Raw genomic sequence first — 57172 nt, 5'->3', positions numbered from 1 at the left:
ACCCGGCCCGCGTGCCGCTCCACCATCGACTCGAACGTCTGCCGCGCGGTACGGCCGTTGCCGAAGGCGGGGCCCTTGGGCAGCGCCGTGAAGTACTTGAGCAGCGCCTCGGGCGTACCGCCGCCGAGCGTGTACTCGTGCTCCTCCGCCTGCTGCTCCACGATCCGCAGCAGCTCGTCGGGCTCGTAGTCGCTGAAGGTGATGGTCCGTGAGAAACGCGAGGCGACACCGGGGTTGATGGCCAGGAACCGCTCCATCTCGGCGGTGTACCCGGCGACGATCACCACCACCGCCTCCCGGTGGTCCTCCATCAGCTTCACCAGCGTGTCGATGGCCTCCTTGCCGAAGTCCCTGCCGGAGTCCTCGGGGGAGAGCGCGTACGCCTCGTCGATGAACAGCACCCCGCCGCGCGCCCGGTCGAACGCCTCCTGGGTGCGGATCGCCGTCGAGCCGATGTGCTCGCCGACGAGGTCGACCCGGGAGACCTCCACGAGATGGCCGCGCTCCAGCACCCCGAGGGAGGCCAGGATCTCGCCGTACAGCCGGGCCACCGTCGTCTTGCCGGTGCCGGGGGAGCCGGTGAAGACCAGGTGGCGGCGGACGGAAGCGGCCTTGAGGCCCGCCTCCTTGCGCCGTCTGCCCACCTCGATCATGTCGGTGAGCGCCCTGACCTCGCGCTTGACGCTCTCCAGGCCCACCAGCGCGTCGAGTTCACCGAGGACGTCCTGCGAGTCCCGCGCGGGTTCGGCGGGCGGCGCGACGTCGGCGGGGGCGTTCGCGGCGCTCTGCGCCGGGACTTTCCCGAGCAGCCCGGGGGTCTGGGTCGCGGTCAGCACCGCAGGCGCCGGCTCGGACGGTGTGCGTACGCCGCTCTCGTCGCTGCTGCAGTCCTCGGCCATCGGGCCGTCCTCCCCGAACTCGTACCCGCCGCGCGCGCACCGCTCCGTACGGCACCGCGTCAGTGTCGTGCGGCAGCCGTCCATCACATGGAAGCCGTAGCCGCCGCTGCCGGTCACCCGGCAGTTGTGGAAGGTGCCGCGGCCCTCGGCCGACACATAGAAACCGGCCTCGGCCGGCGAGGTGATCGTGCAGCGCTCGATGGTCGGATCGGCGCCCTTGGTCACGATGACCCCGGTCTGCACGGCGTCCACCGTGCAGGAGTTGAGCGTGCCGCCGCTGCCGTGGTCCCGGAACCAGGCGCCGGTCGACGCCTCCCTGATCCGGCAGTCGTCGAGCTGCGCCGTCGCCCCGTCGCTCACCGACACCGCCGTGTTGCGGATCTGCGAGAGATCGCTGTCCACGACGTCCACGCGCGAGCCGCGGTCCAGCACGAACAGCGCGTCGGGCACGTCGTGCACCCGGCAGGAGTCGAGGACGGCGGTCGCGCCGTCGCTGACCCATACGGCCGGGTAGTCGCCCGTACTGTCATGGATCTCGCACTGGTTGGCGTCGACCCTGGTCCCCGGGTCCCACACGGAAAGGCCGTTGCGCCCGAAGCGGCGCACCGTGGAGCGGGTCAGCGTCAGCACCGAACGGGACCGCAGGTCGACGGCGTTCTCGGGGATGTCGTGGATGTCGCAGTCGGAGAGCGTGAGGACGGCGTCGGTGTCCAGGGTGACACCGTCGGCCGTCGTGCGGTGCACGGACGAGTCGGTGAGATGGGCCGCGCCGCGCTCGGTGATCTGCACGCCGGTGCCCTTGATCTCGTACACCTCGCAGCCGATCGCCTCAAGGCCGCTGCCCTCACCGGTGACGCTCAGACCCGCGCCCGAGGTGTGGTGGACCCGGCAGCGTTCGAGCCGGGGGTGGCCGCCGCCGCGTACCGCCACGCCGGACTGCCCGGCGGCGACGATCTCGCACTCCTCGAACACCCCGCCCGCGCCTTCCAGTACGCCGATGCCGACCCCCGCCGGATTGTCGACGGTGCAGCGGCGCACGGTGGGCCGTGCGGCGCCGCGCACCTCTATGCCGGCCGCCGAGCGGGTCACGATCCGCAGATCGAGCAGTTCGGGGGTGCCGTCCTCGACGAGCAGCGCGGGAGCCGCGGAGTCCTGGCCCTCGATGTGCAGGTCCTGGACGGTGGCGGAGGCCCGGACGGTCAGCGGGACGCCGTCGGCGGGGGCGATCCGTACGGAGCCGAGCGAGCCTTCGGGGCCGCGCAGCGTGACGGCGCGGGAGATGACGAGGTTCTCCCGGTAGGTGCCGGGGGCGACGGTGAGGACGTCGCCGTCGGCCGCCGCCTCCAGGGCCGCCGCGAGGGAGGCGTATTCACCCGTGCGGCGCCGCCAACGCGATGTTCCGGTGTGCGTCACCTGGACCGTGCCCTGTGCCATGGCGCTGTTGTGCCCCCACCTCGTGCGACTGCACGTGTCGTGCCGTGCCGGCCCGTGCCGGTACGCGCTCGCACCCGGACCCCCACGGCCGCAACGACGGACCGTGGCCGGACCACCGTAGCGCGCGCGGAACCGGGTAGTTGACGAAGACGACCTGCCGGACGGTCCCTCGACCGGCCCGCGGCCGGTAACTCAGCTCCCTGCGCCGGTACGGCCCCAGTCAGGACCTGCCTCGGCCCAGGCGCGGTCGAGCCGCCGGTACCTGATCAGGACGAGCCGCCCCACGAACAGCCGCCTGCCTCCGGCGATCAGCAGCGCCGCGGCCAGTGCGGCGCCCACTCCGACCAGGACGGCGTGCAGCCGGGCCGTCTCGGCGTCCAGGGGCGGCTTCACCTGCGTGCCGTGCGCGTCGGTCCAGATGCGGAAGCTGTCGCCGGTGTGCCAGCCGCGCAGCGGCGCCGAGACGGCGCTCCTGTGCTTGCTGCCGTCCACGGCACGCCATGTCGCGATCACCCGGGTGTCGGCACTGCGCTCCTTGGGCGAATCGCCGTCGAACCCGGGCGGCCGCCGGTCCTTGGGCAGCGCGGTGATCACGGCGGTGACCGGGTACCGCTCCTCGTGCTGCACCCGTACGGTCTGCTGGAGCGACGAGTCGAGCAGCGCCCCGCAGAGCCAGCCGGCGGCGGGGGCCACCAGCAGGATCAGCAGCGCGGCGACGAGCGTCGCCCATCCCTCGGCCAGGTCGGTGGTCCGGCGCAGGGGGTTGCGCCGCCAGCGCCAGAGGCCGGCGATCACCTTCACGGTCCCGCACCCCCTTTCCGTCTCCGCGTCCGTCTTGGCCCGGGACGGCATGCCGCAGACGCGTCAGGGGCGAAGAGCGACCGAACTCACTTGACCGCGCGAGCGCGCGCAAGGTGTCTGTCGCATCCTCGTGTTCCCGCGCGGGCGGGGTTCACACGGGGGACGGCGGGGAGAACGGACAGGGCCGCGAAAGGCGTGCGGACAGCGGTTCTTGACCTCCCGTCGGTCAGCCGTTCTGTCCACGCGCGGGTCGCGGCCCTGGTGGTGTGCGCTCAGTACCCCCGGCTCTGGTAGGGGCGGTTGTACGGGTCGTCGTACTGGTTGGGCTGGGCCTGCTGCGGCGGCGCGGGACGCGGGGCCGCGGCAGGGCGCATCGCCTCGTAGCCCGTGCCCGGCATCGGGCGCTGGGGCATGGGGCGCTGCGGCTGCTGCTGGTAGGGCTGCTGCTGCTGCGGACCCGGGTAGCCGCCCCGGGGCGCCGCCTGCTGCTGCGGGATGTAGGGCGCGGGGGCGTGCTGCAGCGGCATGGGCTGCTGCATCGGCTGCTGCTGGTAGCCGCCGTACGCCGGGGCCGGCTGCGACGGGGCCGCCGGCAGGGCCGGAAGCGCCGACGGCAGGGCCGGCAGATAGCTGTTGCCGGTGTCGTAGGCGGAGGGCACTCGGATCGGGGCGATCTGAGGCGTGCCCCGCTCCGCGACCAAGGAGTCGTAGATCGGGGTGTCCGGGAACGACGGCGCGGTGTAGTAACCGCCGCCGTAGGTGGCGCGGGGGGAGGTCATGGAACATAAGTTAAGCCCACGATGTGCCGGTTGGGGAGCCCGCTTTGAGGGTTCTTTCCGTCCCTGTGTGCCAATTCTGATCCCCAATGCGAGCGAACTTGGGAAAAACGGTCGTCACGCGGTGTTCGGATCCTGTAAAGGGCAAGCTGAAACGGGGTTACCGGCGGGTCCTGTGGAGCCCGCGCCGCCTTGCTGCCATTAGGTTGGGAACACGGAAACTTCGGGCACCCGACTCTCGATGGGGGCGAGCATGTCCATGCTTAAAGGCGCCAATGTTCCAGTGCCGGCGCAGAGCGTCCGCGTCGAATTGGGCTGGAACTCAGGACCGGGGGTGCCGGACGTCGACGCGTCCGCCCTGCTGCTGGTGGCCGGAAAAGTGCGCTCCGACGCGGACTTCGTCTTCTACAACCAGCCGCGTCATTCCTCGGGAGCCGTCCGGCACGAAGGCAAGCAGACCGGCGGCCCCACCATCACCGATACGCTCTCCGTCGATCTGTCGCGGGTCGAGCCCGCCGTCGAGCGGGTCGTTCTCGCCGCCTCCGCCGAAGCGGGCACTTTCGGCCAGGTGCCCGGACTGTACGTACGGGTGCTGGACGCGGCCACCGGCGCCGAGGTGGCCCGGTACGACAGCCAGGACGCGAGCGTCGAGACGGCGTTCCTGATCGGTGAGCTGTACCGGCGCCAGGGCGCCTGGAAGTTCCGGTCGGTCGGCCAGGGCTACAGCAGCGGACTCGCGGGCCTGGCAACGGACTTCGGCATCTCGGTCGACGAGCCGGCCGCATCCGCACCACCCGCCCCGGCGGCCCCGCCCGCGGCTCCGGCCCCTTCCGTGACGAAAGCCACTCCCGTACCGCCGGTCCCCTCCGCACCGCCGGCGCCGCCCGCGCCTCCCTCGGCGCCCGCACCGATCCCCGTACGGCTCTCCAAGGTCACCCTGACGAAGGAGGCCCCCTCGGTCTCGCTGGCCAAGCAGGGCGGCAGCTCCGGCGCCATGCGGGTCAACCTCAACTGGCAGGTGCGCAAGCAGTTCAAGGGCTGGGGAGCCAAACTCGGCAGGGCCGTCGCCATGCACGGCGATCTCGACCTCGACCTGTGCGCGCTGTACGAACTCAGCGACGGCCGCAAAGGCGTCGTCCAGGCACTCGGCAACGCCTTCGGCTCGGTCAGCAGGCCGCCGTACATCCAACTCGACGGCGACGACCGCACCGGCGGCAGCAACACCGGCGAGAACCTCACCATCAACCTCGACCACAAGAACGAACTGCGCCGCGTGGTCATCTTCGTGACGATCTACGAAGGCGCCCGCAGTTTCGCCGATCTGGACGCGACGGTCACCCTCCAGCCGCTGAACGGGGCGCCGATCGACTTCTCGCTCGGCGAATGCACGGTGCCCTCGACGGTCTGCGCGCTCGCGCTGATCACCAACACCGGATCCGACCTCGTCGTCCAGCGCGAGGCCAACTTCCTCGTACCGGCGCGCGGGGTCAGCCCGCAGCGCACCATCGACCAGGCGTACGGGTGGGGCATGAACTGGACGCCCGGCCGGAAGTGACGCCCCGCCGGAAATCAAACCCGGCCGGAAGTGACGCCCCGGCCGCGCGTCACGGCCGTCAGCCGTCCTGGGCCGCGTCCCGCGCAGGGACGCCCTTGGGGCGCGCGTAGGTGCGGCCCTTCCAGGCCGCGCCGCGGCCCCGGTAGTGCTGCACGGCCGAGTCGACCGTCATCAGCAGGTACAGCAGCGCGGTGACCGGCAGCAGCGGAGCCGGCCACAGCGGCTGCCGGTAGTAGCGCAGCATCGGCAGATACGTCCCCGTCATCACCGCCCACGCGGCGAGGCCGAACCAGCCGGCGGGCGCGTCACCGCCGAACACCCCGAAGCCCGCGGCGACCGGCGGAGCCAGATAGATCAGGGCGAGACCGGCGACGGTTCCGACCAGCACCAGTGGGTTGTGCCGGAGCTGCGCGTAGGCGCTGCGCGAGACCATCCGCCACAGGTCGGACAGGTGCGGATACGGCCGTACGCTGTCGACGCGCTCGGCGAGCCCCAGCCAGATCTTGCCCCCGCTGTTCTGCACGGCGCGCGCCAGTGACACATCGTCGATGACCGCCTCGTGGATCGACTCGGGCACCCGCGCCCGCTCGGCCGCCGCCGTACGCAGCAGTACGCAGCCGCCGGCCGCGGCGGCCGTCCGCGCGCCGGGCGTGTTGACCCAGCGGAACGGATAGAGCTGCGAGAAGAAGTAGACGAACGCGGGCACCACGAGCCGCTCCCAGACGCTCGCCACCCGCAGCCGCGCCATCTGCGACACCATGTCGAGGTCCTGTGCGCGGGCCGCTTGCACCAGCTCCCGCAGACTGTCCGGCTCGTGCGCGATGTCGGCGTCCGTCAGCAGCAGGTACTCCGGTTCGCGGGCGCGGGCCAGCGCCATGCCGTGCCGTACCGCCCACAGCTTGCCTGTCCAGCCGGGCTCCGGCTCACCCGGCGAGGTCACCGTCAGCGGCAGACCGCCGTACCGGCCGGCCAGTTCGCGCGCGAGCGCGCCCGTGCCGTCCGTACTGCCGTCGTCGACGAGGAAGATCTCCGCCCGCCCCGGATAGACCTGCGCCAGCAGCGACGGCAGGCTCAGCGGCAGCACCTCGGCCTCGTCGCGCGCGGGCACCACCACGGCGACCGGCGGCCAGGACGACGGACCGTCAGCCGCCCCGCCGCCACCGCCGCTTGCGGGGCCGCGCGCGGGCAGCCGCTGATCGGTACGCCAGAAGAACCCCTGACCCAGCAGCAGCCAGCCCCACACGACCAGTGAACACACCGAGATCCAGCCAACGACGCTCATTCGCGGCAGTCTGCCGCACACCGCCAGGTTCGCAAGCACGGTCGACTATGGTGACCGGGTGAAGATCGCACTCATGGACTCCGGCATCGGTCTGCTCGCGGCGGCCGCCGCGGTACGCCGGCTGCGGCCCGACGCCGATCTGGTGCTGTCGTCCGACCCCGGCACGATGCCCTGGGGCCCGCGCACCCCCGAGGACGTCACCGCGTGCGCGCTCGCCGTGGCACGGGCCGCCGCCGCGCACGGCGCCGACGCGCTGATCGTCGCCTGCAACACCGCGTCCGTGCACGCGCTGCCCGCCCTGCGGGCGGAACTGGAACCCCGGCTGCCGGTCATCGGCACGGTCCCGGCGATCAAACCCGCCGCTGCCGGCGGCGGCCCCTTCGCGATCTGGGCCACCCCCGCCACCACGGGCAGCCCCTACCAGCGGGCGCTCATCCGTGACTTCGCCGCATCCGTGCCCGTCACCGAAGTGCCGTGCCCCGGTCTCGCCGACGCCGTGGAGCACGCCGACGCCGCCGCGATCGACGCGGCTGTGGCCGCCGCCGCCGAGCGCACCCCGGACGACGTGACCGCCGTCGTGCTCGGCTGCACCCACTACGAACTCCTCGCCGAACGGATCCGTACGGCGGTCACCGGCGCCCCTGGCCGGTCCCCTTCACCGGCGCCGGTCGCGCTGTACGGCTCGGCAGAGGCGGTCGCCGCACACGCCCTGCGGCGTATCGGCGAGCAGCCCGCTCCTGACGCCGAGCCGACCGGCCGGCTCACCGTGCTGCTCGGCGGCCAGGAGGCCGCCCTCCCCGACGAGGCGCTCGGCTATCCCGAGGGACAGCTCCTCGCCGCCGTCACCCAGGTGTACTGACCACACACACCGGTACATCTCCCGCCCGCGCCGAACGTGGGTACTCTGCTTGCCATGAGGGAGCATTCACGGCACGAGGGCCACGCCGCGCGGCCCCTGCCCGAGATCTGGTCCGGCCGAGCCACCAATCGCGCGCAGTGGGTGCTTGCCGCGGGCGGCGCCGGGTGCATCGCGCTCGGTGTCGAGCTGGCCGTGGTCTCCAACTGGACCTCCGGTTTCCTCGCCTTGCTGATGTCGGTGATCGGCTGTGTCGCCGCTGGACTGCTCATGCTCTTCGGGACGCTGGCCTTCGTGCACGTGGCCGTGAAGGTCGACGGCGACTGCCTGGAGGTGCGCTGCGGCCACATGGGCCTGCCGCGCCGCCGTATCCCGCTCGCCCAGGTCGTCGGCGCGGACTTCGACCCCCGCGTCAACCCCCGGGAGTGGGGCGGCTGGGGCTACCGCTGGCGGCCCGAGATGGGCACGGCCGTGGTGGTGCGCCGAGGCGAAGGGCTCGTCCTGAAGCTGGGCGACGGCAGAGTGTTCACCGTCACAGTCGACGACGCCGAGGCGGCGGTACGGATCATCCGCGACCGGCTGCGCCCGTCGGCACTGAGCAAGACGGCATAGCGGACATAGCGGTCAAACGCCTACGCGACGCGCTGACTCGTCCGGCGTAATCCCTCACCCGACCGGGGTACCGGGGCCTCTCCCCGCCGGCTCGGGACGGGACGCGACCGCGACCGGCACCGCCGTCGCGGGACGCGCCGTCGCCAGCCCGGCGAGCAGCCCGGCCGTCACCGTCACCGAGGTGAAGCTCAGCGCGTTCCCCACACTCGCCAGCGCGGCCAGCGCTGTCAGCGAGGCACCCGCCGTCAGTACGACCGGAGTGGCGCACGGCGAGCGGCCGAGGCCGTACAGCAGCCAGCCGTACGCGGCCCCCAGCAGCACCACCCCCACCACGCCCTCCTCCGCGGCCTGCTGAAGCGGCGCCGAGTGCGCCTTCCCGTCCGTGTCCAGCGACTGGGCGGCCGTCGGGCTGTGTTCACCGAACCGGTCGGGGCCCACCCCCAGCAGCGGACGGTCCCCGGCGATGTCGACGGCGTCCCGCCACAGCAGCACCCGGTTCTGGGTGAGCTGACCCTCCAGCGAGACCGAGAGACCTGCGGGCAGCACCTGCTCGGCCACCGCCCACGAGCCGCCCACCACCAGGCCGGTGGCCAACGCGAGCCCGGCGAACCCGACCAGCCGTCGGCGCATGTGCTCGGCGGCGAGCGAACACAGCACCACGGCCAGCGCGGTGAAGAACCCGGCGGCCGAGCCGAGCAGCACCCCGGTGACCGCGGCGAGCAGCGCGACCAGCCGCAGGGAGAGCCTGACCCGTACCGGCCGCACGGCGGAAGCGGCGCAACAGGCGGCGCCGGCCGACAGCGCGAGCAGCGCCGCCACCGCGCCGTCGTCGCCCTGCGGCGTCGCGACGGCGACCGTCGCGCTGGCCGCGTCATGACTCGACACGACCGCCGCACCGAGCGCGGCGAGCGACACCGTGGTCGCCGCCGCCACCGGCACCAGCGAGCCGCTGATCCGGCCGCACGCATAGCCGGCCGTGACGGCGAGCACAGCCAGCAGCACCCCCTCGGGTCTGCCTCCCGAGCCCGCGGCGCTGATCAGCGCCCACACGGCGCAGCAGCCGAGCACCACGGCCCCGACCACGTCGGGCGCACTGCGCCGCTCCCGCACCACCGGCCGCTCCACCGGTACAGCCATCCCCGTCGCCCCCCACCTCTGGCGGGTCCCGTCCCACGGCAGCCGGATCCGGCCAGGTGGCAGGGACTGGCGCACACGGTAACCGCAAGGACACGGATCTGTGCGCGACTTGCGGAGGAACGTTGTCTCTCACCTCACACGGCGGTGCCGGACACACAGCGGCTCACCGTAGACTCCGCCAGGTGAGCGCCACCATGACATCCGTCGACACCCCTGCGCGGGACCCCGCCCCCACCCGCGGGTCCAGGCTGGTCAGACCGGCCGCCGCCGTGGTCTCCGGTGTCCTGCTCTACCTCAGCTTCCCGCCGCGCACCCTGTGGTGGCTGGCGCTGCCCGCCTTCGCGCTGCTCGCCTGGACCCTGTACGGCCGCCGGCTGCGCGCCGGGTTCGGGCTCGGCTATCTCGCGGGGCTCGGCTTCATGCTGCCGCTGCTGATCTGGACGGGCGGCGAGGTCGGCTCGTTCCCCTGGCTGGCCCTCGCGGCGGCCGAGTCCGTCTTCATCGGCTTCGTCGGCATGGGCATGGCGGCGGTGTCCCGGCTGCCGGTGTGGCCGGTCTGGTCGGCGGCCGTATGGATCCTCGGCGAGGGCGCCAGGGCCCGGGTGCCGTTCGGCGGGTTCCCCTGGGGCAAGATCGCCTTCGGTCAGGCCGACAGCGTCTTCGTACCGCTCGCCGCCGTCGGCGGCACGCCGGTGCTCGGCTTCGCCGTCGCGCTGTGCGGCTTCGGCCTGTACGAGGCGGTGCGCCAGGTCCTCGCGTACCGCGCGACGCACCGGGTGTCCCGGTCGGCGGTGACGGCCGCCGCGCTCACCGTCCTCGTCCCGATCGCCGCCGCGCTCGCCGCGCTGCCGCTCGTGAGCGACTCCGCCGAGGACGGTACGAAGACCGTCGCGGCGATCCAGGGCAATGTGCCCCGCATGGGGCTCGACTTCAACTCCCAGCGCCGCGCCGTCCTCGACAACCACGTCAAGGAGACCCTCAAGGTCGCCGCTGACGTGAAGGCGGGCAAGGTCCCGCAGCCCGACTTCGTGCTGTGGCCGGAGAACTCCTCCGACGTCGACCCGTACCGCGACGGCGACGCGCGGATCGTCATCGACGAAGCGGTCAAGGCCATCGGCGTACCGACCGTGGTCGGGGCCGTCGTCAGCCCCGACACCGGGCCGCTGCGCAACCGGCTGATCCAGTGGGACCCGGTGAAGGGCCCGGGGGACACGTACGACAAGCGGCATGTGCAGCCGTTCGGCGAGTACATCCCGATGCGCTCGGTCGTACGGCTGTTCAACTCGCACGTCGACGAGGTCAGCCGGGACTTCGGCCCCGGGCACAAGGTGGGTCTCTTCGACCTGGCCGGTACGAAGGTGGGGCTCGCCACCTGCTTCGAGGCCGCGTTCGACGGGGCCGTACGCGACCCGGTCAAGGCCGGCGCCGAACTGATCGCCGTCCCCAGCAACAACGCCACCTTCGACCGCAGCGAGATGACGTACCAGCAGCTCGCCATGTCGCGGGTGCGCGCCGTCGAGCACAGCAGGACCGTCGTCGTGCCCGCCACCAGCGGGGTCAGCGCGATCATCCGGCCCGACGGCACGATCGTCTCGCAGACGAAGATGTTCACCCCCGACGCGCTCGTCGCCAAGGTGCCGCTGCGCACGTCACTGACCCCGGCCACCCGGCTCGGCGCCCTCCCCGAGGGGCTGCTGGCGCTCGTCGCCGTGGCCGGAATCGGCTGGGCCGTCGGCAGGTCCGTGTCCGCCCGGCGGCGCGTCACCTCATAGGGTCGGGCGCATGGGAACTCCAGACTTCATCCAGCGGATCAGGGCCACGGCGGGACACCAGCTCCTGCTGCTGCCGGGGGTCAGCGCGATCGTCTTCGACGACGAGGGACGCGTCCTGCTCGGACGGCGGGCCGACACCGGCGAGTGGTCCGTCATCGGCGGGATCCCGGAGCCGGGCGAGCAGCCGGCGACGACCGCCGTACGCGAAGTGCTCGAAGAGACCGGTGTGGAGTGCGTGGCCGAGCGCGTCGTACTCGTCCAGGCGGCGCACCGGCCCATCACCTACCCCAACGGCGACGTCTGCCAGTTCATGGACATCACCATCCGCTGCCGGGCGGTCGGCGGCGAGGCACGGGTCAACGACGAGGAATCGCTCGACGTGGGGTGGTTCTCCGTGGACGCGCTGCCCGCCCTGGACGAGTTCGGGCTCTTCCGGATCAAGCAGGCCCTCACAGACGCTCCCACCTGGTTCGACCCCGCCCCCTGAGCCCGAGGAGTTACGACGATGCCCCCTCCCACGGTCCCGGCCCCGCTCGACCTCACCGGCCGCACCGCGCTCGTCACCGGCGCTGCCAGCGGCATCGGCCGGGCCTGCGCGCTGCGGCTCGCCGCCGCCGGGGCGGCGGTGACCGCCCTGGACCGGGACGCCGAAGGGCTCGAAGCCCTGGCCCCCGACGCCGAGGGACTGCCGGGCGCGCTGCGGCCCGAGCTGCTCGACCTGACGGACCTCGACGCGGCCGAGCGCGCTGCGGCCGGCGCCGACATCCTCGTCAACAACGCCGGAATCCAACTGGTGCGGCCCATCGAGGAGTACCCGCCGGACGTCTTCCACACCGTGCTCACCGTGATGCTGGAGGCGCCGTTCCGGCTGATCCGGGGCGCGCTGCCGCACATGTACGGCAACGGGTGGGGCCGGATCGTCAACATCTCGTCGGTGCACGGACTGCGCGCTTCGCCCTACAAGTCGGCGTACGTGGCGGCCAAGCACGGCCTCGAAGGGCTCTCCAAGACCGCCGCCCTGGAAGGCGCGCCGCACGGCGTCACCTCCAACTGCGTCAACCCCGGCTATGTGCGCACCCCGCTGGTCGAGAAGCAGATCGCCGACCAGGCGGCGGCGCACGGCGTCCCCGAGGACCGGGTCGTCGCCGATGTGCTGCTCCAGGACAGCGCGGTCAAGCGGCTCGTCGAACCGGCCGAGGTGGCCGAGGCCGTCGCCTATCTCTGTTCCGACCACGCGTCGTTCATCACGGGCACCTCGCTCGCGCTGGACGGCGGCTGGACCGCGCACTGAGCCCTGCGGGCCCTTCTTCGTGTCCGCACCCCAAGGACCTGGTCATGCGTACGCTTCTCGTCGACAACTACGACTCGTTCACCTACAACCTGTTCCACCAGCTCGCCGAGGTCAACGGCGCTGCCCCCGAGGTGATCCGCAACGACGACCCCGGCTGGCGGCCCGGCATGCTCGACGCCTTCGACAACGTCGTCCTGTCGCCGGGACCCGGAACGCCGCACGCTCCCGCCGACACCGGCATCTGCGCCGCGATCGCCGAGGACGCCAGGATCCCGGTCCTCGGGGTCTGCCTCGGCCACCAGGCACTGGCGCTCGCCCACGGCGCGCGGGTCGTCCGCGCGCCCGAGCCGCGGCACGGCCGCGCGTCGGCGGTGCTGCACGACGGCACGGGGCTCTTCGCCGCACTGCCCTCGCCCCTGGAGGTGATCCGCTACCACTCGCTCGTGGTGGACACCCTGCCCCCCGGACTTGAGCCGCTGGCGCGGACCGCCGACGGGGTCCTGATGGCGCTGCGGCACCGGAGTCTGCCGCTGTGGGGCGTGCAGTTCCATCCCGAGTCGATCGGCACGCAGGGCGGCCGGCGCCTGATGGCGAACTTCCGCCGGCTCACCGAGCAGCACGGCAGGCGCCGGGCCGTACCCCTGGCCACGACCCCGACCGCGACTGCGGTCACCGCCGCCGTGGAGCAGACGGAGCCCCGTCGGCTGCGGGTCCTGGCCGAGCGGCTGACCACCCGCTGGGACGCCGAAGTCGTCTTCGACCGGCTCTTCCGGGCGGGCCGGCACCCGTTCTGGCTGGACAGCGGTACGTCAGGAGACCCGTCGCCGCAGGGCCGGCTGTCGATGATGGGCGACGCGGCGGGCCCGCTCGCCCGCGTCGCCACCGCCGACGTCCAGGCGGGCACGGTGACCGTCCAATCGGCGCACACCACCCGGACCGTGCCGGGCGGCTTCCTGGACTGGCTCGAACAGGACCTGCGGACGACCAGCGTGACGGCGCCCGAGCTGCCCTTCGACTTCGCACTCGGCTGGGTCGGCTATCTCGGCTACGAGCTGAAGGCCGACCACGACGGGGACCGCGCCCACCCGTCGGCGGAACCCGACGCGGTCATGGTCTTCGCCGACCGCGCCGTCGTCCTCGACCACGGCGACGGCGCGACGTATCTGCTGGCGCTCGCCGAGGACGGGGCCGAGGGCCCCGCGCTCGGCTGGCTGCGGGAGACCGCCCGGCAGCTCGCGGGCCTCGCCGGAGTGCGGCCGGGACCCGTCGCGCCGCCCGCGCCGCCGGGGGAGGTGGTGCTGCGGCCGCGCCACGAGCGGGACATGTACCTCAAGCTCATCGACGCCTGCCGGCAGGAGATCGGCGCGGGCGAGACCTACGAGGTCTGTCTGACCAACATGATCGAGACCGAGCTGCCCTGCGCCGACCCGTGGCAGCTCTACCGCTCGCTGCGGCGGATCAGCCCGGCGCCCTTCGGTGCCTTCCTGGGCTTCGGCGAGGTGTCCGTACTGAGCACATCGCCCGAGCGGTTCCTGCGGGTCGACCGGTACGGGACGGCCGAGTCGCGCCCGATCAAGGGGACCAGACCGCGCGGGGCCACCGAAGCGGCGGACGCCCTCGCCGTCGCGGATCTCGCGGCCAGCGAGAAGGACCGCGCGGAGAACCTGATGATCGTCGACCTGGTCCGCAACGACCTCGGCCGCAACGCGGTGGTCGGCTCCGTCACCGCGGACCCCGTTTTCCAGGTGGAGACGTACGCGTCGGCGCATCAGCTCGTCAGCACGGTACGGGCGCGGCTGCGCGCGGACAGCGGCGCGGTGGCGGCGGTACGGGACGCCTTCCCCGGCGGCTCGATGACCGGGGCGCCGAAGATCCGCACCATGCGGATCATCGACGGCCTCGAAGGCGGGCCGCGCGGTGTCTACTCCGGGGCGATCGGCTACTTCTCCCTCACCGGAGCCGCCGATCTGAGCATCGTCATACGCACGGCCGTGCTGCACGGGGACCGGCTGAGTTACGGCGTCGGCGGCGCGATCATCGATCTCTCCGACCCGGCGGCGGAGTTCGAGGAGACGGCGGTCAAGGCGGCCCCGCTGCTCACACTGCTCGGCGCGAGCTTCCCCGGCAGGGCGGACCCGGCCTAGGGAGTGTCCGGGAAGTATCGTCGTCCGCCCTTTGGCCAGACGAGACTTCGCGGACACGACCTAGTGCTTGTCCTGCGGCTCGTCGTTCGACTTCTCGCGACGGCGGCGGCGCAGGTGGCGGACGACGAAGAACGCGACGACGGCCACCAGCGCCGCGAGGAAGTACAGCTCGTAGCGCTCGATCGCCGGATAGATGGTGTCCACGTGCTGTCCCGCGAAGTAGCCCAGCACCGACCAGACACCGACCCACAGGGCGGCGCCGAGCGAGTTGAACGCGAGGAATCTCGGCCAGGACATCCCGCTCATCCCCGCGATGATGCCGTTGGCCTGGCGCAGCCCGTCGACGAACCGGGCGATGGTGACGATCTTGCCGCCGTGCCGGTCGAAGAACGCCTCGGCCTTCGCCACCCGGGGCGGGGTCAGCAGGACGTACCTCCCGTAGCGGTTGACCAGCCGGTGGCCGCCGTAGCGCCCGATGGCGTAGCCGACGTTGTCGCCCGCCACCGCCGCGACCAGGGCGATCAGCACGACGGCCGCGATGTTGAGCTGTCCGGTGCCGGCGTAGACGGCCGCCGCGATCAGTACCGTCTCGCCGGGAACCGGTACGCCGAAGTCCTCCACGAAGAGCAGACCGCCGACGGCGAGATAGCCCCAGTGGTCGAGGATCGGTGCGAGGTTGCCGAGGACACCGGGGAGCGGCGGCGGAGCCATGGATCCCTCCCGGTGCTGTCCGGTGTGCGGCGCGCGGCGTACGGCGTACGGACACGCCGCCTCACCCACCGTAGTCCCGGCCGGTCAATATGGTTTGAACCGCTCCGCCCCGGCTGCGAAACTGGCCCGTGTGGACGAGATGACGCTGCTCAGCCGGGCGGCTGTCGAGTGGGCCGCCGGTGGTGCGGGGGCGCGGGCGGCCGGGGCCGCCGCGCATGAGCTGGCCGCCGGTGCCGGGCTGCGTACGGTCGTGCTGGTGGAGGGCGCGAGCGACCGGGTCGCCGTCGAGACACTGGCCGCGCGGGTCGGCCGGGAACTGGCCGGCGAGGGCGTGTGTGTCGTGCCGCTCGGCGGTGCCACGAGCATCGGCAGATTCCTCGGCCTGTTCGGCGACCAGGGGCTCGACGTCCCGCTCGCGGGCCTGTGTGACGCCGCGGAGACGGAGTTCTTCCTGCGGGCCCTGGCGCGGGCGGGACTCGCGTCGGGCGGATTCCAGGTGTGCGTCGCCGACCTGGAGGACGAGTTGATCCGCGCGCTGGGCACGGACGCCGTCCAGGACGTCCTTGCCGACCAGGGCGATCTGCGGCCGTTCCGTACGTTCCAGAAGCAGCCGGCGCAGCGGGGCAGGAGCGTCGAGCGGCAGTTGCGCCGGTTCATGGGCACCCACAGCGGCCGCAAGGCCCAGTACGCGGGCGCGCTGGTCGGCGCGCTCGACCTCGGACGGGTTCCCGCGCCGCTCGGCGGACTCCTCGCACATCTCGCCGCGCCCCGCTGACCGCTGCCGGCGAGCCGGCCCGCACCGCCGCCGTCGCCGCGCTCGTCCGTCAACTGCGGGTCCGCCAACTGCGGGTCGACCGGCCGTCGGCAGATCACGTAACATCCCGAAAACCTGAAATGGCCCTGTCAGGGGAACAATCCACCTACCCCCCGACGCATCGCGACCCGACGAGGAGAGCAATGTCAGGCCAGACAGTGGACAGGACACCCGACGCCCCGGACGCACCCGAGGCGCCCGGCGGATCCCGGCGCGACGCCGTCGACCGGTACTTCAGGATCAGCGAGCGCGGCTCGACGTACGGACGTGAGATACGCGGCGGCTTCGCCACGTTCTTCACGATGGCCTACATCCTCGTGCTGAACCCGATCATCCTCGGCGGCGCCGAGGACAAGTTCGGGCACCATCTCTCCGGGCCCCAACTGGTCACCGTCACCGCCCTGGTGGCGGCCGTGATGACCGCGATCATGGGCCTCGGCGGCAATCTGCCGCTCGCCATCGCGGCCGGGCTCGGGCTCAACGCCGTGGTGGCCTTCCAGATCGCGCCGCTGATGAGCTGGCCGGACGCGATGGGCCTCGTCGTCATCGAGGGGCTGCTGATCTGCGTCCTGGTCGTCACCGGGTTGCGGGAGGCGGTCATGCGGGCCATCCCGGGGCCGCTCAAGCAGGCGATCAGCGTCGGTATCGGTCTGTTCATCGCGTTCATCGGCTTCGTGGACGCCGGCTTCGCCTCCCGTATCCCCGGCGCCACCGGATCCACACCGGTCCAGCTCGGCGCCACCGGCCATCTCACCGGCTGGCCCGTCCTGGTCTTCTGCCTCGGGGTGCTGCTCACCATCGCCCTGGTGGCGAAGAAGGTCCGGGGCGCGATCCTCATCGGCATCGTCACGATGACGATCGTCGCGATCATCATCAACGAGATCGCCGACATCAAGCCCGCGGCGTGGGGCCTCACCGTGCCTTCGGTGCCCGACGACATCGTGGCGGCCCCCGACTTCGGGCTCGTCGGCAACTTCTCCCTCTTCGGCGCGTTCCACGAGATCGGCGTCGTCACCCTCGTGCTGCTGGTCTTCACGCTCATCCTCAGCGACTTCTTCGACACCATGGGCACGGTCGTCGGTGTGTCCAACGAGGCCGGGCTGCTGGACGCGGACGGCCGGGTGCCGAACCTGGGCCGGGTCCTGCTCATCGACGGCGCCGCCGCCGTCGCGGGCGGCGCGGCCTCGGCGTCCTCCAACACCGCGTACATCGAGTCGGCCGCGGGGGTCGGCGAGGGCGCCCGTACCGGCTTCGCCTCCGTCGTCACCGGCGCGCTGTTCGCCCTCGCGCTGTTCCTGACACCGCTCGCCGTGGTCGTCCCCGCACAGGCGGCGGCCCCGGCGCTGGTGGTCGTGGGCTTCCTGCTGATGTCGCAGGTGCGGCACATCGACTGGGAGAAGTACGAGATCGCGATCCCGGCGTTCCTGACGATCGCCGTGATGCCGTTCACGTACTCCATCACCAACGGCATCGGGGCGGGCTTCGTCTCGTACGTCCTCGTCAAGGCCGTACTCGGCAAGGCGCGCGAGGTGCACTGGCTGCTGTGGGCGACCGCGGCGCTGTTCGTCGTCTACTTCGCGATCGACCCGGTCGAGCAGTTGTTCAACGTCAAGTAGTGGGGGCGGTGGTGCGCGCGTCGTACGCGGCGCGCGCCTCGTCCATCAGCGCCAGATTCTCGACGCTCCAGTCGATCAGCGGCGTCGTGGCGCGCAGCAGCGTCCGTCCGATCGGGGTCAGCCCGTAGCTCACATGCGGCGGCATCACCTCGACGACGGTCCGGGTCAGGATGCCGTCGCGCTCCAGGCCGCGCAGGGTGACGGTCAGCATCCGCTGGCTGATCCCGTCGATCTCCCGCCGCAGCTCGGTGAACCGCCGGGGCCCCTCGCCGAGACAGGACACCACGTACAGCGACCACTTGTCGGCGACGAGGTCCAGCGCCTGCCGGGCGCGGCACGCGCTCGGGGTGCGGCGGATGGTCGGAGTGCGGCGGGTGGGGCTGCTCACGGTTACCTCCGAGAACCACGGCACCAAGAAGTGCCTGATTGCCTGGACGGGGGGACTGCCGGACGATTGTCACGGTTCCTATAGAGTACCGAGAAACCAAAAGGAACCGCTACGGCTGTCAATTTCTGTCAGGAGCGCATCCCTTTGACTTCCACCGATCTGCAGATCCCCGGCATCGTCGCGGGCACATGGACGATCGACACCGTCCACTCCCACGTCGGGTTCATCATCAAGCACATGATGGTCAGCAAGGTCCGTGGCCACTTCGCCACCTTCAGCGGGCAGATCACCATCGCGGAGAACCCGCTGGAGTCGTCGGTCAGCACGACGATCGACGCGACGTCCATCGACACGGCGAACGCCATGCGGGACGACCACATCCGCTCGGCCGACTTCTTCGACGCCGAGAACCACCCCACCATCGACTTCGTCTCCACCGGAGTGCGGTACGAGGACGGGGACTTCTTCATCGACGGCGACCTGACGATCCGCGGGACGACCAAGCCGGTCACCCTCGCCGTCGAGACGCCCGAGTTCGGCCCCAACCCCGCAGGGGGCAGCAAGGCCGGTTTCTCCGCCACCACCGAGATCAACCGCACCGACTTCGGCGTGAGTTACAACGGCCCGATCCCCGGCGGCGGCGTCGCGCTGAGCGAGAAGGTGCAGATCGTGCTCGACATCGAGGCCGACCTGGCGGCGGACGAGGCCACCGCCTGACGTCCGGCCCACCACCGCACGTGGCCCGTCCCGCCGAGGACGGGCCACACGCGCGTCACCGGCCACGCGCGCGCCACGGGCCGCACTCGCGCCGCAGGCCGCACGCCCGTCATGCGAGAGCGTCGGCCAGCGCGCCGGCCAGCCAGCTCCGGTAGGCCCCGGTGTCCCAACCCCGGTCCCGCGTCAGCCTGCTGAAGACCTGCGGCGAGGTGAGCACCCAGCAGACATCGGCCGCGCGCACCTCGTCCTCGCCGGGCCGCAGCGCCCCCTCGCGCGCGAGATGCGCGACGAACCCCCGGACACCGGTCAGCCGCTCCGCCTCCGTGGTGTCGAGGAAGTCGGCGACCTCCGGGCCGGCGCGGGTAAGCAACGCGAAGAGCGCGCCCGTGCGTTCGTGGACGCCGCACACGAACTCCGCGTACAGCCCCAGCTTTTCGGCCGGGTCGCGGGTGCGGAACACCTCCTGGAGCTGCGGCCGCTCCGCCATGGCTTCCGGCGCGTCGTCGCCGGCCAGCGTGACGTCCCACAGCGCCTTCAGCAGGCCGGGCTTGCCGCCGAACGCCTTGTGGACCGTCTCAGCCGAGACGCCGGCCCGCTCCGCCACCGCCCGGATCGTGGCCGCCCGGTAGCCGTCCTGGAACAGCAGCTCCCGGCAGGCGTCCAGTACCGCCCCGCGGCTGCGCAGCGCCGCCGCCCTGCGCCCGCTGGAGTCGTACGCCCTGGGCGCCCGGGGCGTCCTGGGCCGCGGTTCAGCCGGCGCCATGTCGCCCGCCCGCGCTGCCCGGATCCCCGGAGTACATTGGATACTGTTGCATGTATCGAATATAGCGGCGGAGGAAAGACATGGGCGACCCGAGAGCCGAGACAGCACCCGTCGCACCCGGTGTCCACCGGCTCGGTGACGCGCTGGTCAACTTCTATCTGATCGAGGAAGACGCGGGTCCCGTCCTCGTGGACGCGGGGCTGCCCCGCCACTTCGGTGGCCTCCAGGAGGCGCTGGCCCGCACCGGACACCGCCCGGCCGACATCCGGGCGGTGCTGCTCACCCACGCCCACCCCGACCACACCGGACTGGCCGAGCGGATCCGCGCGCTCAGCGGCGCCGAGGTGTGGGTCCACCGGGCGGACGCCGCCGTCCTGGCCGACGGACCGCGCAGCGCCCTGCGGCACGCCAAGCCGGAGCGCTCGATGCTGCCCTACCTGCTGCGCAGGCCGGCCGCCGTCGCCACACCGCTGCGGCTGGCGCGCGGCGGCGCCTTCACCGCCCCCGCCGTCGGGCAGACGCGGACATTCGACGGCGGGCGGACCCTCGACTCCGTCCCCGGCCGCCCGCTGGCCGTGCCGCTGCCGGGCCATACGGCAGGCAGCACCGGCTATCTGTTCGCCGACCGCGGGCTGCTCTTCACCGGCGACGCGCTCGTGACCTACGACGGCCTGACCGGACACACCGGACCCCGCCTGGTCTGCCGGGGGTTCACCCAGGACAGCGCCGAGGCGCTGCGCTCGCTCGACCGGCTTGCCGCGCAGCCCGCCGGCCTGCTGCTGCCAGGACACGGCGAGCCGTTCCCTTACGGACCGGCCGCCGCGGCCGAGCAGGCCCGCGCGGCCGGCGTGGTCTGACACCGCACATGCCGGTGCCGGACCCCGAAAGCTGGCACGGGGTCCGGCACCGGTGTGCGCGGGATCGGGCGGTCAGGCGGCGGCGCGCCAGGAACCGCCCAGGCGCGGGGTCGCGGAGTGCCGCCAGCTTGCGAGCGGCACCACGACCGGGGCTGCCGGAGCCTCGGCGCGGCGGGCGAGCGAGGCGAGTACGGCGGTCACCGCAGCGAGTTCCTCCGGGTTGGGGGAGCCGCTGACGATCTTCCAGAGGGTCTCTTCGAGGCTGTGGGACATCAGGCTCTCGCTCCTTCTCGGCTGTCTCCTTCTCAGGCCACCGTCGCGGCCGCCGGTGCGGGTACCTCCTCCGCGCCGTCGGCCACGGCCGCCCGCTCGCCGGCCTCGGCGCGCGCCGCTTCGGCGCCCACCGGACGCAGGCCGTTCGGGATCAGCATCGAGGCGACGCCCGCCGCCAGGACCACGGCGGCCCCGACCCAGACCGCCGGGATCAGCCCGTCCACGAACGTCTGCGCGCTCTCGTAGCCGCCGTACGCGGCGAACACGGCGGCCAGGATGGCCACTCCGAGCACACCGCCCAGCTCGCGGCCCGCGTTGTTGACACCGGAGGCGATGCCCTCCTGGTCCCGCCGTACGGACGAGAAGACCATGTTGACGACGGGCGCGTAGAACAGCGACATGCCGACCCCGAGGACGGCGAACGGCGGCACCAGCGTGCCGTAGCCGACCGACGGGGTCGCCACCAGCGCGAACCAGCCGAGGCCGATCGCCTGGAGGACGAACCCGATCGTCAGGATCAGCCGGCCGCCGAACTTGTCGGACAGGATCCCGGCGACCGGCGCGACCACCATCGGCATCGCGGTCCACGGCAGGGTGCGCAGCCCGGCCTCCAGCGGCGAGTAGCCCTGCGCCGTCTGCAGGAACTGCGCGATCAGGAAGATCGAGCCGAACATGCCGAAGTACATCAGCAGCGACGCCAGGTTGGTCATCGAGAAGGCCCGGCCGCGGAAGAGACCGAGCGGCAGCATCGGATGCGCGGTGCGGTTCTCCCAGACCAGGAAGGCGGCCAGCAGCACACCGCCGGCCACGAAGCCCGCCAGCACCTCGCCGGACGTCCAGCCGGTCGTACCGCCGCGCACCAGGCCCAGGATCACCCCGAAGAGGCCGAAGCTCAGCAGCGCAGTACCGAGCACGTCCAGCTTGGCCTCGGCGCCCCGGCTTTCCGCGAGCCAGACCCGGGACAGCGGGACCAGCACGATACCGAGCGGCACATTGATCCAGAAGATCCACTGCCAGGACGCGCCCTCCACGATGGCACCGCCCACCACGGGTCCCAGCGCGATGGCCAGCCCCGCGATGGCGCCCCAGGCGCCCAGCGCCGCACCGCGCTTGGCGGGCGGTACGGCGGCGGACAGCAGCGTCAGGGTCAGCGGTACGACGATCGCGCCGCCGACGCCCTGCACGGCGCGCGCCGCGATGAGCTGCGCCGCGGTGTCCGACAGCGCGGCCCCCGCGGAGGCCAGCGTGAAGATGGTGACACCGATCATGAACAGCCGCCGCCGGCCGAACCGGTCACCCAGCGCCGACCCCGTCATCAGGAGCACGGCGAAGGTGAGGGTGAACGCGTTGACTGTCCATTCCAGGTCGTCCAGTCCCGCGCCCAGGTCCTCACGGATCGCGGGCAGCGCGGTGGTGACCACGAGATTGTCGAGCGAGGTGATGAACATCGCCACGGCGGCGATGACGAACGTACGGACGGGATGGCCCTGTGTCTGGGCACTCATGGTTCGTCCTTTCACATGTCGCGCAGGAAATCCCCGGCTTGCCGGAGAATGCGGTTTCGGGTGGGGCCGATCGAGCCGCGCGGCATGGAGAGCGCCGCGCTGATCGCGTCGTAACTCAGCGGGGGATCGCAGAGCAGCAGCCCCAGCAGGGCCTGGTGCTGCCTGGGCAGGAGCCGGAAGGCCAGCCGGGCGAGGTCGCCCTCGGCCATGCTCAGCGCCGACTCCTCGGGGGTCGCCTCGTGACAGCTCTCCTGGGCGAAGAAGGCGAGATCGTCGACGAGGTGGTACTTGGTGCCGCTGCCGGACACCTTCAGAGCCTCGCGCCGTGCCGTGGTGACGATCCACGCGCCGACCTTGGCCGGATCGTGGAGCGAGCCGATGTTCTCGATGACGCGCAGCCAGGTGAGTTGGCACACGTCCTCACAGTCGGCGGCGCGCAGCCCGTGCGAACGTGCCACCGTCCAGACCGCGGGGCGGTAGCGCCGGATGAGCCGCGCCCACGCCGCCTCCTCACCGGCGCGGCAGGCCGCGACCAGTTCGGCGGGCGACGCAGAAGTGCTGTCCCGGCTCTGTGCCGTCTTCGCCTCCACCACGACAACTCCTCCTTCGGCCCTCCCCGTAGGGACCTGTTGACATCCCTTGTCCCACGGCCGGGTAGCCCGCCGCTGGACCCGGGGTCGCCGCCCGCACGGCCCGCGGGTAGCGCCGGGGCGATGTGGCGTGAACCGCACGGATGCGAGGTATCCGCACCCCCCGCCGGCCGCTCTGTCGGGATGACGGTCGCCGTCTCCTGCCCCGTACGCCGGCAGCGGCGAGCGACGCACCGAGAGGGGAATCACGAATGATCACGGATGAATACGCGCGGACCCTCGCGTCGGTCAACGACCGGATCCGGGGCCTCAAGGACAGCGGCTTCTACACCTTCGAACAGCCTTTCACCGCCGCACCCGGCGGCCGGTCCGAGATCGACGACCGCGAAGTCATCATGCTGACCAGCGGGAACTACCTGGGTCTCGTCGGCCACCCGGAGATCAACAAGGCGATCAAGGAAGCGCTCGACACCTACGGCTCAGGTGCCTGCGGTGCCCGGCTCAACAACGGCACGACCCGGCTGCACCTGGAGCTGGAGGAGCGGCTCGCCGACTGGATGGGGACCGAGGCGGCCATCACCTACAGCTCCGGCTACATGGCCAACCTGGGGACGATATCGGCGCTCTGCGACGCCGAAACCGTCGTCATCACCGACCAGTTCAACCATATGAGCATCATCGACGGCTGCCGGCTCGCTGAGGGCAGCGTCAAGATATTCGCGCACAACTCGATGGAGAAGCTGGAGTACGTGCTCCAGCGCAACGCCGGGGCGAAGAAGAAGTTCGTCGTGGTCGACGGTGTGTACTCGATGGACGGCGAGATCGCCCCGATGGACGAGATCCACCGGCTCACCGAGCAGTACGGCGCCATGCTGATGGTGGACGAGGCACACGGCACCGGATTCCTCGGCGAGCACGGCCGGGGCGCCGGTGAGCACTTCGGTGTGGTCCCCGACCTCACCATGGGGACCTTCAGCAAGACCCTGGGCGGGGTCGGCGGGTTCGTCACGGCGAGCGACGACATCGTGGAGTTCCTGCGCCACTCCGCGCACGCCTACATGTTCAACGCGAGCCTGCCGGCGCCGACCGTGGCCGGTGTGCTCAAGGCGCTGGAGCTGATGCGGAGGGAGCCGTGGCGCACCGAGAAGCTGTGGGAGAACACCATGCGCTTCCGCTCCGGGCTCATCCGGATGGGCTTCGAGGTGATGGGCAGTGTCACGCCCGTCATCCCGATCCTCATCGGTGACGACAACACCGCCCTGCTCATGTCCAAGGAGCTGATGGCGGACGGCCTTTACGTCTCGGGGGCGATCTTCCCCGCGGTGCCCAAGGGGCGGGCCAGGTTCCGCGCCACGGTCACCGCGGGCATGACGACCGAGGACGTGGACCGCGCACTGGAACTGCTGGGTGACGCCGCCCGGCGGCACAACATTCTGGCCTGAGGGGACATACCGACGTGACCATGACCGAGACCGAAGCCCAGCTCGACGAGCAGGTCGTCGCGTACCGGCGGGCGCTCCAGGCCCAGGGCGTGTACCTGGGCACCACCGGAGTCCAGCTCCGCACCGCCTTCCTGTTCCCCGGACACGGGGCCCAGTACCCCGACATGTTCGCCGACCTCATCGCCGAACACCCGGTCGTCGCCGAGACGTTCGAGCGGATAGACGAGACCTACCGGTCGCTGGCAGGACACACCCTGACCAGCCGGATCTTCAGCTCGGGCGGCCACGACCCGGCGAAGGAGCTGCAGGACCCCGTGGTCATGCAGCCGGCCATCTTCGCCGGCAGCATGGCCGTGCACCGGCTGCTGGAGCACCAGGGTGTCACCGCCGAGGTGCACATCGGCCACAGCCTCGGTGAGCTGGGCGCGCTCGTCGCGGGGGGTGCGCTGTCCCTGGAGGACGGTGTACGGGCCGTGTACGGGCGCGGCGCGGCCGTCAAGACCATCGCCCCCGAGCGGCGCGGCGGCATGCTGAGCCTGCAGACGGACAGCCCCCGCAGCAGGGAACAGCTCGCCCGGCTCGTGCTGCTGATGCACGGCCAGGACGGCTACATCGTCCGCTCCATCGTCAACTCGCCGGACCAGACGGTGCTTTCCGGCGACTCCGACACCATCGACCGGGCCACGGCGCTCTGCCGGGAGCGCGGCATCAAGGCCACCCGGCTGCGGGTCTCGCACGGCTTCCACTCGGATCTGCTCGCGGACGCCGTACCGCACCTGGAGCGCACCTTGGCCGCGCTCGACTGGCGGGCGCCGCACACTCCCGTGCTGTCGACCGTCGTCGGCGACTTCTACACCGAGCACGACATCGCCGACATGCCGATGCTGCTGGCCCGCCAGCTCGTCACGCCGTTCAGTTTCCAGGACCTGATCCGGCAACTGCACACCGGTGGTGTCAACGCGTTCGTCGAGGTCGGCCCCAAGTCGATCCTCTCCGGGCTCGCCGAGCGGATCCTGGCGGACCAGGACGCGCTCGTCACACCGACCAACATCCAGTCGCTCGGCGCCGTCGAGAGCATGCGGCGCTTCACGGCCTTCGCCGCCGTGCACGGCATGGGCAGCGGCGAGGTGCCGGTGGAGCCCGAGGCGCCCGCGCAGAGCGCGGAGGCACCGGGCGCGGCGCGCGAGAGCGCGGCCCAGGTGCGGGCGGGACTGCTCAAGGTCGCCGCGCGCTACACCGGTTACCCGGTACGGCTGCTCGACCCCGCCCAGCACATGGGCACCGGGCTCGGGCTCAGCGTCCGGGTGCGCGAGGAGCTGGCGACGGCGCTCGCCGCCCATCTCGGACTGCCCGGCATCACCGTCGCCACCAGCGACGACGCACCGCTCGGGCATCTGCTGGACCAGCTCATCGAGGCGTCGCGCAGCACGGACCAGGCGGCGGGCACCGTCGCCGGGGCCGCGCCCGTCCCGGCCGCCGCAGCCGAACCCGTACCCGCCGCCACGAACACGGACACGACCGGGACCGCAAGCACGACGGCGAGCACGGCCGCGATCGCCGAGCCGTCCGCCGAGGACCGTGCGGAGGTGGACCGTGTGGTGTGGGCGGTGACGGAGGCGAAGACGGGTTATCCGGCCGATCTGCTGGAGGCGGAGCTGGATCTGGAGGCGGATCTGGGGATCGACTCGGTGAAGCAGGCCGAGATCCTGGGCGACGTGCGTGACCAGTTCGCACTGCCGGTGGTGGAGGATCTCGACACCGCCGAGCTGAACACCCTGCGCAAGATCGCCGAGTTCGTGGCGGGACTCCAGGCGGTCACCTACCCCAAGGCCGCCCCGGCGGCCGGGACCGCGCCCACCGACACCGCCGATACCGCCGATACCACCGACAGCACCGACAGCACCGACACCACCGCCGAGCCGTCCGCCGAGGAGCGTGCGGAGGTGGACCGTGTGGTGTGGGCGGTGACGGAGGCGAAGACGGGTTATCCGGCCGATCTGCTGGAGGCGGAGCTGGATCTGGAGGCGGATCTGGGGATCGACTCGGTGAAGCAGGCCGAGATCCTGGGCGAGGTACGCGAGCAGTTCGGGCTGCCGGTGGTGGAGGACCTCGACACCGCCGAGCTGAACACCCTGCACAAGATGTCCGCGTTCGTCGCCGAACTGCGCGCCGGCACAGGGCGCGGTCCGCGCGGCGGCCGCAGCGAGGGCGGGGCGGGCGACGACGGCAGCCACATACCGTCGGCGGCAGCCGCACGTCCGGTACTGCCGCCGGTCCTCGCACGTGAAGTCGACCGGATCGCCGGCCGTTTCGTCCCCGTCGCCGTGCAGAGCCCGCTCCACCACCCCGGCACCGTGCCGTTCAGCCTGGACGGCAAGGCGGTCGTGGTCGTCACCGGCCACGACACCCGGCTCGCGGAGCTGCTGCTGCCCCGCCTCGCCGAGCAGGGCGCCAAGCCGTACGCCGTCGCCCCGCAGGGCACGGAACTCACCGGCTGGCAGACGGCGCACGCCGACTTCACCGACCCCGAGGCACTGGCCGCCGCACTCACCGCGGCCCGGTCCGGCAACCCGGTCCAGGCCGTCGTCAATCTGCACCCGTACGGCGCCGGTCCCGAGCCCTTCACCGGCGACGGGCAGCACACCTCCTTCGACGGTCCCGCCGCCGACTGGAGCGCGGCTGCCGACCAGCACTTCACCGTCAACCTCCTTGCCGCCAAGGCGTACTTCGCGGACCTGGCGCAGGCCGGCGCCGAGGGAGGTTACTTCGCCGCGACAGCCGTCGGCGGGGTCTTCGGACTTGAGGCCGACGGCGCGATGGACCCGCTCGGCGGGCTCACCGCGGGATTCGCCAAGAGCCTCCAACTCGAACTGCCCGAAGTCCGCGTCAAGGTCGTGGACTTCACCGACAGCGGGGTCCAGGACGCGGCCGACGCCCTGTTCGCCGAGATCACCCACCGGGCCGAACCGTCCGCCGAAGTCGGTTACGTACGGGGGCTGCGCAAGATCGTGCAGGTGCTCCCGCACGAGATCGACACCGACGAACGCCGCACACCGCTGCGGCTCGAACCGGGCAGTGTGGTCGTCTTCTCCGGCGGCTCGCGCGGCATCACCTACGAGTGCGCCAAGGAACTCGCGCACCTCGAAGGCGTACGCGTCGTCGTCCTCGGCCGGACCCGTCCCGCGACCGGCACCGAGGAGTGGATGGGCCTGGACGACGCGGAGTTCGAGGCGCTGGGCGCCAACTGGTTCCGCGAGGCCAAGCGAGCCGATCCGGCCGTCACCCCGGTGCAGGCGAAGAAGGAGTTCGCCGCCCTGGCCAACTCCCGGACGCTGTACCGCAACCTCGAAGAACTGCGCGCGATCAACCCGCTCACCGACTACGAGACGTGCGACGTGTCCGACGCGGCGCAGGTCACGGCGACGGTCGGGGCGATCCGGCAGAAGTACGGCCGGATCGACGGCGTCGTGCACGCGGCGGGGCTCGACTCCGTCGCCACCGTACCGAAGAAGTCCCTCGCCCACGCCCGGCACGTCGTACGGGTCAAGGCGGACGGCGCCCACCACCTGTGGCACGCCGTCAAGGACGACGAGCTGACGTTCTTCAGCTTCTTCGGCTCCTTCCTCGGCCGCTTCGGCATGGACGGCCAGGTCGACTACACGGCCGGCGCCGATCTGGTCTCCAAGCTCTCCGCCCTGCTCGCCAGGCGGCGCCCCGAGGTCCGGGTCTTCACCCTCTGCTGGACCGGCTGGTCCGACGTCGGCATGGCCGCGACGGAAGCGGTGCGGCGGATCCAGGAAGTGGGCCGCGGCCTGCGCTACCTGGGCGTCGAGGAAGGCGTCCAGCACTTCGCCAGGGAGATCTTCCAGGGCGGCGCCGACCCGGAGGTGCTGGTCTTCGGCGAGATCGGCACGAACAGCTACGGCGGCCAGGACGCGTCGATGAACACCGACAGGACCGGCGTCGCCGTGCCGATCGGGCCCGACGGCAGTGTCAGGGACCGGATCAGCCTGCCGCTGCTGGACTCCGTGTCCACGACGGGCAAGGGCCGGATCCTCGCGTCCAAACGGCTCGACCCGCGCACCGACCGCTACCTCGACGACCACCGGGTCAAGGGCGCGGGCACCTTCCCCGGTGTGCTGCACATCGAGTCGCACGCCGAGGCGGCCGGGCTGCTCGTGCCCGGACACACCGTCATCGGCGCGGAGAACGTCGAGTTCCTGAAGTTCGTCAAACACCTGCCGAACTTCCCGCTCGATCTGCGGCTCGACGCCCGGGTCACCGGACCGCACGAGATAGCCCCGGACGTACCCCGCCGGATCACCGCCGAGATCCGCTCGGACCTCGTCACCGCCGACGGCCGGGTCCTGGAGGCCGACCGGGTGCACTCACGCGGCACGTACTTCTTCGCACGGCAGCCGGCCCCGGCACCGGACGCCGACCCTTCGATCTCCGAACTCGTCGAGAAGGCGACCGAGTTCGACCTGGAGCGGTTCTACGAGCGGGCCCACCGGCAGATCACCTTCGGCCCGACGTTCCGCCAGGTCAGCCGGATCGGGTTCCTCGGCGACATCGACGAGGGCCGGGTGGTGAGCGAGATCGTCGTGCCGTCCGGCCGGGGTCTGTTCTCCACCGTCGCCACCCCCCGGCTGCTGACCATGCCCGTCGTCATCGACAACGCCTGGAGGTCCACCCTGCTGTGGACGTACCACCGACACGGCACCCACGTGGTGCCGGTCTCCATCGGCGCACTGCGCTTCTACCGGGCGCCGCTGCCCGACGAGACCCTGTACACCCACTCCACCGTCGCCCCCGACGCGGGAGGCAAGCCGGGCGGTCTGCGCATCGCCACCCGGATCGTCGACTCCGCCGGCATCCCGCTGTGCGAGATGGACGACCTGGTGGTGGCGCAAGTGGGACGCGATGAAGGCGATACGAGTCTGCTGGGCTGAGGCGGCCGTGCCGGGTGGCGCTGTGACGCTGCCCGGCGGCGGCGCCGTCACCACGGAGTGGCTGCCGGTCGACCAGGTGCGCGGGGACTACGCGGCGGCCCCCGCCGCGTACAGCGCGCACTACCTGGGCCCGGCGGAACTCTCCGTCTTCACCCAGATCACCGTACCCAAACGGCAGGTCGAATGGCTGGCGGGCCGGGTCGCCGCCAAACGCCTGGTGTGCCTGACCCTGGAGCGGCTCGGCCTCGCCGTACCGCCCAGCCAACTCGCCGTACTCGGCCGCAAACCCGGCGGCCGGGCCGGCAAACCCGAACTGAGCGCACCACCCGGGGGCAGCCACGGCCGGGGCGGCCCGCCAAGGCTCCCCATCACCGACATCTCCCTCGCGCACACCCTGCGGTTCGCGGTGTGCGGCCTGGCCAGCGGCGGCCGGGTCGGGGTCGATGTGGAACCACTGCGGAGCTTCAGCCCCGCACTGCTCCGCACCGTCTTCACCGAACGCGAAGTCGCCCTGGCCGAGTCCGTGTTCCCGGCCTTCGACCCGGCACACCGGGCCACCGCGCTGTGGGTGGTCAAGGAAGCACTGCTCAAGGCGTACGGCATCGGCTTCGCGCACGGCTGGGGAACAGCCAGGCTGCGCGGGGCAGGACCGACCGCCGCCGTCTTCGACATCAACCTGCCGGCCGGCACCGACCCGGGCGACCGGGTGCACATCCGCTACGGCCGGCTCACCGACCACATCTTCGCCATCGCCACCGTGACCCCCTGGGCCGCGGACGGCCACCAGCAGAAGGGGCAGCTCCGTGCCTGGGACTGACTTCGAGGACTTCGACCCGATCGCCGTCGTGGGATACGGCTGCGTCTTCCCGCCCGACTCGTACAACGCGGACACGTTCTGGCAGAACATCCTGGGCGGGAAGATCGGCATCGGCTCACCGCCTGACGAGCGCTGGGACTGGCAGAACTACCACGACGAGGACAAGAGCGTCGTCGACAAGACCTACTGCCGCTGGGGCGGCTTCATCGACGACTACGCGGGGCCCACCGGGCTCGACGAACTGACCCGCATCGGGCGGGAGGCCGTCACCGACTTCAACCGCACCCAGCTCATGGTGCTCGACACCGTGCTCCAGACCCTGCGCATGTCGGGTTACACACCGCACCAGTTGAGCACCACCGACACCGCGCTGTTCGTCGGCAACATGCTCGGCGACGAAGCCGTCATGGAGTCCTCGCTCGCCTTCCGGGCCGGCGAGGTGCTGCACCACATCAAGGGCGGCGAGGCGTTCCAGGGCCTGGAAGCCGAGCAGCGGGCCGCCATCGAGAGCGGCTTCCCGGCAGCGGTCAAACGCCGGCTGTACGACGCCGATGACTCACCCGCGGCCAACGTCTTCCAGGTCAGTGTGGCCAAGGCGGTCGCCCGGGTGCTCGGTCTGCCGGGCCCCGCGGCGATCGGCGACGCCGCCTGCGCCTCCGGGCTCACCGTCATCGACACGGCGGTGAAGTACCTCCAGGACGGCAGCCACGACATGGTGCTGGCCACCGGTGTGCAGGGCAACATGAACATCACGGGCAATGTCTGCTTCGCCAAGATCGGCGGACTCTCGGCCACCCGCTCCACCCCGCTCGACGCGGGCGCCAGCGGCCTCATCAACGGCGAGGGCTCCGGCACCGTCCTGCTCAAGCGGCTCAGCGACGCGGTGCGCGACGGCGACACCATCGCCGGTGTGATCCGCGGCGTCGCCACCCGCTGCGACGGCAAGGGCAAGGCCATCTACGCCCCTTCGCCGCGCGGCCAGGTGGCGGCGATGCGCCGGGCGCTCGAACTCGCCGACGCCCAGCCGGAGGAGCTGGACTACATCGAGACCCACGCCACCGCCACCTCCACCGGCGACCTGGTCGAGGTCACCTCGCTCCAGCAGCTCTACGACGGCCGGGAGACCGACCCCGGATCCATCCTGCTCGGCTCGGTCAAGGCCCAGATCGGACACACCTTCTCGGCCGCCGGGATGGCCAACCTGCTGAAGATCCTGCTCTCCTTCAAACACGAGACGGTGCCGCCGACCCACGCCTTCACCACCGCCCAGCCCGAGATGAAACTCCCGGGCTCGCCGTTCCGGGTCCCCGTCGAGGCCGAGTCCTGGCAGGTGCCCGACGAGTGCAGGCCGCGCCGCGCGCTCTCCAACGCCTTCGGCTTCGGCGGCGTCAACACCAGCATCGTCGTGGAGCAGTACGACGCGGTCCACCACGCCGACGCCGCCCTGAAGCAGCAGAGCCACGCGGGCCGCGCCGAGAGCGCGGTCAGTGTGCCGCTCGCGGTCCTCGGCATCGGCTGCGTCACGCCGTACGCCAAGGACATCGCGGCCCTCGACCCCGACAGGCCCGCCGGCAGCGGGGTTTCCGGCTTCCCCGCCGACCGCTGGCACCCGGACGCCGCCGCCGTCTACGACCCCGAGGGCACCTGGCGCGGCGGTGTCGTCACCGACCTGGACTTCCCCTGGAAGACCTACCGCATCCCGCCCAGTGTGCTGGCGGACCTCGACCGGGCCCAGTTGCTGTCGGTGATGGCGGCCGGGCAGGCCCTTGAGCAGTACGGAGTGGCGGCCGCCGACCGGGTCAACGCCGGTGTGTTCGTCGGCGCCACCTGCGGCCTCGAATCGGGGCTCACCCGCAACTTCCGTATCCGCCTGGTGGAGTTCGAGCGCGCCCTGGAGGACGTGCCCGCCTACCAGGCACTCGACACCGCCACCCGGCAGGCACTGGTCGACAGCTACACCGAGGAGGTGCACCGCTACATCCCGCACACCCGGGAGAACGCACTGCCCGGCTACATGGACAACATCACGGCCGGCCGGATCCAGAACATCTTCGACCTGCGCGGCCCCGGCGTCGTCATCGACGACGACCTGTGCTCCTTCGGGACCGCGCTCGGCCTGGCCAAGCGCAACCTCGAACAGGGCGAGTGCGACGTCGCGCTGGTCGGCGGCGTACACGCCAATCTCACCCCCGAGTTCACCCGGCTCTTCGAACGCAGACTCAACGAGGCCGGCCATCACATCGACGACCTGACCCCCGGCGAGGGCGCGGCGTTCTTCGTCATCAAGCCGCTCGACCGGGTCACCGAGGGCGAGCAGGTGCTCGCCGTCATCGACGGTGTCGGCTGCGCCGACGCCGACATCCCCATCGCAGGGCCCGGTGTGCCCTTCTTCTACGGCGCCGAGGGCGCCATCCGCACCGTGGAGGTGATCGCGGCCATGAAGGACTCCGACGAGGATCTCGTGCACGTCAAACTCCCCCAGATCGAGAGCGGTTACGGCTACTCGCTCCGGATCAGGCGCAACGGCGACGTCCCCGACGGCGACCGGCCGCCGGTCCCCGCCGTCCGGCGCGTGCCGGTGTCGGCGGACGCCTCGCCCGACGACCCGGGCACCGGCTTCATCACCGCCGACACCTACGAGCGCCTCATGCAGAAACTCGAATCGCTCGGCCACGGCGCCATGAGCCAGCTCGACCACATACCGCCCAGCTCCCAGGACAGCTACCGGCTCGGCTTCAGCTACGCGTCGTGGGTGGATCTCGCCCGCAAGGCACAGCTCACCCTGCGGCTGCTGCGGCCCGACAGCACCACCAACCCGTCCGCCCGTCCCCCTGCCACGAGGTGAATCCCATGACGACAACGATCGACACCGCCGCTTCCCAGGAACAGCTCGCCCGGCCCGTCCACCCCTGGCTGCGCAGCCTGTTCTTCTGGCCGGTCCTCATCCACTGCCTCGCCTGCCTGGTGCCGCTCTACCTGTTCAGCTCCAGCACCGGCGACGCCTTCGCCTGGGAGACCGGATCGCCGCTGAGCGCCGCCGCGCTCGGCGCCGGCTACGCGGGCGCCTGCACGATGTTCCTCCTGACCCTGCGGGAGAAGGACTGGACGAGCGCGCGCGGCACCGTCTTCGCGCCGATCACCCTGCTCGTCTCGGCGCTGCTGCTCACGGTGGTCTACCGCGACGAGTTCCACTTCACCGAGGGCCCCGGCCTGGCGCGCGCCTTCGCCTGGCTGTGGCTGGTCTCGCTGGCCGTCTTCCCCGTCACCGCCCTCGTCGTGTACAAGATCCACAACACCGCGCCGAAGAACCCCGACGGCCGCGGCCCGGCCCCGATGGGCGCCGACGTACGGATCCCCACCGCCGTCATGGGCGCCGTCCTGTGGGGCCTCGCCTTCGCCCTGTGGATCGCGCCGCAGACCGTCGGCGACGCCTGGGCCTGGCAGCTCGACCCGCTGGACGCCCGGATGCTCGGCGCGTGGTTCTTCGCCTTCGGCGCCGGCGCCTGGCAGGCCCTGTGGGAGCAGGACCTGCACCGGATGCGCGCCGGGTTCCTCACCGACGTCACGCTGAGCGTGCTGTCGCTGGTCGCCGTCGCCAGATACGCCGACGAGATCCGCTGGGGCAACGCCCTCACCTGGGTCTACCTCGTCGTCCTGGTCGGCCTGCTGGTCGCGGGTCTCACCGGCCGCTACATGGCGCTGCCGGAGGCCGTGGAGAAGGAGCACAAGCGCCTGGAGACGGGCACGGTGCCGGCCTGAGCGAGGTCCGGCCGACACGTCGCCGGGGCCGGCCGACACCGGCCCCGGCGACCGGTCCCCGCAGCGCCCGGCGCGAGGAAGGGACGGACGAACCACCGATGGATCCCCACAAGGGAGGTTTCAAGATCCATGACGCGATCACCGTGTCGTTCAGGCAATGGGTCGCCAGGAACCACGTCGACTCGGTCGAGGGCATCGGCCACATCCCCGCCGACGGGGCGTTCATCGTCGTCTCCAACCATCTCAGCTTCTTCGACCACTACTTGCTCGAAACGGTGCTGTACGGCGCCCGCGGCCGGTACGTCTACTTCCCCGCGAAGGCCGAGCACTTCCGCCACCCCGTCAAGCGGCTGATGCGGCTCAGCGTCGGCTGCATCCCGCTGGACGGCGAACGCCCCGACCGCAACGCACTGCGCGCGATGGGGGAGGTGCTGGCCGCGGGCGACGTGCTGTGCACCTACCCCGAGGGCACCCGCTGGACCGGCGGCGGCCTCAAGCCCTTCAACGACGGCCCGTTCTACTTCGCGGTACGCACCGGCGTACCCGTCGTACCCGTGATGATCCACGGCACCGACCTGATCCTCGCCAAGGGCGAGCTGCGGCCGCGCGCCGCCACCGCGCGGCTGGTCTTCGGCCCCGCCCTCACCGCCGAACCGGCAGGACGGCGCGGCGCGCGCATCGCCGCGCTGCGCTCCCTGGCCAGGGAGCGGATGCAGGAGCTGGGCGAACGCGCCGGCGAGCGGGCCGGACTGCCCGACGAGGAGAACGCCCGGCACATCCTGCGCCGGGCGCGCACCGTCGCCGTACGGGCCGCCGACAGCCGCGGCGAGCTGGACCCGACAGCCCGGCGCAGGATCGCCGTCCTGCGCACCCTCGCGGTACGCACCGCGAGACGAGTCCGATGAGAGGGAGACCATGCGGACGAACACCGTTATCTCCGGGGCGAGTTACCCGCTGACCTCGGCCACCGAGCGGCACGGCGCCACCCTGGTCGTCTTCGAGGGCGGCCGGCGCATCCAGTGGAGCAGACCGGGACCCGGCCGATGGCGGCCCACCGGCGTCTGGCCCGACCCGGCAGCCGCCGCTGGCCTGGCCGACCGGCTGGCGGCCGGCGGCACCGTGCTGGTCGTCCTCAGCCGCACCGAGACCACGGTGAGCATGCTGGCGGAGGAGTTCGCCGCCGCGCCCGACTGCGTACGGAAACTGGCGCCCGCCGCGGTGGCCCCCGGCGACGAGCCGGTCGACGTGGTGGTGCCCGTACTGGACTGGCTGCCCGAGCCGCTGCGACTGCGCGGCCTCGAACTGCTGCGCTCCGGCGCCGAACTGGCCCGCAGCACACCGGCGGCGCTGCTGCCGCCCCTCGTCGTCGACACCCCGGACCCGGACCTGCCCCAGCTCCGGTTCGCGCTGCGCACCCGGCACGACGGCGTCAGCGGCAGCCGGCTCGCCGAGGTGGCGGGCCATCTCTTCGCCGCCCGGCCGCAGTTGGTCTGACCGCCGGTCCCGCCCCGGGTCCCGCCGGTTGACGCGGTTGACGCGGTTGACCTGGTGGACCCGGCGGGTCCGGCACACGGCTGCGGGGCCCGGCCGCCATGGCACCCGGGCCCCGCACGCGCGCTCGCAGGCTTCGGTTCAGCCCCGCTTCTCCCCGGCGGCGCGCTGCGCCGTCTCCTGCTCGGCGAGCCGCCGGTCGGCCTCGTCCCAGGACGGCCGCTGCCCGGCGTCCTGCTGCCACGAGACGAACAGCGACTCACGCATCGCGGGGCGCAGCTTGGCCATCACGGCGAAGTGCGGATCGGTCTTGATGTAACTCTGCAGCGCCGCCCGGTTCTCCCAGACGGACAGCGTCCAGAAGGTCTTGCGCCACGGATCGGCCCGCAGCGTCACGCCGACGGCGCCCTGCGACTGCTGGACCTGCCGCAGCACACCGCCGGACAGGATGAAGAAGCGCGGTACGCGCACCAGGGACTTGAGTTTCAGCCGGGACGCCATCACGACGATGTCGCCGCCGGCCCGGCCTGCCGCCGGCCCTGACGACCAGGGGAGGGTGTGTGCCATCGGATCTCCTACTCGGCTTCGAACATGGGGGAGTCGCATCGGTCAGTCGGGTTGGATCGGCCCTGAACGGGCCCGGCACGCGGACAACGCACCGGAGCTACCCACCCGGTGCGCCGTCCATCCGCGCGCCGATCACATCGGCGGATTACCGTGCTTGCGCGCGGGCACTTCGGCGTGTTTGGCCCGCAGCATCCGCAGTGACGTGATCAGCAGCTTCCTGGTGTCCTGCGGGTCGATGACATCGTCCACGAGACCGCGCTCGGCCGCGTAGTACGGATGCATCAACTCGTCCTTGTACGAGGCGATCAGCCGCGCCCGCTCCGCCTCCGGGTCGTCGGCGGCCGCGATCTCCCTGCGGAAGACGACGTTGGCGGCGCCCTCCGCGCCCATCACGGCGATCTCGTTGGTCGGCCAGGCGAACGACAGGTCGGAGCCGATCGAACGCGAGTCCATGACGATGTACGCGCCGCCGTACGCCTTGCGCAGGATGAGCTGGATCCGCGGCACCGTTGCGTTGCAGTACGCGTACAGCAGTTTGGCGCCGTGCCGGATGATCCCGCCGTGCTCCTGGTCGACACCCGGCAGGAAGCCCGGCACGTCCAGCAGGGTCACCAGCGGGATGTTGAAGGCGTCGCAGGTCTGGACGAACCGCGCGGCCTTCTCCGACGAGTGGATGTCCAGCACACCGGCCTGCGCGCTGGGCTGGTTGCCCACCACACCGACCACCTGGCCGCCGAGCCTGACCAGGGTGCACACCACACTGCCCGCCCAGGCCGCGTGCACCTCGAAGTGCTCGCCGTGGTCGGCGATCTCCTCGATGACGGCCCTGATGTCGTAGGGCCTGGCCGGATCCTCCGGCACCAGGTCGGCCAGGGCCGTGCAGAGCCGGTCGTCCGGATCGTCGCTGACCTCCACGGGCGGCAGCTCCCGGTTGTTCTGCGGGAGCAGCGACAGCAGGTAGCGCACCTCCTCAAGGCAGGACGTCTCGTCGTCGTACACGAAATGCGCGACACCCGAGGTGCCGGCGTGCGTGTCGGCGCCGCCGAGGCCGTTCTGGGTGATCTCCTCGCCCGTCACCGAACGGACCACGTCGGGGCCCGTGATGAACATCTGCGAGGTCTCCCTGACCATGAACACGTAGTCGGTCAGCGCGGGGGAGTACGCGGCGCCGCCGGCGCACGGGCCGAGCATCACCGAGATCTGCGGCAGCACACCGGAGGAGCGGGTGTTGCGGCTGAAGATGCCGCCGTAGCCGGCCAGCGCCGTCACGCCCTCCTGGATCCGCGCGCCCGCCCCGTCGTTGAGGCTGACCAGCGGGGCGCCCGCCGAGTGGGCGAGGTCCATCACCTTGTGGATCTTCTGCGCGTGCGCCTCGCCGAGCGCGCCGCCGAAGATGCGGAAGTCGTGCGCGTACACGAACACCGTACGGCCGTTGACCGTGCCCCAGCCCGTGATCACACCGTCCGTGTACGGGCGCTTCGTCTCCAGGCCGAAGCCGGTGGCACGGTGTCTGCGCAGCCCCTCTATCTCGGTGAACGAGTCCTCGTCCAGCAGGATCGCGATCCGCTCACGTGCCGTCAGCTTGCCGCGCGCGTGCTGCCGTTCGGTGGCGCGCGGGTCGGGGCCCGCGACCATCTGCTGCTTGATCCTGCGCAGTTCGGCGATCCTGCCGCCGGCCCCGCTCAACTGGTCTGCCAGCGCCGGATCCTGGGCCGTCTGCTGAGGTGTCTCCTGGGCGTGGGTGGTCACAGCGGGCTTCTCCCTAGCTGGTCGATCCAGTTCATCGCGAGAAAGATGTCGCCCTCGATCTGCAGCCGGCCCGTGGCGAAGGCCAGCGCGCCGCGCAGATCACCGAGGGCGAGCCTGGTGAGGTCCTCCTGGCTCAGCGAGAGCGTCGCGTTGGGCGGGTGCGCGACCGTGTGCGCCGTCGAGCAGCCCTGGTCCGTCGCGATCACATGGCGGGTGCGGGAACCGACAGGGGTGTCCACGACGAAGCGGAACACACCCGCCCGGCCGTGGGACCTGGCGAGCCCCCTGCAGCACCAGTCGAGGAGCTGGTCGAGCGTACGTTCAACTTCCGTTATCCGGGCGGCGGCCACCATGGGTCTTCCCTCCGTGTGGTTCCTTCCGGCCTTCTGGCCTGCCGACCATGGCCCGCAGGACTGGCCGCCCGGTGGACGGTCGGTGGACGCGCAGGCGCGGCGGAAAAACGCTGCTACCCGGGGGCTATGAATTCCTCATATGCGGTGGGTGAGGCCGGCACTGTGAGCGCCGCCGCCGATCCCGCATGCTGATGAATGTCCGCAACGGAAAGCACCGCCGAGTCAGGAGCCCATCCATGTTGACGAGCCACAGCACACTCGCCACGCAGGACAGCCACTCGACGAGCACGCACCAGGACCACCTCAACTCCTACCTCCCGCAGGACGAGCCGATGGAGCTCGTCATCGAGGAGCTGACCGCGTCGTCGGCGGCGCCCGCCCTGTACACCCTGTGCTACGCGAACAACTCCGCTTCATGAGAGATTCGTTGATCGGATTCCGGCGCCACCTCCGAGCGGAGGTGGTGCCGGACGACGCGACGTACCTGATCTCCGAACGCGGAGTCACCGCCCTCAGGGCGCCCCATCTGGAAACGGTCGCCCCGCTGCTGGACGGCAGCCGCGACCTCGCCGCACTCGTGCGCGACGCCCCGCAGCCGCTGTCCGCGGCCCGGCTGGTGTCCCTGATCGAGCAGCTCGCCGACGCGGGCTTCATCGAGTTCCGCGAGCACGGCGACACCCACACCGACACCACCGACACCACCGACATCACCGCCGCCGACACCACCGACATCACCGCCGCCGACCACAGCGCCGAGGCGTACTGGGAACTCGCGGGCCTCGACGGGACGCCCGCCCGTACCAGGTCCGCCGCCGCAGTGGTCGAACTGCGCACCACCGGCAAGCTGTCCCACCCCGCGGCCGCCCGCGCCCTGCGCGCCTCCGGTCTGACCGTCGCCGAAGGCAGCGCGCCGGACGCCGCCTTGACGCTCGTCGTCTGCGAGGACTACCTCACCCCCGAACTCGGCGAGATCGACGCGGAGCACCGGCGCAGCGGCCGGCCGTGGCTGCTCGCCAAGCCCACCGGCGCCACCGTCTGGGTGGGTCCGGTGTTCCGGCCGGGCGCCGGTCCCTGCTGGTCCTGTCTCGCCCAGCCGGTCAGGCTGCACCGCGCGGTGGAGTCCCAGGTGCGCGCCGCGCTCGGACTGCAGGGCCCCATGCCCAGGCCGCTCGCCGGGCTGCCGTGCACCCGGGTGGCCGGTCTGCAGATCGCCGGACTTGAGGCGGCCAAGTACCTGGCCGGACACCAGCACACCGACCAGGACCGGGTGCTGACCTTCGACACCCTCACCCTCGAATCCCGCCACCACCGGCTGCGCCGCCGCCCGCAGTGCCCCGAGTGCGGCGACCCGGGCCTGGTCGCCCGGCAGGCCGGGCAGCCGGTCGTACCGCGCTCGCGGCGCAAGATCGCCGGCAGCGGCGGCCACCGATCCCGTACCGCCCAGCAGACCCTGGACACCTTCGGCCACCTGGTGAGCCCGGTCACCGGAGTCGTCGCCGACATCAGCCGGGTGGAGAACGGCCCCGCCTTCCTCAACAGCTTCAGCTCGGGCCCGAACCCGGCCGGCTACGCCAACGGCCTCGCCGCGCTGACGAGCGGGCTGCGCCAGGTCAACGGCGGCAAGGGCAGTACCCCGCTGGAGGCGGAGGTCAGCGCGCTGTGCGAGTCGGTCGAGCGCTACTCCGGCTGTGTGCACGGCGACGAGGCCAGGGTCAGCGCGTCCTTCACCGACCTCGGCGAGCGCGCCGTGCATCCGGACACCTGCCAGTTGTACGATCCGGCGCAGTTCGCCGGACGCACCGAATGGAACGCCGCACACTCCGGATTCCAGTACGTCCCTGCCCCGTTCGAGGAGGACGCGACGATCGACTGGACCCCGGTGTGGTCGCTGACCGCGGGCCGGCACAAGCTGCTGCCGACCGCGCTGCTCTACTTCGCCACCTCGGCCGAGCGGCTGAACCCGGTGCGGGGGCGCCGGTTCGCGCACGCCGACTCCAACGGGAACGCGGCGGGCAGCAGCCTGGAGGACGCCGTCCTCCAAGGCTTCCTGGAACTGGTGGAGCGCGACGCGGTCGCGCTGTGGTGGTACAACCGCACCCGGCAGCCCGCCGTCGACCTCGACGCGGCCGCCGACCCGTGGACCGACGAACTGCGCGAGGTGCACCGGTCGTTGGGGCGCGAGGTGTGGGCGCTCGACCTGACGTCCGACTTCGGCATCCCGGTCTTCGCCGCCCTGTCACGCCGGACGGACAAACCGGCCGAGGACATCGTCTTCGGCTTCGGCGCCCACTTCGACGCGCGGATCGCGCTGCGCCGCTCGCTGACCGAGCTGAACCAACTGCTGCCCGCCGCGCTCGGCGCCAGGCCCGACGGCAGCGGCTACACACTGACCGACCCGGAACCGCTGGACTGGTGGCGCACCGCCACCCTGGACACCGACCCCTATCTGCGTCCCGCCCCAGGACCTGCCCGGCGTCCTGCGGACTTCCCCCGCCCGCGCGGCGACGACCTGCTCGACGACATCACCGCCGTCACGGAACTGGTGCGCGAGCGCGGTCTCGAACTGCTCGTGCTCGACCAGACCAGGCCCGACGTCGGGCTGCCCGTCGTCAAGGTCCTTGTCCCCGGGCTGCGTTCGTTCTGGGCCAGGTTCGCGCCCGGCAGGCTGTACGACGTACCCGTCGCGCTGGGCCGGCTGGCGGCGCCGACGGCCCGCTCCGCCCTCAATCCACGTCCTCTCTTCGTCTGACCGCCACTCGTGTCCACCCGGGAGCCCACCGTGCAGCAGCCAGCCAGCCTGGAACACGCCTTTCCGCAGGCGACCACACCCTTGTGGTCGCTGCGTGAGGACGTGCGTGTCGAGGCCGCCGACGACGGCGAAACGGTGGAGCTGCACGGCCGTTGGGCCGATCTGCGGATCAGAAGGCCCGGTCCGGCGCTGATCGAGACCCTGCGCCGGATGAGTCTCGGTCCGGTCAGCCTCGACAACATCCCGGCGGACCAGGGCGCCCAGCGCTCCTGGCGCGCCGTGCTGCTCGGCCTGCAGCACCTCGTCGTACGCTCACTCGCCTTCGCCGGCAGCGGGCAGCCGGTGCTTTCCGTCGTACCGCTCTCCCGCGCCGCCCGGTTCGCTCCCGAACCGCCGCCCGCCGACCGGGCGTTGAAGCTCTCCCGGTTCGCCGTGCTGCGCAGGGAGGACGACATGTTCCTGCTGGAGTCGCCCCTCTCGCTGCACCGGGTGCTGCTGCACAAGGCCGAGGCGCAGTGGGTCGTCGCCGCGCTCGGCAGGCCGGCCGACGTCGCGACGGTGGAGGCGGGGCTGCCGCTGGCCGAAGGGGTGGTGGTGGAGATCCTCGGCTATCTCATCGGCACCGGCATGGCCCTGGTGGCGCGGTCGGCGGACGGGGAGTTCGACGAGGACGAGGACGCGGCCCTGCGGACCTGGTCGGCGCACGACATGCTCTTCCACACCCGGTCGGTGATGGGCCGCACCGACGGCGACTTCGGCGCCACCTTCGCCCACGCGGGCAGCATCGCGCCGCAGCCCGCGGTCAAGAGCCGCCCGCGCGGCCGGGTCGTCGCGCTGCCCCGGCCGGAACTCGGCACGATCGCCGCGAAGGACGCCCCGTTCACCGAAGTGCTCGAAGGCCGCAGATCTCGGCGCAGCTACGGGGCGCCGGCCCTGCGGCTGAGCACGCTGGGCGAGTTCCTGTTCCGGACGGCCCGGGTCCGCTCGACCGGTACGTCCGGGGCGGGGGAGACCAGCTACCAGGTCACCGACCGGCCGTATCCCACCGGCGGCGCCGCCTACGACCTGGAGCTGTACCTCACCGTGCGGGACTGCGAGGGCCTGGTGGACGGCATCCACTACTACGACCCGCACGAGCACGCCCTGGTGCTGGTCAACGACGATCCGGTGGCGGCGGGGGAGATGGCGGCCGGCGCCATGGCCGCCGCACCGCTGTCCGGGCCGCCGCCGGTGCTCATCACGCTGACCTCGCGGTTCCAGCGGCTGTCGTGGAAGTACAGCGGCCTCGCCTACTCGCTGGTACTGAAGCACACCGGGGCGCTGCTGCAGACCTTCTACCTGGTGGGCGCGGCGATGGGGCTCGCCACCTGCGCCGTGTGCAGTGAGGACATCGCGGTGTGCGCCGGCGCACTGGGCCTCGACTGGCGTACCGAGTCACCGGTGGGTTCTTTCGTGCTCGGCCCCCGCCCCGAGCAGCCGCTGGAGGCCGCCGACCAGCAACGGACCGGCGACATGTTCTGAACGAGCCTGTCCGAAAAGGCTGTTGACCGCCCCGCGGGGGCGCCGCCGGTCGAATGAGAGTTCAAGGAACGCGCCAACGCCGTCCCGTGCGCCCTACTATGGGGGCCTAGCTGTGTGCCTCAACGGGGGGACGTGTGGGGATGCCGCGACGATTACTGCGGTCCGGTAGAGAACAGAGCGAGGTTCTGCCGCCGCGACTGGCCTTCACCATCGTGCTGCTGGTCCTGTCCGGCTTCGTGCTCATCGCCGTGCTCAACGTGCTCGACACCGACCCGGGCGCGCTGCTCATGACGGGCTGCCTCTTCTGCGCCGTCACGCTGTTCGGCATCCAGGCCGTGCACAGCTCCCCGGACGCACAGCGCTTCCGCGACCGGTTCGGCGCCTGGACACTGGGCGCCCAGATGCTGCTGACCTATGTGCCCATGGTGTTCTTCGGCGCCACCTGGGGCGGCATGGGCGGCTTCCTCGCCGGGTCGTGCCTGCTGATCATCGCCGCCCCGCTCTGCTGGCTGGCCTTCGCCGTCGTGGTGGGCACGGCCGGTGTCTCGGCCGGGCTGGGCGGGGTCAACTGGGTCGACACCTCCTATCTCGTGGTCTCCACGGTGCTGACCGGGCTCATCGTCTACGGTCTGACCCGGCTGGCGAACCTGGTGGCCGAGGTGCACCAGGCCCGCGAGGAGCTGGCGTACATGGCGGTGGCCGAGGAGCGGTTGCGGTTCGCCAGGGACCTGCACGACCTGCTCGGGTTCGGGCTCTCCGCGATCACCCTCAAGAGCGAACTGACGGTGCGTCTGCTCGCCACCCGGCCCGAGCGGGCCCGTGAGGAACTCGTCGGGATCCTGCAGATATCCCGGCAGGCGCTCGCCGATGTGCGTGCCGTGGCCACCGGGTACCGCGACATGTCACTGACGGCGGAGGCCGCGTCCGCCGAGGAGGTGCTGACCGTCGCCGAGATCGGCGCGCGCATCGACCTGGACTGCGGTCCGCTCCCGGCGGCGACCAGCACCGTGCTCGCCACGGTCATCCGCGAGGGCGTCACCAACGTGCTGCGGCACAGCAAGGCGCAGAACTGCCACATCGAGGCACGCCAGGTGACCGGCAAGGACGGCAAGCCCCTGATCCGGCTCACCCTCGCCAACGACGGCGCCGACGAGTCGCGCAGGACCGGGCCCTCCAACGGCAGCGGCCTCGGCAACCTCCGGGTGCGCGCCGAGAAGATCGGCGGCCGGCTGACCTCGCACATCGACGAGGACGGCTGGTACCGGCTGGTGGTGGAGGTGCCGCGGGCGGGAGTGCGTCAGGTCAGCCAGCCGTTGTCCTGAGCGATCCTGATCGCGTCCACCCGGTTACGCGCGTTGAGTTTCGTGACGGCGCTGGTCAGGTAGTTGCGTACCGTCCCTATCGACAGGAAGAGCCGGCCGGCGATCTCCATCGCCTCGGCGCCGTCCGCGGCGAGCCGCATCACCTCGATCTCCCTGCGGGTCAGCGGATTCTCCAGCACCTCCCAGGCCGCCAGCGCGAGCTGCGGATCGATGACCCGCACCCCGGCGGCCACCTTCCGTACCGCGTCGGCCAGTTGGTCCGGCGGCGCGTCCTTCAGCAGGAAGCCCGACACCCGCACCGCGAGTGCCCGCCGGAAGGTGCCGGGACGGCCCAGGCTGGTCAGTATCAGGGCCCGGCAGCTCGGCAGCGCCGTACGGAGCAGATCGGCGGCGCTGAGCCCGTCAAGGCCCGGCAGATCGATGTCGATGATCGCGACATCAGGCCGGAACTCCAGCGCGGTGGGCACGAGTTGGTCCCCGGCGGCGAGCTGGGCCACGACTTCGAAGTCCGGCTCCATCTCCAGCAGCGCCACCAGCGCACCGCGCACCATGTGCATGTCTTCGGCTATGACGATACGGATCAAAAGCCCCCCATTTCGAACGAACAGTCCATCACATGGACGCACCAGACGTTCAACTCCCCGAGGAATGCTAGACGAACGACGTCCGGCGGACCGCTACGACGGGCCGAGCGGAATGTGAACTTCTCATACTCCGGGGCTGACGGGATCACGGACGACCGGGGATCTCCGCACTGTTGGCGCCCCGCGCCCGCATGGGACCTTCAAGACAGTGCGGATCCCGGTCCGCGCACCTCGTACCATCCCTTCGGAGCAGTATGGAGACCAGATGGAGATCACCCTGCTGGGATCTCTCAACGCACAGGAGGACGGCTCCCCGATACTCCCGTCGGCCGCGAAGACGCGACAGATCCTCGCTCTCCTCGCCCTGCACGCCAACCAGGTGGTCCCCGTCTCGATGCTCATGGAAGAGCTGTGGGAGTACTCACCGCCCAGGACCGCTTCGGCGACGCTGCAGACGTACATCCTGCGGCTGCGCCGGCTGATCGACGCGTCCGTCAGGGGACGCTGCGACGCCAAGGAGATCCTGGTCTACAAGCACGACGGCTACCGGCTCAACGTGCCGCGGGGCAGTGTGGACGCGATGGAGTACGACCGGCTCGCCGCCGAGGGGCAGCGTGTCTTCGAGTCGGGCGACGACGCGGCCGCGGTGCGGATCTTCCGCGAGAGCCTGCAACTGTGGAGCGGACCCGCGCTCGCCGACATCAGGCCCGGCGCGCTGCTGGAGATCGAACGGGTCCGCCTGGAGGAGAGCAGGCTCGGTGTGCTGGAGCGCCGCGTCGACGCCGAACTGTCCCTGGGGCGCCACTCGGAGCTGCTGACCGAGCTGACCGTCCTCACCGCCCGCAACCCTCTCCACGAGGGCCTGCACGCACAGCGCATGATCGCCCTCTACCGGTCGGGACGGCCTTCGGAAGCCCTGGGGGTCTTCATGAAGCTGCGCGGCCGGCTCGTCGAGGATCTGGGCCTCGACCCTTCCCCTCGGCTCCAGCGCCTCCAGCGGGCGATCCTCGGGGGAGACGCGGACCTCGACCAGACCTACCGGGGGCCGGGACGCCGGGTCCTCGACATGTACGCCGCTTGAGCTTTCCGCGACACGAAGCCGGTGCCGGACCCGCACAGTCGGGGTCCGGCACCGGCTTCGTATGTCAGGCCGTGCGTTTGTCGGGCCGTGCGTTTCAGACGACCTCGAAGTTGGCCATCATCGCCATGTCCTCGTGCTCCAGGTTGTGGCAGTGCAGCATGTACCGGCCGCGCTGCCCCGTGAACCTGGCCAGGACGTCCACCACTTCGTACGGCCTGACGTCGACGGTGTCCTTCCAGCCCGCGTCGCTCGCCAGCGGGCCGCCGCTGCCCCGGGCGACCACCTGGAAGTGGGCCAGATGCAGATGGACCGGATGGTGGAAGTCACTGCTGAAGCGCCAGCGTTCGACCGTGCCGAGCCGCGGCGACGCCAGTACCCTCGCCGGGTCGAAGGGGGCTCCGTTGACGGTCCACATCCGGCTGCCGCCGCCCTGCGTCAGCCGGAAGTCGAATCTGCGCTCGGCCACCGCCCGGCCCGCCCGCAGCGTCTCGAACTCCGCCAGCCGCTCGGGGATCCGGCTCGTCTCCTTCTCCCGCCGGCTGATCCTGAACCGCATCACCCGCCGAGTGCCGCCGCTGCCCAGGGTGTTGACCAGCTCGACGGTGGAGCCGTGCGGATAGGCGGCGAAGTCGATCAGCACGTCGAAGCGCTCACCCGGTGCGACGGGCAGCTCGTCATGGCGCAGCGGCGCCGCCAACAGGCCGCTGTCGCTGCCGATCTGGACGAATCCGGAGCCCGTACGGGGACCCGGCTCCAGCGCGAAGCGGTAGCGGCGCGCGTTCGACACGTTGACGAGCCGGAACCGGTACAGGGTGTCCGACACCTCCAACTCGGGCCAGGCCGCGCCGTTGACGAGGACGACATCGCCCGTCACGCCCTCCATGTACGCCTCTTCGACGCCCGGCCGGCCGGTCAGCGAGGGGTCGAGCGACGGGTAGCGGAACGCCCCGTCCTCCTCGAAGGCGCGGTCGCAGATCATCAGCGGGACGTCCTTCTCGCCCCGGGGCAGCGGCAGCGCGTCCTCGGTCTCGTCGCGGACGAGGAACATCCCGGCGAGCCCGCGCCAGACCTGCGGCGCGCTGAAGTCCATCCGGTGGTCGTGGTACCAGAGCGTGGCGGCCGGCTGGTCGAGGGGATACGTGTACGTCTTCGCGCCGGGCGTCAGCGTCCACCCCGCGGGACCGCCCCGCGCCATGCCGGGCATGCCGTGCATGGTGTGCGCCGACCCGGCCGGCGGATGGCGGTAGCCGGGCGGCAGGACCAGGTCCATCGGGTAGCCGTCGGACGAGGGGGCCTGCACCCCGCCGTGCAGATGGGTCGAGGTCGGCACCGGCAGGCTGTTGCGCACCCGTACGGTGGTGGTGCGTCCGGACCGGCCGACGAGGGTGGTGCCGGGGAACGTGCCGTCGTACCCCCAGACCTCGGTACGCAGCCCCGGCAGGATCTCGATCTCGCCGCTGCGCTGGACGAGTTCGTAGTGGTCGCTGCCGTCCTTGGCGCGCCGCGCCCGCGCGGTGACCGGCACCGGCAGCGGCACCTGGAAGGGCCGGGGGAGCGGGGCGGCGCTGGTGAGCTGTTCCCCCGACACATCGGTGCGGCCGGCGCCGCAGCCGGTGACACCGAGGCCCGCGGTGCCGATCCCGGCGACGGCGGCGCCCTTGAGCAGGGTCCGCCGGTCGAGCCGTGCGCGCATCACGACTCGATCCGCGGCAGGCCGGGCCGGTAGGCGAAGACCCAGTACCCCAGCGCCGTCATACCGGCGACCAGGGCGACACCGAGCGGGATGTGCACGGCGAGATTCCGCGAGTAGCCGAAACCGCTCTGCGCCTCCACGAGTCCGGCCACCAGCAGTGTCACACCGATCGGCCACACCGGTCCGCCGCCGGGCCGCCACAGGGTGACGGCGGAGGCCACCAGGATCCAGCTCACGGTGGAGATGAACGTGGCGTTGAGGGCGTGCAGATCCAGCAGATCGCTGTCACCGGTGATGAACTGCCCCGCCAGTACCGGCTGGATCAGCATCAGCAGTGTCAGCGCGCACACCAGGGCGCGCAGCACCACCAGCGGCCAGCGCCTGGCGGGTCTCGCGGGACCAGGTCTCGCGGCACCGCTCGCGGCACCGGATCTCGTGGCACCAGGTCTCTCGGCGGGGGTTTCGTCGGGTCCTTCTTCGGGCGGCAGTGTGTCGAGCGACTGGGTCATCTGCATCACTCCGGGTCGGTGGCACCGTGCAGTCTCGCAGCGCCGACTGGACCGCCGGTAGCGCCTGTTGACCGCGCGGCGGGCTGCCTCTACGGTCTCTACCGCGCACCACACGGGCGACGCGGGAGGGGCCGGAATGGCGTACGGAGACACTCCCGCGACACCGGACACGGTGCCCACCGTGCGCGGCCCCGTGCCGGCCGGCGAACTCGGCAGGGTGCTGATGCACGAGCACATCTTCGTGCTCAGCCCCGAGTTCGCCGACAACTACCCCGAGCACCAGGGCTTCCAGGAGTCCGAAGAGGTGCCGCGCGCCGTGCGGCGGCTCACGGAACTCGCCGCCGCCGGCATCTCCACCATCGTCGACCCCACCGTCATCGGGCTCGGCCGGTACATCCCGCGGATCCAGCGGGTGGCCGAGCAGGTCGACATCAACATCGTCGTCGCCACGGGGCTCTACACCTACAACGACCTCCCGCACTACCTGAGCATGCGCGGCCCCGGCACACCGCTCGGCGGCGACGACCCCCTGGTGGACCTGTTCGTCGCCGACATCACCGAAGGCATCGCACACACCGGGGTCAGGGCCGGAGTCCTCAAATGCGCCACCGACGAACCCGGTGTGACCCCCGGGGTGGAACGGGTGCTGCGGGCGGTCGCACGGGCGCACCGCGCCACCGGCGCGCCGATCCTGACCCACACCCACGCCGGGACCCGGCGCGGCATCGAGCAGCAGGACCTGTTCGCCGCCGAGGGGGTCGACCTCACCCGGGTCGTCATCGGGCACTGCGGCGACAGCGCCGACCTGGACTATCTGACCGCGATCGCCGACCGCGGCTCGCTCCTCGGGATGGACCGGTTCGGCCTCGACTCGCTCCTGCCCTTCGAGCGGCGGGTCGCCACGGTCGCCGCGCTGTGCGAGCGCGGCTACGCCGACCGGATCGTGCTGTCCCACGACGCGTCGTGCTACATCGACTGGTTCCCGATGCGGGAGCTGCCCGGACTGCTGCCCAACTGGCACTATCTGCACCTCACCCGCGACGTGCTGCCCGCGCTGCGGGCACGCGGGGTGTCCGAGAGCGAGATCGCCACGATGCTGGTCGACAACCCGCGCCGGATCCTGCGCGAGCGAAGCGGCTACTGAGCGGCTGCTGAACGACTTCCGAGCTGCCGCCCGGCGACGGCCCCGGTCCACGTCGGCCGACAATTTCCCCCTGCACGCATCTAGGCCGTACCGACCAGTCGGTACTAGCCTCTGGTCGTCCCCGGAGCGGCCACCGGCGCGTCGAGCGCGTGCGGACGCCTTGCTCCCGGTACCCCGAGGAGGCCGTATGTCCACCCATCCGCCGCAGCCTGCCGACATGGGGAACGGACCCACCACCACCGCCGGCACGCCCGGCATCGGTGCCCGGCTCTGGCGCCGGGACCTGGCGCACTACCCCGACCCGGCCCGCCGCTACGGCTATCTCGCGATCGTCGTCGTGACCACCGTCGTCCTCTACTACATGCTGTACGTGCAGTACGCGGTGGCCACCTCGATCATCACCAACTACCACATGTCGTACACCTACTTCGTGTGGGTGTCGGTCATCGGCAACGCCGTCGGCGCCTTCACCTCCCTCATCGCCGGCTTCGCCGACCGCTGGGGCCGGGCGAACCTCGTCGTCTACGGACTGCTCGTGGCCGGGCTGCTGTTGCTGCTCGGGCTGCCCAACTCGCCCGACGAGACGGCCTATCTGATCCTCTTCGCGGCCGTCGGCTTCGTCGAGGGCATCGTCCTGGTCGCGACCCCCGCGCTGATCCGCGACTTCTCACCGCAGCTCGGCAGGGCGACCGCCATGGGGTACTGGACGATGGGTCCCGTCCTCGGCAGCCTCGTCGTCACCGTGGTCACCAGCAGCACACTCGACTCGTCGACCTGGCAGGACGAGCTGCGCTACTCCGGCATCGCCGGGCTGATCATGTTCGTGATCGCCCTCCTCGGGCTGCGGGAGCTGTCCCCCGGCATGCGGGACCAGATCATGGTCAGCCTGCACGACCGCAAACTGGTCGAAGCCCGCGCCGAACGCGCCGCGCCCGTACGGGAGTCGCAGCGGACCTGGCAGCAGATGCTCCATCTCGACGTGGTGGGCTCCGCCGTCGCCATCAGCCTCTTCCTGCTGCTGTACTTCGCCGCCGTCGGCAACTTCGTCGTCTACTTCTCGGCCAACTTCGGCTACAGCCAGCAGCGCACCAACGGACTGGCCAACTGGTACTGGGGGGCCAACGCCATCGCCCTGGTGGTGGCGGGGCTGCTCTCCGACCTCGTCAAGGTGCGCAAACCGTTCATGCTGGTCGGCGGGTTGGGCTCGATCGCCGTCACCGCCACGTTCGCCGTCCTCGCCACCCACCCGCACACCGGCTACTACACCTTCGCCGTGCTGTTCATCGGGATCGGGGCGCTCTCCGGTATCGCCTACGCGCCGTGGATGGCGAGCTTCACCGAGACCGTGGAGCGGCGCAACCCGGCCGCCACCGCCACCGGACTCGCCGTGTGGGGCTGGATCATCCGCATCGTGGTCGCGGTCTCCTCGGCCTTCGTACCGATCGTGGTGACCTCCGCGTCGCCGCTGGTCGAGCACGGTACGGAGGTGGCGACCGCGCAGGCGCAGGCGGCGCCCGCGCTGGCCGTCGTCGACGCGCACCCGCAGATCTTCGCCCAGCTCGCCAAGTACCCCCCGACGGCGATCCCCCCGGCGCTGGCGCAGCAGGCCGCCCGCGAAGTCGGGCCCGCCGACCTGGCGCTCGTACAGAAGGCGCAGCCGCAGCTCACGATCCTGCGCGAGCACGGTCCCGAGGTGCGGAAGGCGGCGGCCGACGGGCCGGGGCAGTGGCAGACCTGGTGGTGGGTGTGCGTCGGCGGCCAGGTCGTCTTCATCCCGTTCATCTTCGTGATGGCAGGGCGCTGGAGCCCGAAGAAGGCGCGCGAGGACGCCGAGCGGCACCGCAGGGACGTCGACAGCGAGGTCAGCGCGCTCGCCAGCGAAGGCGCCTGACGGTTCAGTTGAGGCGGACAGTTCAGTTGAGGCGGACGGTGAGCAGGGCGATGTCGTCGTCCTTCTCCTCGCCGAACCGCTCCAGCAGCAAGTCGCACAGCGACTCGAGCTCCTGCGGACCCGAAGCGGCCGCGGCACACAACTCGGCGAGCGAGTCGTCGATGTTGGTGCTGCGGACCTCGACGAGCCCGTCGGTGATGAGGACGATCCGGGTGCCCGGCGCCGTGTCGACCACCGTCGCCGCCGGGTGCGAAAGGCCGAGCCCCAGCAACGGCCCGTGCTCATGGACGAATTCGGCCCCGCCGCCGGGAAGGAGCAGCAGCGGCGGAATGTGCCCCGCGTTGGAGATGTGGATCCTGCGGCCACCGGGCTCGACCAGGATCAGGCACATCGTCACGGTGAGCCCCGGCTGCGACTGCGCCAGCAGCGTCTCCAGCCGCTCGTTGATGTCGTGCGGGGTGTGCCCCTCCAGCGCGTAGGCGCGCATCCCGTGCCGCACCTCGCCCATCACGGCGGCGGCCGCCATGGAGTGCCCCGCCACATCGCCGATGGCCAGCAGCAGCCCGTCGGAGGTCTCCAGCGCCTCGTAGAAGTCACCGCCGATCTCCGCGTGCCGGGACGCCGGCAGATAGCGGAACGCCAGATCAACCCCGGGCACCGCTGGCAGCCGGTCCGGCAGGAAGGTGCGCTGGAGCGTCAGCGCGATGGAGTGCTCCTCGTTGTACGTGCGCAGCGCCTCCAGCGACAGGGCGCAGGCGTGGGCCAGTTGCTGGAACAGCTCCCGGTCGTCCTCGCCGCCGACTGCGGCTGCCGGTACGGCGAAGCAGACCGGCGGCCGGCCGCGCTTGGTGCGCGCCACCGCCAGGATCACGTCCTCGTCGAGCTGGTCGCCCGGCAGCAGTGTCTTCCACACGGCCCGCGGCAGCCGGGCGATCTCCGCGCCGGTGCCGGTGCCGAGCGTGTGCCCGGCGAGCCGGTTCAGCAGCTCCGAGGTGGACGGCGCGGAGCGCGGCACCGCGCCGGGCCCGGTGATGGAGCTGTGCACCGCCTGGCCCTGCGGGGTCAGGAAGACCGCGCTGACGGCGCACGACATCAGGGCGGCGGCCCCGCCCGTCGCGGCGGCGGCGAAGGAGTGGAAGCCGATCGCCCGGTACACGTCGAGGGTCGTGCGGTTCAGCATGGTCAGCCGCGCCGCGAGCCGTTCGGCCCTGCGGCGGGCGCGCGCGTAGCGCAGGGTCGCCGTGACGGTCGCCAGGAACTCGGCAGGATCGATGGGCTGGTTGAGATAGGCGTCGGCCCCGCGGTGCAGTCCCTCCGCGTGGTCCTCGGGGGTGAGGGCGGCCGCCGAGATATGGATCACCGGCAGCGCGGCGGTGTACGGGTCCGCCTTGATGTGTTCGCAGACCTCGAACCCGGTCATGTCGGGGAGCCGTACGTCGACGACGGCGACCTCGGGCCGCGGCTCCACGCCCGGCGCGAGCAGCGCGAGCCCCTGTGTCCCGTCGCGCGCCTCGATCACCGTGTGGCCGCCCCGCCTGAGCCAACTGCTGAGGACGTAGCGGTTCGACTCGTCGTCGTCGATCACCAGAACGGTGGCTGGAGCACTGTCGAGCAGTGCCGCGTCGTCGGTCACCGGTCGGCCTCCTGTGCGTGTGTCGTCCCCGGAGACAGGTTGGGCAGCCGGACCACGATGCGGGTACCGGCCCCGGGCTTGCTGGTCAGCCGCAGTGTGCCGCCGAGCAGTTCCGTAAGGGTGCGGGCGTAGGGGAGTCCGAGCCCGGTGCCCTGCCGTCCTCGTTGGTGTGCCCCCGGCACCTGGTAGAACTCCTCGAAGACGCGCTTCAGTTCGTGCGCGGGGATGCCGACGCCCGTGTCGCTGACGGTGAACGTCAGCCAGGGCTCGGCGGGGTCGGCGTCGACGTCCAGCCGCACCTCGCCGCTGTCGGTGAACTTCAGCGCGTTGGACAGCAGATTGCGCAGCACCCGGGTCAGCAGCACCTCGTCGGTGACCACGACCGGCAGCGTCTTCGGCTCGGGTGTCACGAACGCGACGCCGTCGGTGGGGAACGTACTGCGCAGCACACCGCCGAGCTGACCCACCAGCGTCCGCAGATCGACCGGTTCGAGGTGCGGCTCCAACTGCCCCGACTCGGCCTTGGCCACGTCCAGCAGATCACCGACCAGCGCGAGCAGGGTGCTGCCCGAAGCGGCGATCAGGGTGATCCGGTGCTTCTGCTCGTCGTCCAGATGGGCCGCGTCCGGGGCGAGCAGGAGCTGGGACAGGGCGACGACCGCGTTGACCGGGGTCCGCAGCTCATGGCTGATATTGGTCCAGAACCGGGTCTTCGCCTCGCTGGTCTCCCGCAACTGCCGTGACTTGTCGTCCAGTTCGGTGTGCAGGGCCACCACACCGCTGTTGGTCTCCTCCAACTCCTGGGAGAGTTCGGTGTACAGCGCCAGCACACCCTTGTTGGTCTCTTCCAGCTCCTCGTTGAGCCGGCGCAGCTCCTCCCGCTGGGCGCGGGTCTCCTCCAGGGTGGCGATCAGGTCCCGGGTCTGGGCGCGCAGATCCTCGGCGAGCGTGGTGTGGTCCGTACGGCCCAGCGCCTCGCCCACCCTGCGGTGTGCCTCGTGCGGGGTGAGCACACCGGCCGGGCCGTGCTGCTCCACCAGGATGCGGCTGCGCGGGTCGCCCGGCTCGTGCCGGAGCCGGGGCACCAGCCGGGCCGCCAGCTCCAGCGACTCGGTGCTGGGCGGCGGGCCGCCGTTCCAGGCGAGCGTCACGAGCAGGGCGGGCTGCGTCTCACCGGTCAGGGCGAAGGCCACCGTCAGCGCGGCGCAGCCCAGCCGGTCCCGGCCCAGTTCGCTGAGCGCCGTCGCGAGCCGCACCTGGTCCTGGGCGTCCAGGCCCAGCGCCTCGGCCGCCGTCTGGCCGCTGCGGCGCAGCGCGAAGACGTCCTGCGCCGATGCCAGGTCGAACGCGAGGAGATGTGCGGCACCGTCGCCGGCCACCTTCACCAGGCTCCCTTGACGACCACGATCCCTGCGTCGTCCCGCCGCACGGCCGCCTCGCGCAGCAACTGACCGGCGATCACGGCGGGGGTGTGCTGCAGCAGCCCCGGCAGGGCGTCCATCGTCCAGCGCTCGGTCAGTCCGTCCGAGTGCATCACGAGCGCGCCGCCCGGCACGAGCGGCTGCTCGAAGGTGCGCAGCGTACGCATCTGCTGGCCGACGATGCCCGGCGCCGACATCAGCCCGGCGCGGGCCGTCGGGCTGATGACGTAACCGCTGACGTTCCCGACACCGCAGTACAGCAGGCGCCCCGCCGACGGCTCGACCCGGGCGACGGCCACCGCGCCGCCGCGCGTGCCGCGCAGCGCCGTATGGACGTCGCGCAGGACGGCGTCGGGCAGCCGGGCCCTGCTCTGCCGGAAGGCGCTGACCGCCGAGTCACCCGCCAGGGCCGCGAGCGGGCCGTGCCCGAGCCCGTCGCACATCATCACCAGCAGCGCGGGCGCCGGGTCGGGCCCTTCGCCGGGGTCGACCCGTACCGCCCACGCGTCGCCGCAGCTCGTCTCCCCGCTGATGGGCCGGGTGAGCCCCGCGGCCACCGACGTGTCGACCGCGGTCGCCTCCGACGCCCGCACGCTGTCCGACGCGTTGCGCGGCCAGAACTGCGCGCTCATGACCGTGCCGCGGCCGGGGATCGAGTGGATGTCGAAGGTGTCGGCCAGCCGCGCCACGGCGCCGAGCCCGATGCCCAGCGTGCCCCGCGAGGAGGTCCCGTCGGAGAGCGCGCCCGCCACGTCGCGCATACCGGGCCCCATGTCCACGGTGAGGAACTCCACCGCGGCCTCGTTCGGCGTGCGCAGCACCCGCAGCAGCAGCGAGCCGTCGACGGCGTGCAACTGGAGGTTGGTCGCCGCTTCCGTGACGGCCAGCGCCACCTCGGACGCGCGATGGCTGTTCAGCCCGATCCGCCGCGCCAGGGTGGCGGCGGCGCCGCGTGCCGACGCAGGCATGGTCGGGCTGTCGCGGAACCAGGCGACGTCCTCGCAGTCGAGTACGCCGAGCGCGGTCACCTGGACCACTTGACCACGGTGACGGTCGTGCCGTTCCCCGCCTCGGTCTTCAACTCGAATTCGTCCACCAGCCTGCGTGCCCCGCTCAGTCCGAGCCCGAGACCCGAGCCCGAGGTCCAGCCGTCCGTCATGGCCAGCTCGATGTCCGGAATCCCGGGCCCTTCGTCGCTGAAGATCGCGGCGACGCCGACCCGGGTGTCCTTGCGGACCAGACCCGCGGTGAGCAGCCCGCCACCGCCGTACACCAGGGTGTTGCGGGCGAGTTCGCTGGCCGCCGTGATGAACTTCGTCTGGTCGACGAGCGAGAGCTTGCACTGCTGGGCCAGTGTCCTGGCGAGCTGGCGCACCCGTACGACGTCGTCGTTCTTGACGATGGGATGGGTCTGCGGCGCCTCCCCGGCGGCCCAGGGCGTGATCATGCCTGGTCCGTGCGGCTGTCGGATCGCCGCAGCAGTGCCAGGCCCTTCTCCAGGTCGAGTGCGGTGCGCACACCGCCCAGCGACAGACCCAGCTCCACGAGCGTGATGGCGACGGCCGGGCGCATGCCGACCACCACCGTCTCGGCGTCGAGCATCCGCGAGATGGCCGCGATCGTGGCCAGCATGCGGCCGACGAACGAGTCGACGATCTCGACGGCCGTGATGTCGATGACGACACCGCGCGCCGACCTGGCCACGATCTGCGCCGCCAGGTCCTCCTGCAGATTCAGGACGGTCTGGTCCTCCAGGTCCACCTGGATCGAGACCAGCAGGACGTCACCGATCCGCAATACGGGTACGCGCTCGGTCACCGCAGCACGTCCTTGCGCGCCACCAGATCCACACCGGACTTGCGCAGCGCCAGCTTCAGCGCGTCGGCGAGGCTCGCCTTCGTCACGATGTCCCCGAACTCGATGCCCAGCGCCACGATGGTCTGGGCGATCTGCGGCCGGATCCCGGACACCGTGCACTCCGCGCCCATCAGCCGCGCGGCGACGATGGTCTTCAGCAGGTGCTGCGCGACCTGGGTGTCCACGGCCGGCACCCCGGTGATGTCGATGATCGCCTGCTCGGAGCCGGTGTCCACCAGCGCCTGCAGCAGCTTCTCCATCACCACCTGGGTACGGGCGGAGTCGAGCGTGCCGACCAGCGGAACGGCGATCACGCCGTCCCAGAGCTTCACCACGGGCGTGGACAGCTCCATGAGCTGGTCCGCCTGCGAGCTGATGATCTCCTCGCGGGCCCGGGTGTACGTCTCGATGGTGAACAGGCTCAGCTCGTCCACCAGCCGGCTCAGTTCCAGGTACGACTTGATGTCGGCGGCCGTGCCGTCCAGCAGGACCGGCTCGACGACCTGCTTCAGCGCGAGCACGCTGACAGCGGTCTCGGTCGGCGTGAAGCCCTGGCGTGCCCGGTTGCGCGACAACTCGGTCAGCAGTGCCCTGACTTCGGACATGGCCTCACCGTGTGCGTCGGGTCCGCCGGCCCGCAGTGCCTCGACAAGCGCCGTGAACAGCTCGCGCAGCTCCTGGTCGACCTCGGCCCTGCTGATGCGGCCGCCCAGGGAATCCGAAACGCGCTCGACCCAGCCGGTCGCCAGCTTCTTGGCGTCGGCCGAGAGGAGATTCACCAGCCCGGCTTCGGCATCCTGCTTCGCCATCACGGTGCTCCTTAACATCCTAAAAAGATGCGGTCAGACAATCTTCGGGAAGCCTACGGCATGGAACCGGGGCGGATCTCAGCTACCGGGGCTCACCAGGAATTTAGGCCCGGGACCCACCCCTGCGGGACGTACACCCGAGAGAATTCCGCCGAGAGATTCGAAGTCCACGGTGGCGGCGACCAGCGGACGGGGATCCACGGCGCCGGAGGCGTACAGCCCGATGGTACGCGCCAGGCCCGCCGAAGCGCCGAGGATGCCCACGGCTGTGACGTCCTTCAGGACCAGCGCCCGGGTGTCGGCGGAACTGGGGGTCGAGGCGATCCCGATGCAGACCACCCGCCTGCCCGGTTCGACGCGTTCCACGGCGAGAGCGGGCAGCGCGGGTCCTGTGGAGGCGTCGATGACCCCGTCGAACGGCAGGTCGGGCAGCTCGGACTCGGTCCAGGCGCCGTGCACACCGAGGCCGCGCGCGAAGTCCAGCGACTCCCGGGTCAGGCCCATGACATGGACCTCCACCCCGGCGGCGAGCGCGAACAGGGCGGCGAGCAGCCCGATCGTGCCGGGGCCGAGCACCAGCAGCCGCTCACCCGGCGCGACGGCCGCCGCCTCGAAGGCGCGCAGCGCGTTGCCACCGGGCTCGACCAGGGCGCCCGCGACGGCGTCCACCGAGTCGGGCAGCGGATGCAGCGCGGTCACCGGTACGACGAGCTGCTCGGCCAACGCGCCGTGCCAGCCGCCCCGGATGCCGATCTCGTACCGGTCCTCGCACACATGGTGGCGGCCCGCCAGACAGCGCCGGCAGCCACCGCAGCCGAGCATGGTGTCGCCGGTCACCCGCCGGCCCAGCCAGCCGCGGTCGACTCCGTCGCCCACCGCGGAGACCGCGCCGCACCACTCGTGGCCCGGCCGGATCGGGTACCGGGAGTTGCCCTCGTCCATGTAACTCATCTCGCCGGTGAACAGCTCGCTGTCCGTACCGCAGACACCGGCCCGTTCCACATCGACGACGACCTGTCCCGCAGCCGCTGCCGG

49 protein-coding genes (2 of these 49 running past the window's edge) are annotated in these 57172 nt (G+C 71.5%); 25 read left to right on the top strand and 24 right to left on the bottom strand.

Annotation, left to right across the window (positions count from 1 at the left end; translation table 11 throughout):
* The 3 genes from ACZ63I_RS08370 to ACZ63I_RS08360 form a co-directional block, all read right to left on the bottom strand.
* Positions 1 to 2333 carry the 5' portion of a right-handed parallel beta-helix repeat-containing protein gene (locus tag ACZ63I_RS08370; RefSeq protein WP_469336605.1) on the bottom strand. The gene continues 85 nt to the left of window position 1, outside the view, so 2333 of the gene's 2418 nt are visible here — the first part of the coding sequence; the start codon lies at positions 2331 to 2333; the stop codon falls past the left edge of the window.
* Between the two features lie 192 nt (positions 2334 to 2525).
* The gene (locus ACZ63I_RS08365) at positions 2526 to 3134 is read right to left on the bottom strand and encodes an Rv1733c family protein (protein WP_469336603.1); all 609 of its coding nucleotides are present in this window, start codon (positions 3132 to 3134) and stop codon (positions 2526 to 2528) included.
* 272 nt (positions 3135 to 3406) lie between these two features.
* A complete protein-coding gene (locus ACZ63I_RS08360; RefSeq protein WP_469336601.1) occupies positions 3407 to 3913 on the bottom strand; it encodes a DUF6643 family protein in 507 nt (168 codons plus the stop codon).
* A gap of 250 nt (positions 3914 to 4163) precedes the next feature.
* Between ACZ63I_RS08360 and ACZ63I_RS08355 the strand changes: the two genes are divergently transcribed.
* Positions 4164 to 5465 (top strand): TerD family protein, encoded by a 1302-nt coding sequence (locus ACZ63I_RS08355; RefSeq protein WP_469336599.1) that lies wholly within the window; start codon positions 4164 to 4166, stop codon positions 5463 to 5465.
* 58 nt (positions 5466 to 5523) lie between these two features.
* Here ACZ63I_RS08355 and ACZ63I_RS08350 read toward each other — a convergent pair whose 3' ends face one another.
* Positions 5524 to 6747: a glycosyltransferase gene (locus ACZ63I_RS08350; protein WP_469336597.1), complete on the bottom strand. Its 1224-nt coding sequence runs from the start codon at positions 6745 to 6747 to the stop codon at positions 5524 to 5526.
* Between the two features lie 58 nt (positions 6748 to 6805).
* Between ACZ63I_RS08350 and ACZ63I_RS08345 the strand changes: the two genes are divergently transcribed.
* Together ACZ63I_RS08345 and ACZ63I_RS08340 are read left to right on the top strand one after the other, a co-directional pair.
* Complete coding sequence (locus ACZ63I_RS08345; RefSeq protein ID WP_469336596.1) at positions 6806 to 7606, top strand: glutamate racemase; 801 nt, start codon at positions 6806 to 6808, stop codon at positions 7604 to 7606.
* Between the two features lie 54 nt (positions 7607 to 7660).
* Positions 7661 to 8215, top strand: coding sequence for a hypothetical protein (locus ACZ63I_RS08340; RefSeq protein WP_469336594.1), 555 nt, complete (start codon positions 7661 to 7663; stop codon positions 8213 to 8215).
* Between the two features lie 54 nt (positions 8216 to 8269).
* Here the strand turns inward: ACZ63I_RS08340 and ACZ63I_RS08335 are convergent, their stop codons facing one another.
* Positions 8270 to 9352, bottom strand: a complete 1083-nt coding sequence (locus ACZ63I_RS08335; protein ID WP_469336592.1) for an O-antigen ligase family protein — start codon at positions 9350 to 9352, stop codon at positions 8270 to 8272.
* Positions 9353 to 9534: 182 nt separating this feature from the next.
* Between ACZ63I_RS08335 and lnt the strand changes: the two genes are divergently transcribed.
* From lnt to pabB, 4 genes are read left to right on the top strand one after another with little or no spacing between them, the layout of a single operon-like run.
* Positions 9535 to 11124, top strand: coding sequence for an apolipoprotein N-acyltransferase (lnt, locus tag ACZ63I_RS08330; RefSeq protein ID WP_469336590.1), 1590 nt, complete (start codon positions 9535 to 9537; stop codon positions 11122 to 11124).
* Between the two features lie 10 nt (positions 11125 to 11134).
* Positions 11135 to 11611, top strand: a complete 477-nt coding sequence (locus ACZ63I_RS08325) for an NUDIX hydrolase (RefSeq protein WP_469336588.1) — start codon at positions 11135 to 11137, stop codon at positions 11609 to 11611.
* Positions 11612 to 11629: 18 nt separating this feature from the next.
* The gene (locus ACZ63I_RS08320; RefSeq protein WP_469336586.1) at positions 11630 to 12415 is read left to right on the top strand and encodes a 3-hydroxybutyrate dehydrogenase; all 786 of its coding nucleotides are present in this window, start codon (positions 11630 to 11632) and stop codon (positions 12413 to 12415) included.
* Positions 12416 to 12459: 44 nt separating this feature from the next.
* A complete protein-coding gene (pabB, locus tag ACZ63I_RS08315; protein WP_469336584.1) occupies positions 12460 to 14559 on the top strand; it encodes an aminodeoxychorismate synthase component I in 2100 nt (699 codons plus the stop codon).
* 60 nt (positions 14560 to 14619) lie between these two features.
* Here the strand turns inward: pabB and ACZ63I_RS08310 are convergent, their stop codons facing one another.
* Positions 14620 to 15270 (bottom strand): DedA family protein, encoded by a 651-nt coding sequence (locus ACZ63I_RS08310; RefSeq protein ID WP_469336583.1) that lies wholly within the window; start codon positions 15268 to 15270, stop codon positions 14620 to 14622.
* Between the two features lie 130 nt (positions 15271 to 15400).
* Between ACZ63I_RS08310 and ACZ63I_RS08305 the strand changes: the two genes are divergently transcribed.
* Positions 15401 to 16045, top strand: coding sequence for a TOPRIM nucleotidyl transferase/hydrolase domain-containing protein (locus ACZ63I_RS08305; RefSeq protein ID WP_469336581.1), 645 nt, complete (start codon positions 15401 to 15403; stop codon positions 16043 to 16045).
* A gap of 182 nt (positions 16046 to 16227) precedes the next feature.
* A complete protein-coding gene (locus tag ACZ63I_RS08300) occupies positions 16228 to 17700 on the top strand; it encodes an NCS2 family permease (protein ID WP_469336579.1) in 1473 nt (490 codons plus the stop codon).
* Here ACZ63I_RS08300 and ACZ63I_RS08295 read toward each other — a convergent pair.
* Entirely contained in the window at positions 17693 to 18088 is a 396-nt protein-coding gene (locus ACZ63I_RS08295; RefSeq protein WP_469336577.1) for a winged helix-turn-helix transcriptional regulator, read from the bottom strand. The two genes, ACZ63I_RS08300 and ACZ63I_RS08295, sit on opposite strands and share 8 nt — an antisense overlap.
* 144 nt (positions 18089 to 18232) lie before the next feature.
* On the opposite strand from ACZ63I_RS08295, the gene ACZ63I_RS08290 reads away from it, so the two are divergent.
* Positions 18233 to 18805: a YceI family protein gene (locus ACZ63I_RS08290; protein ID WP_469336575.1), complete on the top strand. Its 573-nt coding sequence runs from the start codon at positions 18233 to 18235 to the stop codon at positions 18803 to 18805.
* 109 nt (positions 18806 to 18914) lie between these two features.
* On the opposite strand, the gene ACZ63I_RS08285 is transcribed toward ACZ63I_RS08290, so the two are convergent.
* A complete protein-coding gene (locus tag ACZ63I_RS08285; RefSeq protein WP_469336573.1) occupies positions 18915 to 19568 on the bottom strand; it encodes a TetR/AcrR family transcriptional regulator in 654 nt (217 codons plus the stop codon).
* A gap of 80 nt (positions 19569 to 19648) precedes the next feature.
* Between ACZ63I_RS08285 and ACZ63I_RS08280 the strand changes: the two genes are divergently transcribed.
* Positions 19649 to 20425, top strand: a complete 777-nt coding sequence (locus ACZ63I_RS08280) for an MBL fold metallo-hydrolase (RefSeq protein WP_469336572.1) — start codon at positions 19649 to 19651, stop codon at positions 20423 to 20425.
* Positions 20426 to 20497: 72 nt separating this feature from the next.
* On the opposite strand, the gene ACZ63I_RS08275 is transcribed toward ACZ63I_RS08280, so the two are convergent.
* From ACZ63I_RS08275 to ACZ63I_RS08265, 3 genes are read right to left on the bottom strand one after another with little or no spacing between them, the layout of a single operon-like run.
* A complete protein-coding gene (locus ACZ63I_RS08275) occupies positions 20498 to 20698 on the bottom strand; it encodes an acyl-CoA carboxylase subunit epsilon (RefSeq protein ID WP_469336570.1) in 201 nt (66 codons plus the stop codon).
* 32 nt (positions 20699 to 20730) lie between these two features.
* Positions 20731 to 22203 (bottom strand): DHA2 family efflux MFS transporter permease subunit, encoded by a 1473-nt coding sequence (locus ACZ63I_RS08270; protein WP_469336568.1) that lies wholly within the window; start codon positions 22201 to 22203, stop codon positions 20731 to 20733.
* Between the two features lie 11 nt (positions 22204 to 22214).
* Positions 22215 to 22796 carry an RNA polymerase sigma factor gene (locus ACZ63I_RS08265; RefSeq protein ID WP_469336566.1) on the bottom strand — a complete coding sequence of 194 codons (582 nt, stop codon included), beginning with the start codon at positions 22794 to 22796 and terminating at the stop codon, positions 22215 to 22217.
* A gap of 248 nt (positions 22797 to 23044) precedes the next feature.
* Here ACZ63I_RS08265 and ACZ63I_RS08260 point away from each other — a divergent pair, with 248 nt between their 5' ends.
* The 7 genes from ACZ63I_RS08260 (at position 23045) to ACZ63I_RS08230 (ending at position 35257) form a co-directional block, all read left to right on the top strand.
* Complete coding sequence (locus ACZ63I_RS08260; protein WP_469336564.1) at positions 23045 to 24235, top strand: aminotransferase class I/II-fold pyridoxal phosphate-dependent enzyme; 1191 nt, start codon at positions 23045 to 23047, stop codon at positions 24233 to 24235.
* Positions 24236 to 24255: 20 nt separating this feature from the next.
* Positions 24256 to 29187: an SDR family NAD(P)-dependent oxidoreductase gene (locus ACZ63I_RS08255; protein ID WP_469336562.1), complete on the top strand. Its 4932-nt coding sequence runs from the start codon at positions 24256 to 24258 to the stop codon at positions 29185 to 29187.
* On the top strand, positions 29159 to 30004 hold the full coding sequence (locus ACZ63I_RS08250; protein ID WP_469336560.1) for a 4'-phosphopantetheinyl transferase family protein: 846 nt from the start codon (positions 29159 to 29161) through the stop codon (positions 30002 to 30004). The genes ACZ63I_RS08255 and ACZ63I_RS08250 overlap by 29 nt, the downstream gene beginning before the upstream one ends.
* A complete protein-coding gene (locus ACZ63I_RS08245) occupies positions 29991 to 32849 on the top strand; it encodes a beta-ketoacyl synthase N-terminal-like domain-containing protein (protein WP_469336558.1) in 2859 nt (952 codons plus the stop codon). The genes ACZ63I_RS08250 and ACZ63I_RS08245 overlap by 14 nt, the downstream gene beginning before the upstream one ends.
* A gap of 5 nt (positions 32850 to 32854) precedes the next feature.
* Entirely contained in the window at positions 32855 to 33763 is a 909-nt protein-coding gene (locus ACZ63I_RS08240; protein ID WP_469336556.1) for a hypothetical protein, read from the top strand.
* A 98-nt stretch (positions 33764 to 33861) separates the two neighbouring features.
* Positions 33862 to 34668, top strand: a complete 807-nt coding sequence (locus ACZ63I_RS08235; protein ID WP_469336554.1) for a lysophospholipid acyltransferase family protein — start codon at positions 33862 to 33864, stop codon at positions 34666 to 34668.
* Positions 34669 to 34678: 10 nt separating this feature from the next.
* Positions 34679 to 35257 (top strand): hypothetical protein, encoded by a 579-nt coding sequence (locus ACZ63I_RS08230; protein ID WP_469336553.1) that lies wholly within the window; start codon positions 34679 to 34681, stop codon positions 35255 to 35257.
* 138 nt (positions 35258 to 35395) lie between these two features.
* Here ACZ63I_RS08230 and ACZ63I_RS08225 read toward each other — a convergent pair whose 3' ends face one another.
* The 3 genes from ACZ63I_RS08225 to ACZ63I_RS08215 all read right to left on the bottom strand — a co-directional run bounded on the left by ACZ63I_RS08225 (position 35396) and on the right by ACZ63I_RS08215 (position 37923).
* Positions 35396 to 35821, bottom strand: a complete 426-nt coding sequence (locus ACZ63I_RS08225; RefSeq protein ID WP_469336552.1) for a DUF3291 domain-containing protein — start codon at positions 35819 to 35821, stop codon at positions 35396 to 35398.
* A gap of 132 nt (positions 35822 to 35953) precedes the next feature.
* Positions 35954 to 37456 (bottom strand): acyl-CoA carboxylase subunit beta, encoded by a 1503-nt coding sequence (locus ACZ63I_RS08220; protein ID WP_469337050.1) that lies wholly within the window; start codon positions 37454 to 37456, stop codon positions 35954 to 35956.
* Positions 37457 to 37566: 110 nt separating this feature from the next.
* The gene (locus ACZ63I_RS08215) at positions 37567 to 37923 is read right to left on the bottom strand and encodes an SCP2 sterol-binding domain-containing protein (RefSeq protein ID WP_469336550.1); all 357 of its coding nucleotides are present in this window, start codon (positions 37921 to 37923) and stop codon (positions 37567 to 37569) included.
* A 236-nt stretch (positions 37924 to 38159) separates the two neighbouring features.
* Between ACZ63I_RS08215 and ACZ63I_RS08210 the strand changes: the two genes are divergently transcribed.
* The 4 genes from ACZ63I_RS08210 to ACZ63I_RS08195 all read left to right on the top strand — a co-directional run bounded on the left by ACZ63I_RS08210 (position 38160) and on the right by ACZ63I_RS08195 (position 43515).
* The gene (locus ACZ63I_RS08210) at positions 38160 to 38342 is read left to right on the top strand and encodes a hypothetical protein (protein ID WP_041998192.1); all 183 of its coding nucleotides are present in this window, start codon (positions 38160 to 38162) and stop codon (positions 38340 to 38342) included.
* A complete protein-coding gene (locus tag ACZ63I_RS08205) occupies positions 38339 to 40672 on the top strand; it encodes a TOMM precursor leader peptide-binding protein (protein WP_469336548.1) in 2334 nt (777 codons plus the stop codon). The genes ACZ63I_RS08210 and ACZ63I_RS08205 overlap by 4 nt, the downstream gene beginning before the upstream one ends.
* A gap of 30 nt (positions 40673 to 40702) precedes the next feature.
* A complete protein-coding gene (locus tag ACZ63I_RS08200; protein ID WP_469336546.1) occupies positions 40703 to 42193 on the top strand; it encodes a SagB family peptide dehydrogenase in 1491 nt (496 codons plus the stop codon).
* Positions 42194 to 42333: 140 nt separating this feature from the next.
* Complete coding sequence (locus ACZ63I_RS08195) at positions 42334 to 43515, top strand: sensor histidine kinase (RefSeq protein ID WP_469336544.1); 1182 nt, start codon at positions 42334 to 42336, stop codon at positions 43513 to 43515.
* Here the strand turns inward: ACZ63I_RS08195 and ACZ63I_RS08190 are convergent.
* Complete coding sequence (locus tag ACZ63I_RS08190; protein ID WP_041998196.1) at positions 43491 to 44099, bottom strand: response regulator transcription factor; 609 nt, start codon at positions 44097 to 44099, stop codon at positions 43491 to 43493. The two genes, ACZ63I_RS08195 and ACZ63I_RS08190, sit on opposite strands and share 25 nt — an antisense overlap.
* 265 nt (positions 44100 to 44364) lie before the next feature.
* Here ACZ63I_RS08190 and ACZ63I_RS08185 point away from each other — a divergent pair, with 265 nt between their 5' ends.
* Entirely contained in the window at positions 44365 to 45180 is an 816-nt protein-coding gene (locus tag ACZ63I_RS08185; protein WP_469336541.1) for an AfsR/SARP family transcriptional regulator, read from the top strand.
* A 94-nt stretch (positions 45181 to 45274) separates the two neighbouring features.
* Here the strand turns inward: ACZ63I_RS08185 and ACZ63I_RS08180 are convergent, their stop codons facing one another.
* Together ACZ63I_RS08180 and ACZ63I_RS08175 are read right to left on the bottom strand one after the other, a co-directional pair.
* Entirely contained in the window at positions 45275 to 46873 is a 1599-nt protein-coding gene (locus ACZ63I_RS08180; protein ID WP_469336539.1) for a multicopper oxidase family protein, read from the bottom strand.
* Positions 46873 to 47382 carry a hypothetical protein gene (locus ACZ63I_RS08175; RefSeq protein ID WP_469336538.1) on the bottom strand — a complete coding sequence of 170 codons (510 nt, stop codon included), beginning with the start codon at positions 47380 to 47382 and terminating at the stop codon, positions 46873 to 46875. The genes ACZ63I_RS08180 and ACZ63I_RS08175 overlap by 1 nt, the downstream gene beginning before the upstream one ends.
* Before the next feature lie 136 nt (positions 47383 to 47518).
* On the opposite strand from ACZ63I_RS08175, the gene ACZ63I_RS08170 reads away from it, so the two are divergent.
* Together ACZ63I_RS08170 and ACZ63I_RS08165 are read left to right on the top strand one after the other, a co-directional pair.
* Positions 47519 to 48526 carry a phosphotriesterase family protein gene (locus tag ACZ63I_RS08170; protein ID WP_469336536.1) on the top strand — a complete coding sequence of 336 codons (1008 nt, stop codon included), beginning with the start codon at positions 47519 to 47521 and terminating at the stop codon, positions 48524 to 48526.
* A gap of 187 nt (positions 48527 to 48713) precedes the next feature.
* The gene (locus ACZ63I_RS08165; protein ID WP_469336534.1) at positions 48714 to 50417 is read left to right on the top strand and encodes an MFS transporter; all 1704 of its coding nucleotides are present in this window, start codon (positions 48714 to 48716) and stop codon (positions 50415 to 50417) included.
* 22 nt (positions 50418 to 50439) lie between these two features.
* Here the strand turns inward: ACZ63I_RS08165 and ACZ63I_RS08160 are convergent, their stop codons facing one another.
* From ACZ63I_RS08160 to ACZ63I_RS08130, 7 genes are all read right to left on the bottom strand, one after another.
* The gene (locus ACZ63I_RS08160; protein ID WP_469336533.1) at positions 50440 to 52050 is read right to left on the bottom strand and encodes a SpoIIE family protein phosphatase; all 1611 of its coding nucleotides are present in this window, start codon (positions 52048 to 52050) and stop codon (positions 50440 to 50442) included.
* Positions 52047 to 53435 carry a sensor histidine kinase gene (locus ACZ63I_RS08155; RefSeq protein ID WP_469336531.1) on the bottom strand — a complete coding sequence of 463 codons (1389 nt, stop codon included), beginning with the start codon at positions 53433 to 53435 and terminating at the stop codon, positions 52047 to 52049. The genes ACZ63I_RS08160 and ACZ63I_RS08155 overlap by 4 nt, the downstream gene beginning before the upstream one ends.
* Positions 53432 to 54508 carry an ATP-binding SpoIIE family protein phosphatase gene (locus ACZ63I_RS08150; RefSeq protein WP_469336529.1) on the bottom strand — a complete coding sequence of 359 codons (1077 nt, stop codon included), beginning with the start codon at positions 54506 to 54508 and terminating at the stop codon, positions 53432 to 53434. Before ACZ63I_RS08150 ends, ACZ63I_RS08155 begins: the two co-directional genes overlap by 4 nt.
* Positions 54496 to 54918 carry an anti-sigma regulatory factor gene (locus ACZ63I_RS08145; RefSeq protein ID WP_469336527.1) on the bottom strand — a complete coding sequence of 141 codons (423 nt, stop codon included), beginning with the start codon at positions 54916 to 54918 and terminating at the stop codon, positions 54496 to 54498. Before ACZ63I_RS08145 ends, ACZ63I_RS08150 begins: the two co-directional genes overlap by 13 nt.
* Positions 54915 to 55289: an STAS domain-containing protein gene (locus ACZ63I_RS08140; RefSeq protein ID WP_469336525.1), complete on the bottom strand. Its 375-nt coding sequence runs from the start codon at positions 55287 to 55289 to the stop codon at positions 54915 to 54917. Before ACZ63I_RS08140 ends, ACZ63I_RS08145 begins: the two co-directional genes overlap by 4 nt.
* Positions 55286 to 56137, bottom strand: coding sequence for an STAS domain-containing protein (locus tag ACZ63I_RS08135; RefSeq protein ID WP_469336523.1), 852 nt, complete (start codon positions 56135 to 56137; stop codon positions 55286 to 55288). The genes ACZ63I_RS08140 and ACZ63I_RS08135 overlap by 4 nt, the downstream gene beginning before the upstream one ends.
* Before the next feature lie 78 nt (positions 56138 to 56215).
* Positions 56216 to 57172 carry the 3' portion of a zinc-dependent alcohol dehydrogenase gene (locus ACZ63I_RS08130; protein ID WP_469336521.1) on the bottom strand. It continues 57 nt past the right edge of the window, so only the last 957 of its 1014 coding nucleotides appear in the window; its start codon lies off the right edge, out of view; its stop codon occupies positions 56216 to 56218.

The organism is Streptomyces sp. NPDC087906, assembly GCF_055584925.1.
The sequence above is the reverse complement of the archived record's forward strand: the minus strand, read 5'-3'. Positions and strand labels throughout refer to the sequence as shown.

Excerpts from the sequence above, each read along its gene's own strand:
- ACZ63I_RS08360 (WP_469336601.1), bottom strand. The coding sequence starts at position 3,913 with ATGACCTCCCCCCGCGCCACCTACGGCGGCGGTTACTACACCGCGCCG.
- ACZ63I_RS08355 (WP_469336599.1), top strand. The coding sequence starts at position 4,164 with ATGTCCATGCTTAAAGGCGCCAATGTTCCAGTGCCGGCGCAGAGCGTC.
- ACZ63I_RS08350 (WP_469336597.1), bottom strand. The coding sequence starts at position 6,747 with ATGAGCGTCGTTGGCTGGATCTCGGTGTGTTCACTGGTCGTGTGGGGC.
- ACZ63I_RS08340 (WP_469336594.1), top strand. The coding sequence starts at position 7,661 with ATGAGGGAGCATTCACGGCACGAGGGCCACGCCGCGCGGCCCCTGCCC.
- ACZ63I_RS08335 (WP_469336592.1), bottom strand. The coding sequence starts at position 9,352 with ATGGCTGTACCGGTGGAGCGGCCGGTGGTGCGGGAGCGGCGCAGTGCG.
- ACZ63I_RS08325 (WP_469336588.1), top strand. The coding sequence starts at position 11,135 with ATGGGAACTCCAGACTTCATCCAGCGGATCAGGGCCACGGCGGGACAC.
- ACZ63I_RS08320 (WP_469336586.1), top strand. The coding sequence starts at position 11,630 with ATGCCCCCTCCCACGGTCCCGGCCCCGCTCGACCTCACCGGCCGCACC.
- pabB (WP_469336584.1), top strand. The coding sequence starts at position 12,460 with ATGCGTACGCTTCTCGTCGACAACTACGACTCGTTCACCTACAACCTG.
- ACZ63I_RS08310 (WP_469336583.1), bottom strand. The coding sequence starts at position 15,270 with ATGGCTCCGCCGCCGCTCCCCGGTGTCCTCGGCAACCTCGCACCGATC.
- ACZ63I_RS08300 (WP_469336579.1), top strand. The coding sequence starts at position 16,228 with ATGTCAGGCCAGACAGTGGACAGGACACCCGACGCCCCGGACGCACCC.
- ACZ63I_RS08285 (WP_469336573.1), bottom strand. The coding sequence starts at position 19,568 with ATGGCGCCGGCTGAACCGCGGCCCAGGACGCCCCGGGCGCCCAGGGCG.
- ACZ63I_RS08280 (WP_469336572.1), top strand. The coding sequence starts at position 19,649 with ATGGGCGACCCGAGAGCCGAGACAGCACCCGTCGCACCCGGTGTCCAC.
- ACZ63I_RS08275 (WP_469336570.1), bottom strand. The coding sequence starts at position 20,698 with ATGTCCCACAGCCTCGAAGAGACCCTCTGGAAGATCGTCAGCGGCTCC.
- ACZ63I_RS08270 (WP_469336568.1), bottom strand. The coding sequence starts at position 22,203 with ATGAGTGCCCAGACACAGGGCCATCCCGTCCGTACGTTCGTCATCGCC.
- ACZ63I_RS08260 (WP_469336564.1), top strand. The coding sequence starts at position 23,045 with ATGATCACGGATGAATACGCGCGGACCCTCGCGTCGGTCAACGACCGG.
- ACZ63I_RS08255 (WP_469336562.1), top strand. The coding sequence starts at position 24,256 with ATGACCGAGACCGAAGCCCAGCTCGACGAGCAGGTCGTCGCGTACCGG.
- ACZ63I_RS08250 (WP_469336560.1), top strand. The coding sequence starts at position 29,159 with ATGAAGGCGATACGAGTCTGCTGGGCTGAGGCGGCCGTGCCGGGTGGC.
- ACZ63I_RS08240 (WP_469336556.1), top strand. The coding sequence starts at position 32,855 with ATGACGACAACGATCGACACCGCCGCTTCCCAGGAACAGCTCGCCCGG.
- ACZ63I_RS08235 (WP_469336554.1), top strand. The coding sequence starts at position 33,862 with ATGGATCCCCACAAGGGAGGTTTCAAGATCCATGACGCGATCACCGTG.
- ACZ63I_RS08230 (WP_469336553.1), top strand. The coding sequence starts at position 34,679 with ATGCGGACGAACACCGTTATCTCCGGGGCGAGTTACCCGCTGACCTCG.
- ACZ63I_RS08225 (WP_469336552.1), bottom strand. The coding sequence starts at position 35,821 with ATGGCACACACCCTCCCCTGGTCGTCAGGGCCGGCGGCAGGCCGGGCC.
- ACZ63I_RS08220 (WP_469337050.1), bottom strand. The coding sequence starts at position 37,456 with ATGGTCGCGGGCCCCGACCCGCGCGCCACCGAACGGCAGCACGCGCGC.
- ACZ63I_RS08215 (WP_469336550.1), bottom strand. The coding sequence starts at position 37,923 with ATGGTGGCCGCCGCCCGGATAACGGAAGTTGAACGTACGCTCGACCAG.
- ACZ63I_RS08210 (WP_041998192.1), top strand. The coding sequence starts at position 38,160 with ATGTTGACGAGCCACAGCACACTCGCCACGCAGGACAGCCACTCGACG.
- ACZ63I_RS08205 (WP_469336548.1), top strand. The coding sequence starts at position 38,339 with ATGAGAGATTCGTTGATCGGATTCCGGCGCCACCTCCGAGCGGAGGTG.
- ACZ63I_RS08195 (WP_469336544.1), top strand. The coding sequence starts at position 42,334 with ATGCCGCGACGATTACTGCGGTCCGGTAGAGAACAGAGCGAGGTTCTG.
- ACZ63I_RS08185 (WP_469336541.1), top strand. The coding sequence starts at position 44,365 with ATGGAGATCACCCTGCTGGGATCTCTCAACGCACAGGAGGACGGCTCC.
- ACZ63I_RS08180 (WP_469336539.1), bottom strand. The coding sequence starts at position 46,873 with ATGCGCGCACGGCTCGACCGGCGGACCCTGCTCAAGGGCGCCGCCGTC.
- ACZ63I_RS08175 (WP_469336538.1), bottom strand. The coding sequence starts at position 47,382 with ATGACCCAGTCGCTCGACACACTGCCGCCCGAAGAAGGACCCGACGAA.
- ACZ63I_RS08170 (WP_469336536.1), top strand. The coding sequence starts at position 47,519 with ATGGCGTACGGAGACACTCCCGCGACACCGGACACGGTGCCCACCGTG.
- ACZ63I_RS08165 (WP_469336534.1), top strand. The coding sequence starts at position 48,714 with ATGTCCACCCATCCGCCGCAGCCTGCCGACATGGGGAACGGACCCACC.
- ACZ63I_RS08145 (WP_469336527.1), bottom strand. The coding sequence starts at position 54,918 with ATGATCACGCCCTGGGCCGCCGGGGAGGCGCCGCAGACCCATCCCATC.
- ACZ63I_RS08135 (WP_469336523.1), bottom strand. The coding sequence starts at position 56,137 with ATGGCGAAGCAGGATGCCGAAGCCGGGCTGGTGAATCTCCTCTCGGCC.